Genomic DNA, 57,671 nt, shown 5'->3' with positions numbered 1-57,671 from the left:
ACCAATGCGAAATTGATCTGGATTACCGTACAATGTGTGGCTTTTATCGGCTTCATTTTCCCACATACTGCGCAGCATTGATGTATCTGTTGAGCCAGGAGCAACGACATTGCACCGGACGCCAAATGGAGCTATTTCTAACCCAAGTGCATAGGTAAAGGCTTGGGCAGCCGCTTTTGAAGCACAATATGCGGCCATCATTGCCCTGGGTACTCGTGCAGCATTTGAAGCAACAGTCACGATGCTCCCTTTTTTCTGCTCCTGCATATAACTGGCTGCGGCTTTGCTGACATTGAATACCCCCGTCGCATTAACAGCAAAGATCCGGTTCCAAGCATCAATATCGGTGTTTTCAACAGCGGCATGGTGCAATACACCAGCGCCATTCACCAAATAACCAATGGGTCCGAGTTGATTTCTGATGGCAAGGAATGCGCTGTCAACTTGTTGAGGTTCCGCAACATCCACAGGAAAACCGATAATAGATTGAGAATATTCATCGCTAAGCCTGTCCACCAGAGTTTGTAACGCCTCTGCCTGTTTATCAATAAGTGCTAAGATTATTCCCTTCGTCGCCAATCGTCTGGCGATGGCTTCACCGATACCACCACATGCGCCGGTAATCACAGCAACATATTTTTTGTCAAATGTCATAATGCCTCCTGATTAATTGCCCATTGTTTAATAAGTTCAACTGCCTGTATTTTGTTCAATCGTGGATCGCATACGATGTTCGATAATTCGGATTCTTTAGGATTGAAACCGCAACCAAAACACTCAGCGATATCTTCAGCCGTTGTTTCTAAATGAATGCCTGCACAACAAGCATGACGTTTGGCTAACTGGATTTGAAAACTAGTCACTTCATCCACCATCTCGTCAAAAATTCGTTGTTTATTTCCATTCGCTGTTTTTGTTGTATTTCCATGCATGGGATCACACATCCAAAGCACGGGGATACCTGTCTCCAATACCGCATCAACCAGAGGACCGAGTTTATGAATATGTTTATGGCCAAAACGGGTGATAAATGTCAGTCGCCCAGGGATTTTTTGGGGATTGAGTTTTTTGCACAATCCAGTGATTAAATCAGGAGAGACTTTATCGCTGATTTTGCATGCTACCGGGTTATCTATATTTGATAACATCTCAACGTGAGGGCTATTTAAATCAAGGGTACGAATGCCGATCCAAGGCCAATGGGTACTACCAAGATACCTCCGTCCATCAGGTGTGGTTCTCAACTGAGAATGTTCGTAGTCTAACAATAAGGCTTCATGGCTTGTCCAGACCTGTAAATTCATATCAGGTCTACTTCGAATGTAATCATCAATCGTAGACAGGGTTTGTGAAGCTGCGTGATAACTGATTAACATCCGTTTGGGATCATTTATTCTGGCATCTGAAACAGGTTCTGGGCTATTTATACTGTCGCCACGCCATACAGGTAACGTAGTATTGCGATATTTTTCAATTGCATTAGAGCGCGGTTTTGCATATTGACCCGCGATGCGGCCAACTGTGATCACAGGCTTATTCAGTAAAGTAGAAAAAATGTTTGATAATTCATGTAATAAATCAATTTTTGGAACAACCGATTGTTGATCACATTCGATAATTCGCTCAGCACAATCACCCATTTGAATTATTACCGCTTTGTGTAACCAAACTTTTTCCAATTGATTATAAAAATGTGTCAATTTTTTATAATTAATTAATGGTGGTAGCCCCAATAACTCTTTTTTTATGTAGGATAATGTTACCAGGTTGTTCCAAATCGGTTGCTGCCATGAAGAGCCAATAATTTCTAATGTATCCATCTGACTAATACTCCACTTCTAATGAAGGGTAAATTAATAATGCACAATCGAGAGCATATTACCTATTAATAATCAGGGTAGTTGCATGAACATGTTTAAATAAAGCAAGGGGAATAAATACGCTCTTGGCTTGTATTTAAATTAAAATGATAAATTTTTACATCAAAAGAGATACAGTTCTATATAAATAGATAGACATCGATCTCGCGCTGTTCATCATCCGTAATTTACATACATTATGTCAACTATTTAAATGAAACCATTACTCGAAATTTTAATAAGACACTGTTTTTAATGAACTTAAATTTAATGATAACAAAAATAAAAACAACATGATTTCTTTTTGTAAATCATTTGACTGATTTTAGGATTACACTGTAGACTTTGTTTCATCAGCATCTTAGGCAATAGAAATAAACAAAAATGAACGCACATTGATCAAGATCATTTTTCGAAGACTTCTTAAAAGAGTTATTTAATATATTTTCATTGTTTTAACTCATATAAATATAATGAGGTTTACTACATGATTGAAAAACAGGCTGAACAGTTTCGTACTATACCAAATATTCTTGGTGAAATAGTAAAGAAATATCCCAATAAAACTGCGTTAATATTTAACTCCGAAACATTATCATATCGTGAAGTTTGGCAACAATCAGCCCAGATAGCATTTGTTTTACAAAAAATGAAGGTAAAAAAGGGAGATAAAGTAGCAATTAAGATCACTCGCAGCTTTGAATTATATCTGGTGCTGATAGCGGTAATTCGGTTGGGGGGGGTTATTGTTCCGTTAAGTAATGTATTTAACAATAACAGCCCAGAACAGTATATAGCAGATTGCATCAAGACCGCTGACATCAGTTTACTGATTTCAGATTCTGATAACGCTGAAAGAACTAAGTTTAAAACACCGGGTTCACAAGTAAATTACTCATTTATCTCTATAGAAAACCTTTTTTCTCAAGCCCGTGATTTAGATTACATACCGACAAGATTTGAAACTATAACCGAAACGTTAGTTGCGACAGACCCAGCGATGATATTGTTGACTTCGGGTTCAACAGGAAAACCAAAGAGTGTGATTATCCGTCATTGTGGGTTAACCCGCCTGGCAATCCCTATCAGCCAGTTAGGTAATACAAACAATGACCGTTATTTACAGCTAGCAGAGCTGTCATTTGCTGCAAGTGCCAATGAAATTTGGATAAGCCTTCTGACTGGAGCCACACTCGTTGTTTATCCAAACGATGTCCCTGATTTAGCCGAAATCGATAACATTATTAGTCATCAGCATATTTCTATTCTTTTCTTATCTGGTGGTCTGTTCCGGTTATTTGTAGAAGTTTCTCCTAATACTCTACATAAACCTGATTGTGTCATCGTTTCAGGTGATTTTGTTAATCCCAGACTGTTTTCAATGGCAGCCAAGGCAGGTAAGGGGCGTATATTTAATGGTATGGGATGTACGGAAAATTCAGCTCTTACTTCTGTCTATCAGGTGTTACCAGATGAAATACTGGATGCTGATTCCCCCGTTCCTGTTGGTTACCCATTGCCTCTCGTCAATATTGTCGTGCTGAATGATAATTTAGAAATTTGTGCTCCAGATATACAGGGGGAACTTTGTATCAGTGGCGCAGGGCTTGCGGAAGGATATTCAGATCTTGAATTAACCCATGAGCGTTTTGTCTGGCTAAATCTTAATGGCAATCATGAACGCTATTACCGCACTAATGACCAAGCTAAAAGAGATAAATCCGGCAATATCACACTACTGGGGCGCAGTAACCACATGTGTAAAATCCGTGGCTTCAGGGTCGAAATCACCGGAGTGGAACATACACTACGTTCACATCCTCAAATAGAAGATGTCATTGTAACTATAGAGCAAACGGATAATGAGCCTCTATTACATGCCTGCTATCTGAGTAAGTCAGGTTCTCTATCCAACATCAATCTTCGCGAATTTATGAAGTCAAAGCTGCCGTCGTACATGGTTCCAGAACGGTTTACACATGTTAATTCTTTGCCAATGAATAAAAATGGTAAACGCGACCGAAATCAAATGGCTCAGCTTATTGTTAATGGGATGCACAAACAACGCGATGACAACATAGAATCCAAAATTCTCTCAATATGGCAAGAGATCACGGGTTATAAGAACCTTGACCCAGCAACTTCGTTTTGGGAACAGGGAGCAAATTCCCTTCACCTAATCAAATTAGCCTCTCTTGTCAGTAAGGCACTTGATATTCCTGTTTCATCTGCCGATGTGTTTTCAGTGGATAGTGTCGAAAAATTAGCAGCTCAGTTTGGGAAAGATGGTCTGGAGAGCAGCAATGGACAATGAATCATTGAACAAAGCCGTAAAGGATATATTGGATAACAAAACATATATACCCAGTACACAAGGGCAAAAAGGGTTATGGTTACTTGATCAGGTGCTGAGCCAACCCGAAAGCTACAATATTCCATTACTGATAGAAATAGAGACTCAGTTAGATCACCGTTTACTGGAAGAGGCAGTCACTCAATTTGTTGCAGTCACTCCGGTTTTACGCACACACTTTACATTTAATCAAGATCAGCTTTATCAAGTCATCGAACAACCCTATCACGTTCATATTACACGCAAAACTATCACTGAGGTGAATCACCCAGAAGCAGTTATTCAACAAATGGCGTCAAAACAATATGATTTGGCAAAAGGACCGTTATTCGATATCTGTTTGATAACAGGGGAATTACAACGGTGTTGGTTGGCGTGTTGTTTTCATCATATTATCGTTGATGCACCGTCAGTGACTATTTTTATCAAAAATATTCTCACATGTTATGCGCATTTGGCTGAAAACAGAGAGTTTCATTATCGGAAAATCAGTGCTGATTACTTGGAGTTCACCCAATGGCAAAAAGAACAATTAGCCAAACCTGAAATTTCCACCATGAAAAGCTATTGGAAGGAAGTACTTACTCCGTACCCTTCTATGATAGATCTCCCAACTGATTACTCCAGAAAAGAGTGCAAAGGAACCAAAGCAGGTTATCGTCATTTGCAACTTAGCCATGATGACACATTGCAAATATCGAAGCAGGCAAGAAATCTTGCAATGACTCCTTTCATGTATATGACGATGTGTTGGCAGTTTTTGCTGTATCGTTTATCTGGTCAAAAAGATATCACCATTGGTATCCCTTTTGCGCTACGGGATAACAGTGAATTTGAAGAAACTGTAGGATATTTGGTTAATACTTTACCGCTCAGATCTCATTTAGATTCAGGTAGTACAGTGAATCAGTTTGCAGTATCAATTCGTAACCGCTTTATTCAGGCACATTTTAATAAGCAATTACCATTTACTGACATTGTTGCAGATGCAGGCCAGAACTTTGGCTTAGATAATCCTGTTTTTCAAACATTACTTGTCAATCTTGATACTATCAATGATGCATTTCAGGATTTCCCTTACTCAATAAAGATCACTGAACAGTATATTCAATCCGCTAAATACGATTTAACCCTATTTGTCGAAACGGGTACATCTCATCGTTTAATTATGGAATTTAATGCCGAGCTATTTGAAGGCAGCACCATTCAATATTGGCTGGAGCTATACAGACAAACCGCTTTATGTATGGGTGAGTGGGGTGAAAAAACGTTAAGTGAAGTTGAAATACTCACTCAAGATGAACAGCTATCCATAGTAAATCGTTCAAGTACTCCATTCGCTGATATGAACAACCCATGTTTTATTGGTGAAATAGAGGAATATGCAAAAATTCATCCGAACAATACTGCATTAATAACACGTCACGGTCACTGGACTTATGGCTGGTTAAACCATCGCGCCAACCAGCTAGCTGAATTTATGCATACCAGTTATACCATCAGCGTTGGTTCACGAGTAGGTTTATTGCTAAACCGAAATGAAGATTCTATTGCCGCTTTGCTGGCCGTTTTGAAAACGGGGGCATCTTATGTTCCCATTGACCCAAATTATCCCCAGGAACGTATTGAATATATGCTGCAGGACGCAGCAGTGGATTGTATCGTAACCACCCGTGAGTTTGTCACAACATTATCTGCGACCATCCACAAAGTCGTGTTAGATGAAACGGTATTTATACGGGATGTTAACTGGCAATCGGTGCAACGCAAACCGGAAGATGAGTTATATGTCATTTACACTTCGGGTTCAACAGGACAACCCAAAGGGGTGCGTTTACTGAATAAGACACTGTCCAATCTTCTTACATGGCAAAAAGAGATCACTATTTGTGGTGAAGGTGATTGCACACTTCATTATATGTCTTTGTCTTTCGATGTTTCTATACAGGAAATATTTGGCACTTTATGTACTGGTGGAAAGTTATATATCGCAGATGAAGAAGAACGTAAGGATCTGCATCATTTGCAAAATGTCATTGAGTTAAACGAGATCCGCCGGGCATATTTTCCCTATGTAGCACTTCAACATTTGGCTCAATTAACCGTCACGAATAAAGCCCAACTATCAATGCTTGAGGAAGTCTACTCAACAGGTGAACAACTGGTTCTTACCGCTGACATTAAACAGATGTTTAATGCCAACCGAAGACTGATTAATCTTTATGGCCCTTCAGAAAGCCATGTTTGTTCCGCTTATGTCATGCCAACAGATATCTCTTTGTGGGGAGACAGTGCACCAATAGGGTATCCGCTCCCCGGATTTACCCTGCTTGTATTAGATGAACACAAACATATGGTTCCCGCGGGCGTCGCAGGCGAACTTTGGATTATCAGCGATTTTCTTTCCCCAGGTTATCACAATAAAGATTATGAAACTCAAGCACGATTTTTAACCGAAAACTGGCCAGGTGCACTGAGCCAACATGCTTATAAATCGGGTGATCTCATAAAACTAAAATCCAATGGTTCATTTACATACCTGGGTCGTCTGGATAATCAGTTAAAAATTCGGGGATTCCGGATTGAACCATCAGAAATAGAAGCCGTTATCAATTCATTGGATGGAGTGAAAGTCTCTGCGGTTATTGGAAAAGAAATATCAGCAGGTAACAAAATATTGGTGGCTTTTATCGTCACAATTGTGCCATTAGAACGTATTGAACTGCTGACTAGATTACGTAGCTATCTACCGGATTATATGATCCCAAATGAGTTCGTATTTTTGGCCGATCTTCCAACTACTCCTAGTGGTAAAATTGACCGAAAAGCACTACATCACATTGAAATATCTAAAATGTCGGATGATGTTGAAAAAAACAATATTGAAGAGGTTCTGACTTCAACCGAACAAACAGTCAAATTACTCTGGCAAAAAGTTTTTCCGAACCGAGTCATTAAACTAAGAGATAATTTCTTCAACATCGGAGGGCATTCACTATTAGCAACACAGTTAGTGTATTTACTACGCAAACAATTTAATGTCGATTTCCCGCTCAAATTACTATTCAATACTCCTACCTTACGCGACATGGCCGCTTCGGTTGATACCTATCTGAATAGTGATAAAAAATCAAATAATGAAATAAAAAATACATTTATTAACGATGCTTTCGTCCAACATGATTGGACGGATACACGCCAATTAACCCCATCAATAAGCAGTGATATATTACTCACAGGCGCCACCGGTTTTTTAGGTATCTATCTGCTTCGCGCTTTATTACAACAGCCAACGGGTAAAGTCATTTGTTTAGTCAGAGCTACCGATAATAGTGCGGGATTGAACCGTATCATAAAAAATGCTCATTGTTATGGTATCGATCATGACATTGATTTTTCACGTGTTGAAATTGTGGTGGGAGATATTGCTAAGGCGAAATTTGATTTAACTGAGGCAGAATATCAGTCACTCTCAGAAAGAGTCTCTAAAATATATCACGTAGCTGCTCATATTAATTTTGTTCTCCCATACAGTTCTGTTAAGGGAACGAATGTCGATGGTATCGTGGAAGTCATTGATTTTTGTTGTCACCACGAGCGTAAGAAACTGGAGTATATTTCTACTATTGCCGTATTTGCACCAGACTATCCTAAACAACCAATCACAGAAGATAGCCTTCCTGACTACCCAAATTCACTGTCTATCGGTTATACCCAAAGTAAATGGGTAGCTGAGCAATATGTACAGCAGGCCAGAGATCAAGGTGTTGATATCAATATTTATCGGATAGGACGTATATCAGGTGACAGTGTTACCGGTGCATGTCAAAAAGACGATTTTTTATGGCTACAAATGAAAAGCTTTATCCAAATGGGAATTGCACCATATCCTGAATTGCTACGTACTGATTTATTGCCGGTTGATTTCGTCAGTCAAGCCATTGTGACATTATCAACCGCTAATAAGATACATGAGCAACAAAACTTCCATTTATTTCATCCGAAAGGCACTGATTTTACCCCAGCATATCTGGCTATCAAACAAACAGGACATGACATCACAACGGTTCCTGAATCAGCATGGTTAGAAAAACTCGAACACATGGTTGTCAATGGTGATGATGTGGCTCTGGGTTCACTGATCCACCTTTTTAAAGAAGATGCTCTGAATATTGGTCATAGCACCTATAACAACCAAAGCACACACGAGGCCATTAACGCCTTGGGTCTCGATTTTCCAGATATTAATGTAAAAACTTTCTCAAAATTAATCTCTTATTTTATGGATAAAGCAAGCATACCGTCATATAAACCTGAAAGTAAGTAACCCGTAAAACACTAAGGAGAAATAATGTTTAAAGTTGTGTTCGATAAATATATAGAAGCTGTTTTGGAAAAGTCACCAACAAAACTTGCGGCTCTATTTTGTGACGATGGTATCCTGAGGTTACCATTTCGTACCAGTCGCGATACCATTGAGAGCCAGTCACAAATACTTGAGCATTATTCAGCAAGTTTTGGTCAGGCGCCTCTGATTTTTACTTCTGTTCAGGATGTAGAACTGTACCCTACAGATAATCCTGATATTTTTATCGTTGAATATCGCTTGAATGGTAAGACGTTGCCACATAAGAAAGATTTCTATTGCTTATATGTTAATGTGTTTAAATTGAACAAGGGTAAGATTAAAGAATTGAATGACTATGAGGACGTTCTTAACCGAGCAGCTATTTTCTCTTGATTTTGACTGTCCATAATCGTAAATAAGTGGATATTTACGAGCCTGCCCCATAAAAATCATTTTTCGTTATAAAATTTTATTTATGGGACAGGCGATTAGCTCGGTTTCTTATTCAACATTCAGGTTATAAAGAGTCCACATGAAAACAGATAATCAAGATATTTATGATACTACCGTAACACCTTTTGAAGATGCATTGAGTAGGCTTCAGTGCGTTCTTGTTGCGAGAAGAACCATTACAAATCCTGAGGGTATTTCATGGGCGCAATATGATATTTTATATTTACTTCGACAATATCAACCGATGAATCCTACGGTGATTGGCGAAAAGCTCGGTTTTACTCGCTCTAAAATATCTAAGATTCTGAGATTGCTAAAAGATAAAGAACTTATTAAACAAGAAGCAGGGGAAAACGATAAACGCGAGCTGGTCACCAAATTGAGCCCAAAAGGGCTAAAGTTTTTGCAGCGAGCCGAATCCAGCAGACATAACATGGCTGATATTGTGGCGTCTAATATGTCCCAGGGCGAAATCGCTATATTTACAGAACTTTGCCATCGTGCTGCAGATCTTTTATATGCACAAACACCCGTTCGTGATGAAGATTAAACATTAAGAAGAGAAAATCACGTTTCACAGAAACTGGCTTGAAACGTGATATCGGTTAAATCACTTTACGAAAGCGACGTTTATTTCATTGTTTGTTGATTACCCACTAGGAAAAATCAATGTCTGCCCCGGCGCCTCTCGGTTTAAGTGAATAAAATTCAGATGCTTTTCATAGTGATCAAGAATATCGCTAATGATTTGCTCTTTCGTATAGTCCATCAAATCATTGCCCTGCGTTCCTTCCATAAGAAAAGTTTCTAATCGGTAATAGTAAGATTTGCCCGATCTCGCTCGATAGGTAAATCCAGGTACAGAATAACGTTGTGGCCAGATTTGATAGATAAAATTCTGTTCATCACCTAAATCAACAATCAACTCCAGTGGATTCAGTCGCTTGTTTCCTTTGGCTGGCAGTGCATTAAACTGCACTTTCGCACCACGCACCACCAACTCTTTAGCCACTTCCAGCATAGCCGGACGACACACCATATCCAGCATTCGCTGAGTGTTCTTCGTACCAGGAAAATGCATCATACGGCTCAAACGCTGCTTCCAGTTCAATGAACCATTGTCATGAATAAGCGTGGGGGATGTATTGTGCAACGAACTGGCTTTGCGGAAATCTTCCACCCGCAAAGACTTATATAGCCCCGCCATAACAAAGAAGATCACAAAACTAAAAGGGAGCCCCATGATGACCGTGGTATTTTGCAAAGCAGAAATGCCATCAGTCATGAGTATGCCTAACGTTAATACACCAATTGCCACAGACCAAAAAACACGCAACCAATTCGGTGCATCATTATTAATATCACTCAGATTAGAGGTGAAATTGCCTAACACTAACGAGCCAGAATCCGCCGATGTGACATAAAACAGTAATCCGGTAATGGTAGCCACAGAAGCACTAAATGTGAATGCCGGATAAAGTGACAGCAAATTATAAAAACCTCGTTCTGGGTGTTGTAGCACTGTCTCCGCTAATTGGCGATTACCATGAAGAATTTCATACAACGCACTGTTACCAAAAATCGATAGCCACAACAGTGTAAAAACAAATGGAATGACTAATGTTCCCATAACAAATTGACGAATAGTTCTGCCACGAGAAATGCGCGCCAAGAATAATCCGACAAACGGCGACCAGGCCACCCACCATGCCCAGAAAAACAGTGTCCAGTTATTCATCCATTCAGTTGGACGTTCAAATGCAAAACTGTTCAGCGTCATGCCCATAAAACGGCTGATATAATCCCCGATATTCTGCACTAATCCGTTAAGCAAGAATTCCGTATCGCCCATAAACAACATGAACAAAACCAAGCCTAGCGCCAGCAGGACATTTAATTCAGACAAAAATCGAATGCCTCTGTTTACGCCAGAAGTCACAGAGATAATGGCTATCACCACAGATAATAATATCAAGCCTCCCTGAACCCCCAATCCTTGTGGTAATCCGAAAAGGACTTTCAATCCATAATTCAACTGTACAACGCCAATTCCCAATGTCGTTGCAATACCAAAAATTGTCCCTATTACCGCCGCAATATCGACCATATGACCGATTGAGCCTTGAATGCGGTTACCGAAAATAGGATAAAGGGCGGAGCGGATAGTCAGAGGTAAGTTATAACGATAACTAAAATATCCCAGTGCAATTCCCATCAAGGCGTACATCGACCAGCCCGTCAGGCCATAATGGAACAGTGTCCACACCATCGCCTGACGAGCTGCTTCAATGGTTTCCCCCTGACCCGTTGGCGGTCGCATATATTGCGTGACAGGCTCAGCCACCGAAAAAAACATCAAATCAATGCCGATCCCAGCGGCAAACAGCATTGCTGCCCAACTCAGCAAACTGAATTCCGGCTTAGATTGCTCCGGTCCCAATTTGATTGAACCAAAACGGGAGGCTGCAACAAAAACAACAAACACAATGTAAAGTGTCGCGGCCAGTAAATAATACCAACCGAACGTTTTAGACACCCAATTCAGTGTATTTTTTATCCAAACACTGGTTGCCTCTGTGAAAAAAATAGTGAACAGAGAAAATGCAATAATCAGTCCGGCAGAAGTAAAAAAAACGACAGAATTCAGCGTATCTTTCTGGGTATTTTTTGGACTGTCTTGTGTATTCATAGGCAGTTCCTGAAATTAATAGCATTAAAACACATGAAAAACATAAACTACATAACCAATTGAATTAGATGAAAAATTTAAACCATATTAAATAAAACCCCGCCTTTTTTGTAAAATTATTGTGATAAAACATATTTAATTTTGATTGAACATTCAATTAAAAAAAAGTTTAATACTGTCCGAATAATTGATTTGCTGAGCATAAAATCATGCCAAAAATTGGAATGCAGTCGATAAGAAAACAACAACTCATTGATGCAACATTAATCGTTGTGAATGAAGTTGGAATGCAGGAAGCGACTATTGCACAAATAGCCCGAAAAGCAGGGGTTTCCAACGGTATTATCAGCCACTATTTCAAGGATAAAGACGGCCTGTTGGAAGCCACTATGCGTTATCTATTACATCAGCTAAAAATGGCTGTAGCACGCCGATTATGCCTGCTCGATAACGCAACGCCCACGCAAAGGTTGAAAGCCATTGTCGAAGGGAATTTTGATCCCAGCCAGATCAACAGCGCTGCAATGAAAACCTGGTTAGCATTCTGGGCGAGTAGCATGCACCAACCAAATTTGTATCGGTTACAACAAATCAATGAACGCCGTTTGTATTCCAATCTTTGTGTTGAATTTAAGCATGCCATGCCAAAAGCAGAAGCACGGCTGGCTGCACAAGGCCTTGCGGCGTTGATTGACGGCATTTGGCTGCGAAGTGCATTAAGCAGGAAGCCTTTCGATATGGCAGGAGCATTCAAAATTACGATCGATTACATCGAACAGAAACTCGAAGCATCTGATAAGCCCCGATTTATCACCTAATAGATAGACTCTTAAGGAGAATCTATGACCCATTTTGGATTACAAAAACTTTATATCCACGGTGCTTATGTAGATAGCACCAATCCTGATAATACAATTTTTGACGCCATTAACCCAGCTAGTGGCGAAGTTATTGCTCAATTTCAGTCTGCCACAGAACAAGATGTTAATTTAGCAGTTGAAAGCGCCCAAAAAGGACAGAAAATCTGGGCAGCCATGACTGCGGTGGAACGTTCACGGATCTTACACAAGGCGGTAAATATCTTGCGTGAACGCAATGATGAACTGGCTGAATTGGAAACACTGGATACCGGCAAACCCCTTTCTGAAACCCAACAGGTTGATATCGTCACGGGTGCCGATGTGCTGGAATACTATGCTGGCTTAATTCCAGCCCTTGAAGGCCAACAGATCCCATTACGTGAATCTTCTTTCGTGTATACACGCCGTGAACCATTGGGGATCGTAGCGGGCATCGGCGCATGGAACTACCCTATCCAAATTGCCCTCTGGAAATCAGCCCCCGCTCTGGCTGCCGGCAATGCTATGATCTTCAAACCCAGTGAAGTCACTTCTCTCACTGCCTTAAAGTTAGCTGAAATCTATACCGCAGCCGGTTTGCCAAATGGTGTTTTCAATGTTTTGACTGGCGCCGGCCATGAGGTCGGGCATTATCTGACTGTTCACCCTAAAATCGCCAAAATGTCTTTTACTGGCGGTATCGTGACAGGCAAAAAGGTTATGGCAAATGCTTCAGCTTCCACCCTAAAAGAAGTCACGATGGAATTAGGTGGCAAGTCTCCGCTGATCATTTTTGCTGATGCCGATTTGGATCGTGCTGCGGATATTGCCATGATGGCAAATTTTTTCAGTTCAGGTCAGGTTTGTACGAACGGAACACGCGTCTTTGTCCCCAAGGCATTGCTCTCACAATTTGAAGCAAAAATTCTTGAACGTGTTAAGCGTATTCGCATTGGTTCACCTCTCGATCCCAACACTAACTTTGGCCCTCTGGTAAGCTTCCCACATATGGAATCTGTTTTACGCTATATCGAAAGCGGCAAAAACAGTCATGCCCGTCTGCTTTGTGGCGGCAAGCGCCTGCTGGAAGGCGAACTGGCGAAAGGTGCATTTGTTGCGCCAACAGTATTCAGTGATTGTACTGATGATATGTTGATTACACAGGAAGAAATTTTTGGACCCGTGATGTCTATCCTGACTTATGAAACGGAAGATGAAGTCATTAACCGAGCCAATAACACACATTATGGCCTGGGTGCCGGCTTAGTCACCAAAGATCTTTCCCGCGCACATCGCGTGATCCACCAACTAGAAGCAGGGATCTGTTGGATCAATACCTGGGGAGAATCTCCGGCAGCTATGCCTGTCGGCGGTTATAAACATTCTGGCATCGGCCGAGAAAATGGGCTGATCACACTACAAAATTACACTCAAACCAAATCAATCCAGGTGGAATTAGGCAACTTTGCCTCCCTATTTTAATCCACGCCTGAAACAGAGGAGATAACAATGGTTTTTGATTACATTATTATCGGTGCTGGTTCAGCGGGTAACGTGCTTGCAACTCGTTTAACGGAAGATGCCAACGTCACTGTTCTGCTGCTGGAAGCAGGCGGGCCGGATTACCGATTCGACTTCCGTACTCAAATGCCAGCGGCGCTGGCATATCCCTTGCAAGGAACCCGTTATAACTGGGCTTATGAAACCGATCCCGAACCTCATATGAATAACCGGCGTATGGAGTGCGGGCGTGGTAAGGGGCTGGGTGGATCATCACTTATCAATGGCATGTGCTACATCCGTGGTAATGCGCTGGATTTTGATCATTGGGCAACACAACCAGGGCTGGAAGACTGGACTTATCTTGATTGCCTTCCCTACTTTCGCAAAGCTGAGTCAAGGGATATTGGCGAAAATGATTATCATGGTGCAGACGGGCCTGTCAGTGTCACAACACCCAAGGCAGGAAACAATGAACTCTTTCACGCGATGGTAGAAGCCGGTATTCAGGCGGGTTATCCACGTACTGACGATCTGAATGGCTATCAGCAAGAAGGCTTTGGGCCAATGGATCGCACCGTCACCCCGCAAGGACGCCGCTCCAGCACAGCCCGTGGCTACCTGGATCAAGCTCGTTCACGCGCCAATCTCACTATCATGACTCATGCGTTAACTAATACCCTCGTATTCGAAGGAAAGACAGCCGTTGGCGTCAATTTTTATCACGGCAATAGCGCAACTTTAACTCAGGCGAAAGCGCGTAAAGAAATTTTACTCTGCGCCGGTGCGATCGCATCTCCACAAATTTTGCAACGCTCAGGTATTGGCCCCGAAGAAATATTAAATGAGCTTGGTATTCCTGCGGTGCATCTATTGCCGGGCGTTGGGCAAAACTTACAAGATCACCTTGAAATGTACTTGCAGTATGAATGCCTCAAACCCATTTCCCTCTATCCCGCATTGAAATGGTATAACCAACCTCAAATTGGTGCTGAATGGCTATTCAAAGGAACAGGTATTGGTGCCAGCAATCAATTTGAAGCGGGTGGCTTTATTCGTACCGACGAAAAATTTGCCTGGCCAAATATTCAATTTCATTTCCTGCCTGTTGCCATTAATTACAATGGTAGTCATGCCGTCAATCAACATGGTTTTCAGGCTCATGTAGGCTCTATGCGTTCCCCAAGCCGTGGTCGGGTAAAAATTAAATCGCGAGACCCACGTCAGCATCCGAGTATTTTATTCAACTACATGTCAACAGAACAAGATTGGCAGGAGTTCCGGGCTGCTATTCGCATTACGCGGGAAATCATGGCGCAACCTGCGCTGGCGCCATATTGCGGGCGTGAAATCAGCCCAGGTGTTGAAATTCAAACCGATGAACAGCTAGATGCCTTTATTCGTGAACATGCTGAAACAGCATTTCACCCATCATGCAGTTGTAAAATGGGCACAGATGAAATGGCGGTCGTGGATGGTCAAGGACGTGTACATGGCATTGAAAATTTGCGGGTGATTGATGCCTCGATGATGCCAACAATTATTACCGGTAATTTAAATGCCACGACCATTATGATGGCTGAAAAAATTGCCGATAAAATCAGGGGAATTTCTCCTCTGCCCCGCAGTCAGGCGACATATTATGTCGCCAATGATGTACCTGTCCGGCAATGAATAAAAAACAGTTGATCAATCAATTTATTCTTATAAAGACTGAATAAATCACTAATACGGGAAATTGAGATGTTCAAGCAATATTATTTGAACACTCACCTTTCCCGTATTTACATTACGAATAGTAATAATTATTTTGAGCATGTTATTATCTTTCGGGATCGCCCGTAATACCCCTATTGGTTCTTCACCATCAAATACCACCACATGCAAAGCAATATCATCATATTCATCAATATCAATCTCTGCATCAAACCCCTACTCATCCGTAAATACTTGTTTACGAATGGCAAATGCTTGCTGAATTAATTCGGGATTCTGTCTTCCTATGCTATATTTTATTTCCATTATTATATCCTGATTATCATTTACAAAGCCCACCCATAACCTACTTTTAAATAGATAAGTAAGTCAAGACAGAATAAGAAATCAAGGCTGGATTTAAGTTGCAAATAATTAGGGTGATCATTGTTAGATCACCCTTATGATGTAATCCACTTTATACTAAACACATCTTGAATTCAGAAGATAAATTAATTTTCTTCTTTTTTATCATTGTCATTTTTAAGATCATTACTTTTAAGATGATTAATTAAGTCATCTGCCTTTTTATTAGCTTCAGACTTTATTTCTTCCGTTTTCGACTTCATGGCATCTGAAAGCTGATCGAGTTTATCATTGGCCTGATGCTGGAGATCATCTGTTTTCGCTTTCATCGCCTCCATTACATCACTCGCTGTTTTAGTCGCTTGATTCTGTATATCCGTTACCTTTGATTTCATTTGTTCAGCCGACTTATCAATCAGACTATGGCCTTCACGCAAAGCGTTTTCCTTTATCTCCTGTACTTTATCTTTTGCATTATCCGTTACACCCGTGGCCGTTTGTTCAGCTTCAGTTTTCGTTTGCACTGCGCTTTCTTCAGTTTGCTGTACCGGATCTTTCGCTTTTTTAGATGCATCATCACAGCCAGCGATCAAGGCTACGATACCTGCCAAGATCAGAGAACCAAGAATCTTTTTCTTCATTGACGAACCCCTTGTACTTAATGAAATTGAACTTAAATTTCAATGCTAAAAATCTCACCCTCTATGGGATAAGCCTCATCATCGTATGGTATGCTTGCCAAAATCCACAGGTAAATAAAAATAATTCTCATTTTTATTTACCTTTTTTGATTTCTCAGGTGACTTATTACATTGAATAATATTTCACTCGATCATATTCCAGGGAATTTATGGCAAATAATAGTCAAAAATTAGAAAAACGCCCAATCGCTACCATAATTCATAAAATTTTAACAGGTACATTTTCAGGGGCATTAATATTGGGAACGGCATTCTCCAGTGCGGTTTACGCCACCGAAGATCCCAAAGAGCAAAAATCTGAAAAGAAAAATGAGGTGATAAAATTACCCACACTTTCTGTTGTTGAGAGCTTACACAATAGCACCAGTGCAGGAAGTTCAGTACTCAAAAAGGAGGATATTGACCGAACCCAGGCCGACAATATTGCTCAGTTACTTGACCAGCTTCCTGGTGTTTTAATGTCTGGCTCTCCGCGTCCCGGCGGGCAAACGCTGAATATCTGGGGCATGGGTGACCAGGAAGATATCAAAATCACACTGGACGATGCGCCAAAAGGGTTTGAAAAATATCGTCAGGGTTCCGTCTTTATCGAGCCTGAGTTAATCAAACGTGTAGAAGTTGATAAAGGGCCACACAATTTACTCAACGGTAATGGTGGATTTGGTGGTTCGGTCAAACTTGTGACAAAAGACGCGAACGATTTGTTGCGCCCTGATGAAGACTGGGGAGCTTTTGTCAAACAAAGCTACCACACGAATGACAGGCAGTGGATCAATAGTGGTGCCATATACGGCAGAGATCCCAACGGTTTTGCTGATGGATTGCTCTATGTGAGCAAGCGAGATGGGCACAATGTTAAACGCCCTGATGGTACACGTTTTGAGTTTTCACAAAACAACCAAACATCTTATTTATTGAAAACCAACTTTTATCCCAGTGATGCTCATACAGTAAGCTTGTCTGCCATGCGATCTGAATCGGATGGCTGGCAACCTTGGGCGGCCAAACGAGATAAAATGAATGTGCCTTCGGCCTACGATATAGAAACATATGGTTGGGATGGTGCATGGAAGAGAAAACTCGTTTTTCGTAATCAGATTGATCAAAACTACACTGCCAAATGGAATATCGCTCCAGAGGACAATCCTTGGCTGAACCTGACGATGATTTACACTTATTCAAAAACTAAGCAAAATGACCATCGCCCAAAAAATGTCACAGCTAATTACAGCTTTTCCATGGGAAACAAAAGCTGGGTTGATTACACCGATAATCTGGTTGATATCAACAATAAAAGCGTATTCTCAACAGGTATGATTGAACACGAATTACTGGTGGGAACCCGTTGGCATAAAAACGAACGCAACGTGCTGATGTTCGATAAAAGCAAAATAAAGTATAAAAACTATAACTATGGTTATTATCAGCCAGGCTATATGCCTGCTGGCGATCAATTAGCTTACAGCTTCTATATTCAAGATTCCCTGAAAATAGGCAACGTCACCGTCACACCGGGTGTTCGCTATGATCATGTTAAAAATAGGGGTAGAGAAAATAACGCCCCGATATATAACGATAAATCGCCAGAAATCAATCATGACTATAACAGTGTAACCTATACGGGCTGGTCACCCCATTTAGGCATTCTGTGGCAAGCCAATAAAAACCTTTCATTGTTTGCTGATGTCAGCCGTACATGGCGTGCACCAGTAGTTGATGAACAATATGAGGTACAAGGGATCGGTAGTCTTAGAGGCTCAAGCCGTAATCTCGATGTTGAGAGAATGACAGGGATACGCCTTGGTGCAATTCTCGACTTCAATAATGTGGTATTTGAAGAAGATAGCCTACAAATCCGTACCACCTTATTCCGCAACCGTGGTAAAGATGAGATCTTTAAAAAACGTGGAGTTTATTGTAAAGCCCAAGCTGATGGCTTAATACCGTACTACGACTGTGAAAAACCACAAGCTAACTATCGCAACCTGTCAGGATATACCATCGAGGGGCTGGAAATAGAAACCTTCTATGACAGCCGCACACTCTTCGGAAAATTATCTTTCTCTACCATACGTGGCCAGCGTGATACTTCTATGCGCGATCCATGGTCAGAGCATAAAACCTGGCTGGTGGAAATACCACCAACTTCTGCACATGCCATGTTAGGGTTCAAGATCCCACAATGGCAGATGGCAATGGGATGGAAAGGTGACTTTATCCGTAAACAAGATCGTTCACCAGCAGATAAAGAGCCATCGGTTAAAAATTGGTCACTACCAAAGAGCAGTGGTTATGCCTTGCACGGTCTGTTTGCAAGCTGGCGCCCTGATTTTATCAAAGGATTTGAAGCACGAGTCACTATCGATAACCTGTTCAACCGTGATTATTCTCCGTACTTAGGGGAAGCAGTTTCAGGTATTGGCCGGAATTATAAATTCAGCATTTCACAGCAATTCTAACTGACACTTAACCCTCCAATACCTAACCCTCTTACCTTAAGAGGGTTAGGTTTCCAAACGCTGCATTGACTTCCGCTTATCAAATACAAATAATAACTATTATCAGTTATATACTATCAGGCAATATCATTATGGCGGTGCAAAAAAGCACATTTGGACACAATCAAATTACCCAGAAACTCTACGCCGATTACCATCACTGGTTATGCAACTGGATCAGACAAAACAGTGCTTATCCCAATCAGGCTGAAGATCTCGTTCATGAGGTTTTCATCAAACTGATGCAATCTTCGGATCTTGAAAAGATCCGCCAGCCAAGAGCTTTTTTAATGACAATAACGCGCAGAACGCTCTCCAATTACTGGCGCAGAAAAAAACTGGAAGATCATTATCTGGAATATGTCAGTGAACAGTCTGAAATCTCAGCAAATTCTGCTGAAAATCAACTAATGCTGTTAGAACAGTTAGAAAAGATAGATGAAACTCTGGATGAACTTCCGGCAAAAGTCCGGCAGACATTTCTGCTCATTCAATTCCAGGGCTTGCGTTACAAAGAAGTTGCGGAAAATTTGGGTATCTCAATAAGCTCAGTGAAAAATTATTTGCATCAAGCCCATAGGGAATGTCACCTTTTTAATGCGCATTGAACAGCCACATCCCTGAACAAACAACAAAAACCCCGCTGTTTATCTGGCAGCAGGGTATTTGTTCTAACAGCAAATGTGCCTGACGGTAAGAAATATCAAAGAATACGATGCTTCTCTAACTGTGCTTGACGGGCAGTTTCCCTCGCCATGCGTTTTTTACGGGCATCACACGGTTCAGGACAATCGCAAACTTTTTCCACACCGATGCTTCCCAAGCCACCACAGCTTCCTTGAATGCTCTTGCGCTTAAAAATATAGCCTAACGCCATGCCTGCAAAAGCCAGCAAGAAAAAGATAAAAGTAGCAATAAAGACTTCCATCACCTTCCTCCCCTTTCTTATTTTTTCTGTAAATAAGCCTTAAAGGCAGTATTGTAGCGCTCTTCAAAACCGTCTTTGGTTTTAACAATCATAAAGACTGGAATATTCAGCTTCTCAGCTACTTCCATACCTTTCTCTGGCCCCAATACATCTAACCCTGTAGAAAAGCCATCGGCACTCATACACGTCGGTGCTATCACGGTAATTGAAACCAAATGGTGCGTTATCGGCCTGCCGGTTTGCGGATTAATGGTGTGAGAATAGCGCACGCCATTCTGTTCAAAATAGTTGCGATAATCACCTGAAGTTGCCACAGACATATTACCCGGTTCAATGATCTCCTGAGCATTTTGTGCCATGCCACTGTCCGATGGTTTTTCAATCGCTATCCGCCACGGGTTTCCTTTACCATTGTTGCCCGATGTGCGAACTTCCCCTCCAATATCAACCATGTAATTTTTAATGTGCTGAGATTCCAGATACTCAGCAACAACATCCACACCATAACCTTTGGCGATGGAAGAGAGGTCAACATACAATTCGGGGATGGATTTAATCAGATTATTGCCTTCGACAGATAAGTTATCGATTCCCGTCCAGGCACGGCGAATTTTTAATTCTTCATCCGTCGGCGCTTTGGTAATGCGCCCTTCTGGCCCAAATCCCCACAGATTTACCAGTGGGCCAACCGTAACATCCAGTGCGCCTTCTGTCAGCTTATTGATCCGAATAGATTCTTTGACCACTTTCGCCGTCGCGGCAGAGACAGGAAAAGGCTTGTTCACTTCACGGCTTTGATTAAAACGACTCAATTCAGAATTTGGCCGATAAGTGGACATCTGATCGTTGACTTCTTCCAGCAGACGATCAATCTCTTTTTGCAAGTTTTCTGGGGTAGGGGCAGATGAGCCAGCAACATATTTAACGGAGTAATAAGTCCCCATCGTCTGCCCATTCAGGTTTTGCTGTTCAGAGCCACCACATGCCACCAGCATTATGGTCGCAAACAACAATGCTCCCCAGTTGATCATTTTTTTATTCAGCATAACTTACTCTTTCTGACTTATTTTGGCTTTTTCTGAATCGTCAGCGCCCACAAAATGTGGGCGCTTGTCGTTACATCATGTTAGCGGCAACCCGAAATTTATTGGGTATACCATCAGCCACCGAAATCATCCAACATGATGTTTTCATCTTCTACGCCGAGGTCTTTCAACATCTTAATCACCGCAGCGTTCATGACGGGAGGCCCACACATATAGAATTCACAGTCTTCGGGGGCCGGATGATCTTTCAGATAATTTTCATACAAAACATTGTGGATAAAGCCTGTATAGCCATCCCAATTATCTTCCGGCAGAGCATCTGACAGTGCCACATGCCATGTGAAATTCTCATTTTCTGCGGCCAGTTGGTCAAAATCTTCGGTATAGAACATTTCACGCTTAGAGCGCGCACCATACCAGAAAGAGATCTTACGTTTAGAGCTTAATCGCTTAAGCTGGTCGAAGATATGAGAACGCATTGGCGCCATACCAGCACCACCACCAATGAAGATCATTTCTGCATCAGTGTCTTTCGCGAAGAATTCCCCAAACGGACCAGAAATCGTTACCTTATCACCTGATTTCAGCGACCAAATATAAGAAGACATGATACCCGGAGCAACATCTGGATTTCTTGGTGGGGGCGTTGCAATACGCACATTCAGCATGATAATGCCATGCTCTTCTGGGTAGTTCGCCATTGAATACGCACGAACCGTCGGCTCTTTGACTTCAGAGACATAACGGAACAGATTAAATTTATCCCAATCTTCGCGATATTCTTGTGGAACATCATAATCAGCATAACGGGCAACATGGGGAGGGCATTCAATCTGAATGTAACCACCAGCACGGAATGGCACCACTTCCCCATCGGGAATTTTCAGCTTCAATTCTTTAATGAAAGTGGCTTTGTTATCGTTAGAGATAACTTCACATTCCCACTTTTTGACACCAAAAATTTCCTCTGGCAGTTCGATTTTCAGGTCTTGTTTAACATTGACCTGACATGCCAATCGGCAGCCCTCTCTGGCTTCACGTTTGTTGATGTGGGAAAGTTCCGTTGGCAGGATATCACCACCACCTTCCTTAATTTTCACCCGGCACTGACCACAAGAGCCACCACCACCACACGCAGAGGAAACGAAAATCCCCTGGTTGGATAGCATACTCAACAACTTGTCACCAGCGGGAGCAGAGAAACTTTTATCCTCATCGCCATTGATTTCAACTTTGATATCCCCGGTGTTCACTAACTTAGATTTTGCGAACAAAATCATTGCGGTTAGTGCCAACACAATCAGGGTAAACATGACTACACCTAGAATAATTATATCCATGAATTCTTCTCGCCTTTATAGCTGCACACCGGAGAAGGACATAAAGCCCAATGCCATCAAACCAGTGGTGACAAAGGTGATCCCCAATCCTTTCAGACCTGCCGGAACATCCGCATATTTCATTTTTTCACGGATAGCAGCCATCAGAACAATTGCCAGCATCCAGCCCATACCTGAACCGAAACCGTATACGATGGACTCACTGAAGTTATAGTCACGCTGAGCCATAAATGAAACACCACCGAAAATTGCACAGTTCACTGTAATCAACGGCAGGAAAATGCCCAACGCGTTGTAAAGTGCCGGAACATAACGGTCTAAGATCATTTCCAGAATTTGTACCAGCGCTGCAATTACCCCGATAAAGGTAATGAAGTTCAGGAAGCTCAAATCCACCCCATCCATCAGCGCTCCATCACGGAGAACTAGATTGTAGACGAGGTTATTAGCAGGCACGGAAATTCCCAATACGACTGTTACAGCCACACCAAGGCCAAAGGCCGTCTTAACATTCTTCGATACCGCCAAAAACGTACACATACCGAGAAAGAAAGATAACGCCATATTCTCAATAAAGACTGCGCGGACAAACAAACTAATATAATGCTCCATTTGTTTGTTACTCCTTCTCAACCTGAGCAGGTTTCAGGGTCCGTAAACCCCAAATCAGCATACCAATAATGAAGAATGCACTCGGTGCCAGCAGGAATAAACCGTTGGGTTGATACCAACCGCCATTCTTGACAGATTCCAGCACCGTAACACCGAACAATTTTCCTGAACCAAACAGTTCACGCAAGAAACCAACCAGCAACAGGATGACGCCATAGCCCAAACCATTACCGATACCATCCATAAAACTTTCAACGGGTGGCGCTTTCATGGCATAGGCTTCAGCACGTCCCATAACAATACAGTTCGTGATGATAAGACCAACAAACACCGATAACTGTTTGGAAATTTCGTAGGCATAAGCCCGCAAGATCTGGTCTACGACGATAACCAGAGATGCAATAATCGCCATCTGTACGATGATCCGCACACTACCAGGGATGTAGTTACGAATTAATGAAATGAAAAAGCTAGAAAACGCTGTCACCAGCGTAACTGCAAGGGTCATGACTAGCGCAGTTTCCAATTTGGTGGTAACCGCCAGCGCTGAACACACCCCCAAAACCTGCAATGCAATTGGGTTATTATCAAACAGCGGCCCAAGCAGGACGCGTTTTATCTCTTTACTATCAGCCATCTTTCAAGGCTCCCTCACGTACTTTTTTCAGGAACGGGCCAAAACCGTTATCACCCAGCCAGAAATCAAACATATGTTGAACACCGTTAGACGTCAGGGTGGCTCCAGACAACCCATCTACACCGTAAGGGTTATCACCTGCACCACCACGGACGATTTTGAGTGCCGGAACACCTTGCGGGTTATAAAGTTTTTTACCTACCCACTGCTTGCGCCATTGTGGGTTATCAACCTCACCTCCCAAACCTGGGGTTTCACCATGCGAGTAGTAAGTAATGCCGTGAGAGGTGACACCGTCTATATCAATAGAAATAAAGGCATACATCATTGACCACAGGCCAGATCCATATATTGGCAGAACCAGTTGCGTCGTTTTGCCGCTTTCATCTTTGACCAGGTAGATTTCAGCCATATTGGCACGACGGCGGATCTTCGCCAGATCAAGTTCAGGTAACAAAGCAATACTGGTTTCGTCACTGCGCAAGGCATTATTCAGGTCAAAATTGCCATTGCTTTTTGCCAACGTTGCGGTTTTCAAGTCAAGCAATTCAGGCTGAATACGGCGGTTATAGACTTCTTTGATTTCCGCAGTTGTCATGCCAGGTTTTAGCAAACCAGACACATCCAGAATATTACGCTGCTTATCCAGCAGCTTCTGTTCCTGCTGCTGCGCTTTCAAACCTACGGCTGAACCAGCAACTACAATCGAACATACAAGGCACAACACAAAAACAACGAGGAAGGTTCTGCCGATGCTGTCATTACTTCTTGGTTTATCATTAGCCACGGGCTTTTCTCCGCTTAATATTGGCCTGTACGACCAGATAATCGAACAGTGGCGCGAACAGATTAGCGAACAAAATCGCCAACATCATTCCTTCCGGATAGGCAGGGTTTACGACTCGGATCAAAATACACATAGCACCGATCAGAATACCGTATGCCCATTTTCCCTTATCCGTAAACGCTGCGGATACAGGATCCGTTGCCATAAAGATCATCCCGAAAGCAAAGCCTCCCAGCACCATATGCCAGTACCACGGCATCGCGAACATTGGGTTAGTGCCAGAACCAATCGCATTAAACAGGTAAGACGTTGCAATCATACCGATCATCACACCAGCAACGATGCGCCATGAAGCGATACGCGCAAACAGGATGATGGCTCCACCAATGAAAATCATTAGCGTAGAGACTTCACCAATTGAGCCGGGAATATTACCAATAAAAGCGTCCATCCAAGTGATTGGCTGACCGGTAATAGCATTTATCAGGCCGTGGCTACCTGCCGTTGCCCATTGGGATAAAGGTGTTGCACCAGAGAAACCATCAGCCGCAGTCCAAACCAAATCACCTGAAATCTGAGCCGGATAAGCAAAGAACAGGAAAGCACGCCCTGCCAAGGCGGGGTTGAGGAAGTTACGCCCCGTACCACCAAAGATCTCTTTCGCAATGACTACGCCGAAAGAAATCCCCAAAGCCGCCTGCCACAATGGCAGTGTTGGTGGAACAATCAATGCGAACAGAATGGAGCTAACAAAGAAACCTTCGTTGATTTCATGTTTGCGGATAATGGCAAACAAAACTTCCCAGAAGCCACCCACGACAAACACAACCATATAAACTGGCAGGAAATAGGCCGCTCCCAACAGCATTTTACTGCCCCACCCCGCATCCGGTGTTAATGACGCACCAAGATACTGAGCCAGTACATAATGCCAGTCAGAAGCCAGAACCTGCTGTAAGGCATCGCCACTGTATAAATGGGTCAGAGCAGGTATCGCCTGATTCCCGACGTTATACATGCCCCAAAACATGGCGGGAAAAACAGACAGCCACACCAGGATCATCATACGTTTGAGATCGATGGCATCACGGACATGGGCACGGCCTTTTGTCACTGTACCCGGCGTATAGAAAACGGTGCTCACTGCCTCATAGAGAGGATAATACTTTTCCAGTTTGCCACCGGCCTCAAAGTGGTGTTCTACTTTTTCAAATAAATTTTTCAGGCCCATGAATTACCCTTCCTGCTCAATCTTAGTCAGCACTTCACGCAGTACTGGACCGTACTCATATTTGCCAGGGCAAACATAGGTACACAATGCCAAATCTTCTTCATCCAGCTCCAGACAACCCAGCATCTGAGCGCTATCAGAATCACCAGCAAGCAAGTCACGCAGTAGGTGAGTAGCCATGATATCCAGTGGCATGACACGCTCATAGTTGCCAATGGGCACCATGGAACGTTCCCCGCCGTTTGTCGTGGTTGAGAAGGCAAAACGTTTCTTTTTCAGGAAGTGACCGATTGTGGTGCGGGTGATGGAGAATTTATTAATGCCTGGCGCGATCCAGCCGAACAGCTCTTTTTCCCGACCTTCAGCAAGTACAGAAACTAAGGTATGGAAGCGACCGAGATAATGGCGAACATCATCTGATTGTGTACCGCACAATACGGAACCAGAAATAATACGGTTTTCACCCTCTTTCAACTGATCTTGCGTCAATTCCTGCAAATCAGCGCCCAACAGGGTGCGTACCAAGCGTGGCGATTTAACCTGTGGTCCTGCCAGAGATACCACACGATCAGTATAAAGCTCACCGGTAGTAAACAACTTACCGATAGCAATAACATCCTGATAACCCAGATGCCAAACCGTTTTTTTGGCGCTAACAGGTTCAATGAAATGAATATGCGTACCCACCAGACCGGCTGGATGTGGGCCTGCAAATTGGTTATAGGTGATTTGAGCGTTATTTCCCACGATTGGAATAGTTCCAGCGCTGTGGCAAACGTGGACTTTTCCCTCTGTCAATGCTGACAGAACATTCAGGCCATCAACAAAAGCCTCTGCCTGAGTTGCAATAACGACGAGTGGATCAGCAGCCAGTGGCTGAGTGTCCATTGCCGTGACAAAGATTGCCTTTGGTGTGGAACCGGAGACAGGGATACGGCTGAAAGGGCGTGTACGCAATGCTGTCCACAATCCTGACGCAAGCAGATTTTTCTCTACTTGTTCACGACTCAGGCCAGCCAGTTCAGCACGCTCGTAGCGATCAAATGTGACTTTCTCATCGCCACTCACTTCAATAACAACGGATTGCAAAACACGACGTTCACCACGTCCAATGGTAACCACTTTCCCGCTTACGGGACTAGTGAAAACAACGCCTGGATTCTTCTTATCTTCAAAAAGAATTTGCCCTTTTTTGACATGCTCACCTTCCTTAACCAGCATAGAAGGACGCATTCCAACATATTCTTCACCCAGTAAAGCAACATGGCGAATAGCTGGACCATCTTCTATAACTTGGGCAGGCGCTCCTGCTATCGGGAGGTCGAGTCCTTTTTTAATTTTAATCATAAGATTTGCACAAGTTTATCAGTTAAATCATATACTACAGATTACCTTGCGGTATTCCCGTGAAGTAATGCAGCGACTCTAGTAATACAACAACCTTGAGCAATATAGGTTATATGTCTCAAGTTATTCACTCCGATAATCGTTACAAAGTTTCTCTTAATTTTGGCCGGAGTAATTCTAACATCTCCCCCACTGACTGTCTGACTAATCAAGTGACTTAGTTCAAGCAAATAAGAATAATTTCTTTGCTAAACCGTCAACTACTCGATAAAGACGAATGTTTCTATCACTTTTCCCTATGTCATGGCAATTTTCAATCAGAAAGCAACTAAGATCTTCATTCAAATATCGCGCTATTAATCTGGTAATCTGGTTTTTCCTAATGAACTTGTTTTGTAAACAATGACAGCCCGCCTATGAGTATTTTGCGAAACTCGCATTCCTGCACAGGAAGCGTAATAGGCGGGCAATATGTTGTTAATGTAACGCGAGGAAATTCATCACCTTTTTGGCACAAAGAATCAAATTATTCTCTCTCCAAGATGAAATAGCACATAGTTACCTGATTCAATACGATGCCAAACTTCATTGCCGGTTAAAGGTTGGGTGGCAATGACGGATACGACATCCCCTGGCTGAGTGTGCTGCTGGAAATCAATTTCAACATCCTGATCAAGTAATTTAGCCCTGCCGAAAGGAGCACGACGAGTAATCCAATGCAATTGAGTCGAACAATAAGCCATGACAAACTGCCCGTCTGACAACAGCATATTGAAAACACCTTTCTTTCTCAGTTGATCCGCCAGAGAAGCAATAAATTTAAATACCGCAGGCCAATTGGAAGGTCGCTTGGGATATTTCAGCGATAATTGATGCAATATCCAGCAAAATGCCCATTCACTGTCTGTCTCACCAACCGGCCGGTAATTACCCGTTTTCAGCTTACTGTATCCCTTAAGCTGACCATTGTGGGCATAAGTCCAATATCTGCCCCACAGTTCACGGGTAAAGGGATGAGTATTCGCCAGGGAAACGTGACCACTGTTTGCCTGACGAATATGGGCAACAATCACTTCTGATTTGATTGGATAGCCTTGTACAAATCGAGCGACAGGTGAATGGCAACTGGATTGGTGATCTTTAAATGTCCGGTATCCCAATCCCTCATAGAAGGTAACTCCCCAACCGTCTTTATGCGGACCAGTGTGTCCGCCACGCTGAATGAGTCCACTCAAACTGAAAACGATATCTGTTGGCACGTTAGCACTCATGCCAAGTAATTCACACATTGCCTACCCCTAACAGCTAACCCCAACGCCGATTCCTAACGCACAGCAATCAGGCTGTTACCATCTCTTTTTCAATCAATTGAATCAAGATATGGATGACTTTGATGTGAATTTCCTGAATACGATCTGCATAACCAAAATGGGGGACTCGAATTTCAACATCTGCCGTCCCTGCCATTTTTCCGCCATCCTTGCCTGTCAGTGTAATGACTTTCATCCCTTTGGCACGAGCTGCTTCAACCGCTTTGATGATGTTGCCAGAGTTTCCTGACGTTGAAATGCCCAACAATACATCACCTTTCTGACCGACGGCTTCAACATAGCGGGAAAATACATAATCATAACCAAAGTCATTACTCACACAAGATAAATGGCTAGGGTCAGAAATCGCAATGGCCGGATATCCCGGACGATTTTCACGGTAACGACCTGTCAATTCTTCCGCAAAATGCATGGCATCACAATGCGAGCCACCATTACCACAGGAAAGGACTTTTCCTCCTGCCTTAAATGAATCAGCCAACAAAACCGCCGCTTTTTGGATGGCATCGATATTTGCATCATCATTGAGGAAGTTAGCCAGCGTATCTGCGGCTTCGGATAATTCACTGCGGATCAGTTCTTGATACATGGAACTCATACTCCTGAAAAGTCTTCGGGATTAATAATGTTGGTCAGCAAGTGTAACGGATTCCCCTATTTGAAAGAAGATATCATCACATCTTGCAAGAATTATCGTTTGTAAAACTAACACGACTTTGTGAGCTAGATTGTAATTAAGATGTAAATATATTGATAAATGCACTTTCCTCATCTAAAAAAGAAGAACATCACAACAGGTCAGACCTCTGACAACTCAACCTGAGATTTACAGGAGTTTTACTATGACCGCTTTCAGCATTATCTTATTTTTAATCTTGATTGGCGGGCTTTGTTATCACAAAGTCAGCCTGACGCTCAGTAGCTTACTGCTTGTTGCCTATACATTCGTTATGGGTATCACTGGCCTTTGGAGTTATTGGCTGCTGTTACCGCTCGTCATCGTTCTATTCCCTCTTGTGTTTACACCTGTACGTATATCTTTATTCTCTGCACCTGGCCTAAAAGCCTTCCGTAAGGTTATGCCAAGTATGTCTAGAACAGAGAAAGAAGCCATTGATGCGGGAACTACATGGTGGGAAGGCGATCTGTTCCGCGGTAATCCTGACTGGCAAAAACTGCATAACTATCCAAAGCCGCAGTTAACGGCTGAAGAACAAGCTTTTATTGATGGTCCGGTAGAAGAAGCCTGCCGCATGGCAAATGATTTCCAAATTACCCATGAATTGGCTGACTTACCACCAGAGCTTTGGGCGTACCTAAAAGAACACCGTTTCTTTGCCATGATCATCAAGAAAGAATATGGTGGCCTGGAATTTTCCGCTTACGCTCAATCTCAGGTATTGCAAAAATTGTCCGGCGTATCAGGTATTCTGGCAATTACTGTTGGCGTACCTAACTCCTTGGGGCCAGGTGAATTGCTGCAACACTACGGCACAGATGAACAGAAAAAACGTTACTTGCCTGGACTTGCCCGTGGTGAAGAAATTCCTTGTTTTGCGTTGACCAGCCCGGAAGCGGGTTCAGATGCCGGAGCTATCCCTGATACTGGCGTTGTCTGTATGGGTGAATGGCAAGGCAAACAAGTTCTTGGCATGCGCCTGAACTGGAATAAGCGTTATATTACTCTTGCCCCTATCGCTACCGTGCTGGGATTGGCATTTAAACTGTATGACCCTGACCATCTGCTGGGCGATACTGAATCACTGGGAATTACCTGTGCTTTGATCCCAACCAATACACCAGGCGTAGAAATTGGTCACCGCCATTTCCCGCTGAATATCCCATTCCAGAATGGTCCAACCCGTGGCAAAGATATTTTCGTTCCTATCGACTACATCATTGGTGGGCCGAAAATGGCAGGTCAGGGCTGGCGTATGCTGGTTGAATGTCTGTCTGTTGGCCGTGGTATTACTTTGCCATCCAACGCAACAGGGGGATTGAAAAGTGCAGCTATGGCAATTGGCGCTTATTCCTATATTCGCCGTCAATTCAAGCTGCCTATCGGTAAAATGGAAGGTATCGAAGAGCCACTGGCACGTATCGCGGGTAACGCTTATTTGATGGATGCGGCCGCAACCATGATCACCAGTGGTATCATGTTGGGCGAAAAACCGTCGGTTCTGTCTGCTATCGTGAAATACCATTGTACACATAGAGGTCAACGTTCTTTTATTGACGCTATGGATATCGCTGGCGGTAAAGGCATCTGTCTTGGACCATCTAACTTCCTTGCCCGCGGTTATCAGGGTTCACCCATTGCTATTACCGTTGAAGGTGCAAATATCCTGACCCGCAGCATGATCATCTTTGGTCAGGGAGCAATCCGTTGCCATCCCTATGTATTGGCTGAAATCGCCGCAGCAGAAAGCAACAATGTGAAACACTTTGACAAAGCTCTGTTTGGTCATTTGGGCCATGTTGCCAGCAACATGCTGCGCAGCCTGTGGCTTGGTATTACTAAAGGCAGAACCAGTCGTTCACCAGTCAATGATGCTACTCGCCGTTACTACCAACAGATCAATCGCTTAAGCGCTAACCTTGCCCTGCTCTCTGATGTTTCAATGGGCGTATTGGGAGGCAGTCTGAAACGTCGTGAACGCATGTCAGCTCGTTTGGGGGACATTTTGAGCCAAATCTTCCTGGCTTCTGCGGCCTTGAAACGCTATGAAGATGAAGGTCGCCAGAAAGAAGATTTTCCATTGATCCAATGGGCAGTAGAAGATAGCCTGAACCAAGCTGAACAGGCCATGAATGATTTGCTGCGCAATTTCCCTAACCGTCTGGTTGCAGGTTTAATGCGAGTGATTATTTTCCCATTGGGGCGTGTACATACCGCACCATCTGATAAATTGGATCACAAACTGGCTCAGATATTACAGACGCCTTCCGCAACCCGTAGCCGAATTGGGCGTGGGCAATATCTGACACCCAGTGAGCACAACCCACACGGGTTACTGGAAGAAGCGTTGCACGATATCATCGCCGCAGAGCCAATCCATGTTCGCCTAAGCCGAGAAGCCGGCAAAAACCTAAGCTTCACCCGTCTGGATAAATTGGCTGAACAGGCATTGGCAGAGCACAAGATTACTCAGGAAGAAGCCGATATCCTGAAGCGTGCTGAAAACAGTCGACTGCGTTCAATCAATGTTGATGAATTTAAGCCGGATGCATTTGCTGTACCCAATTCAGCAAAAAAGTCTGAAAGTCAGCGTCAAAATAAAGCAGCCTGATGCTGACCCAAAAACCTGATTAATACCAATATGGGACAAGAAACGGGGCACCAGCGCCCCGTTTTTATTTTAAATGGATTCTAGTGATAACAGCTCTTCGATTGTCTGGCGGCGACGAATCAAACGCGCTTTTCCGCCAGTAAACAAAATTTCAGGGATCAAAGGGCGGCTGTTATAATTTGAAGACATAGAAGCACCGTAAGCGCCGGTAGCGTGAAAAATCAGATAATCCCCGACGTTAACATGAGGCAACATACGTGATACAACCTCCCCGCCTTCCAATTGAGTAAACACATCACCAGATTCACATAGCGGCCCCGCAACGATGGTTTCTAACAATGTAGTTTCCGGTAGCGCGTTTACCGGCAACACAGAAATAGGGTGATAACTGCCATACATCGCCGGACGCATTAAGTCATTAAAACCCGCATCCACCAGCACATAATGTCGATTCCCCATAGATTTAACCGCCCGTACTTCCGCCATTAAGATCCCTGACTCAGCAACCAGAAAACGCCCAGGTTCAATTTCCAGCCCAATATGATGCCCCAGGTGCTGCTCAATACGTTGACGAGCCTCATGCCACAAGCTGTAATAATGTTCGGTATCGACTGACTCTTCACCGTCCTTATAAGGAATAGATAAGCCACCGCCTGCGGAAATAGCTTGGATATCCTCCCCGCACAGCATGACCTGCTCCACCATAGCATTACAGACATTGGAGAGATGCTGATAATCCACCCCTGAGCCAATGTGCATATGCAGTCCCACTAATTTCAAACCATATTGATGAATTTTTGCAATTGCCAGAGGGAGATCCTGAAACCAGATCCCATGTTTGCTATTTTCGCCGCCTGTATTGGTCTTTTGGCTATGCCCATGCCCAAATCCGGGATTGATACGTAACCATACCGGATGACCAGACTGACGTTCACCAATTTGTGCCAACATATCAATAGAACCGGCATTGACCGGAATATCCAGTTCAATGACACGCGACAATGTTGCCTCATCAATCATATCCGCCGTGAACACAATCTCTGACTTATCGCGGCCAGGTTTGAAACCGGCATAAAGCGCCCGCTCTATTTCACCCAATGACACTGCATCAACTTTCACACCCTGCTCTCTCATCAAGCGTAAAATATGGGTATTGGAGCATGCTTTCTGTGCGAACCGAATGACATCAAATTGTTTTAATTTTTTGATTTGTTTGATGATGCTATCGCCATCATAAAGCCACAATGGTGTTCCGTACTGCATTGGCAAACGGAGTAGATCATCAGGGGTAAAATGTTTCCCTGAGTCATGAGTAAAGCTCGATATAGTCATTGAAGCGCCCCACAAAATCAGTAGATCCTTCATTATTGACAATAATAAAGCAGGAAGAAAAATATCCATTTAGCCACAATCTATTCATTTATGATATCGTTATGTCTATTTTTCACCCAAAGAGATAAGACATGCACTCCTGCTCATGGCGACACATTGAAATTTTCCATGCTGTAATGACGACTAAGAACCTGACTGACGCGGCATTATTACTGAAAACATCCCAACCTACCGTCAGCCGTGAACTGGCACGCCTTGAACAATTATTAAAATTTAAATTGTTTGATCGAATCAAAGGCCGCCTGTTTCCTACCGCGCAAGGATTACGGTTATTTGAGGAAGTGCAGCGCTCTTATTATGGGCTGGAAAGAATCATCAACGCGGCTGACAGTATCCGACAATTTGAACAGGCGCAATTATCCGTCGCTTGCCTGCCAATGTTTTCCCAATCCCTGCTGCCAAAAGCCTGTTGCAGTTTTATCGAACATTATCCTGAAGCCAAACTGACCATCATTCCGCAAGAGTCTCCCTTATTGGAAGAATGGCTTTCAGCACAGCGCTATGATATTGGCTTAACCGAACATTTGCAGACACCAGCAGGTACTGAGCGAGAAACATTGATAACCTTAAATGAAGTTTGTGTCTTACCTGTAAATCATCCTCTCGGTCAAAAATCACAACTGACGCCAGCAGATTTTCACAATCAAAAATTTATCAGCCTCTCGATCACAGACAGTTACAGGCAACTCATTGATACAATCTTTACTGAGCATCAAATCAATCGCAACATGATCATGGAAACCCATAGCGCAGCCTCAATTTGTGCCATGATTAACGAAGGCATTGGTCTATCCATCGTAAATCCGCTAACTGCATTGGATTATTTAGATAACAGCGCAAAAATTTGCATTCGGCCATTCAGTATCGATATTCCATTCACAGTAAGTCTAATCAAACCCATACATCGTCCCTCCTCAGAACCCGTTGAGGCTTTCATTACCCATTTAAAACAACAGGCTGCTCTATTTGCCGAAAAATTGACATTAGCGTTTCAACATTAATTGCTGCCAGTGAGGTGATGTAGCAAACCAATCCACCAGAAAATCCAACAGTGCCCGCAAAGGCGCTGGCATATTCTGGCGGCTGGTATAAATGCCATAGATCCCCATTGCTTGAGGTTGGTAATCAGGCAGCAACTCAACCAACTGCCCTGACATCAAATAAGAAGAAACTGAATAGTAAGGCTGCATGGCAATTCCGGCGCCCTGCAAAGCAGCTTCCATTAATACCGTCGATTCATTGGCACTTAACGTACCACTGACAGGAACGGAATAGTGCTCATGCTGTTTTTCAAATACCCATAAACTTTTGCCGAAAAAGTTATAGGTCAGGCAGTTATGTGATGTTAAATCCATAGGATTATTGGGAGTAGATTTTTCCGCTAAATAAGAAGGCGCAGCACAAACAACGGAATGGCAAGTCGATAATGGACGAGCGATCAGATTCGGCTCCAGATTATTGGTAATACGGATCGCCAAATCAATGCGTTCTTCTATCAAATTGACAACTTTATTATTCATTTGCAAATTGACGGCAATGTGTGGATATATCCGCATAAATTCAGGCATGGCAACCGCCAATGCACTGATAGCCAACGATTGGGAACAACTTACACGCAACAATCCTCGCAAGGTTTGTGCTTCCAGCGCTTGCTGTACAGGCATTTCTTCTGCTAATTCCATTAACTTAAAGCTGCGTTGATAAGCACTCTCTCCCGCCGAAGTGAGGCTAATTTTACGTGTTGTACGATGCAATAAGCGAACTCCTGCCCACTTTTCCATTTCAGCCAAATACCGCGATACCATTGCCCTCGACATATCCAATCGCTCTGCGGCTGCGATGAGGCTACCCTGTTCGACAATCGTAATAAACACTTGTGCTGCGGTGATCCTATCCATTTCGTCCAACCTATTTTTTACTTCTAATTCGATCGATTTATGCAACAAATAGTTGCTGATTATGGGGTTTTTAAATCGAAATACGCAACTTATCATACATACTATTCAAGCAAACACGCATTTTGGTACAGGAATTCGATGATGGCTCGCAAAACAACATTAAATATCGCTCTGGCAGCGACACTCTCCCTGGGGATAGCATCACTGGCTCAAGCAACAGATCTGAAATTAGATGTCTACAATCCAGGCGAGAAAGGTGTCTTCCCTGTTTCTTCTGAAATTATTAGTGGTGATCATGAAGTTGTTCTGATCGATGCCCAATTTAAGAAAAATGATGCCCAAGAGCTGGTAAAAATGATCCAGCAAACAGGTAAAAAACTAACAACGATCTATATCAGCCAATCCGATCCTGATTTTTATTTTGGTCTTGATGTGATCACCGAAGCTTTCCCTGACGCCAAAGTTATCGCATCACCAGAAACCATCAAAGCGATCAATGAAACCAAAGATGGTAAGCTGACTTATTGGAGTGGAATTCTTGCAGACCAGGCACCCAAAAAGATCGTCGTACCAGAGCCACTGAAAGGAAATTCCTTCACTGTTGATGGTGAAAAACTGATTGTTGAAGGTTTAGATGGCCCAGCGGCAGATCGTACTTTTGTCTGGATCCCTCAACTGAAAGCAGTTGTTGGTGGTGTCACTGTTTCTGACCATATCCATGTCTGGACTGCGGATACCCAGACCAAAGCATCACGCCAACATTGGCAACAAACATTGGATCGCATCAAGAGTTTGCAACCTAAAACTGTTGTACCAGGTCACTATCTGGGGAATTCATCCATGACGTTGAATTCAGTAACTTTCACACAGAATTATCTGACCACATTGGAAAAAGAATTACCGAAAGCAAAAGATTCCAATGCACTAATTACAGCCATGAAAAAACACTATCCGGATCTGGCTGACGAATCCAGCCTTGAGTTAAGTGCCAAAGTATTAAAAGGCGAAATGAAGTGGCCTCAGTAAGTTGAAAATATTGCGGGCGTTACGGATAGTAGCGGCCGCAATATTTGAAAAATTATCTTAATGAAACTTCCCTATTTAATTTCAATGACTCCAACACATTAAATAAAAAACAAACCCTCAGCATTAATTATTAATAACACTTGTATCAAATTCCATTTTAATACCTTATATTCACCCCCATACAAAAACCAATTAAATACTGATTTTAATAATCAAAAAGCCTATTAAACAAACATGGTTATTTTTTTAATTGACGTGATATTTAGCTACTTTTAATAAATTGAAACACACAATAAATTTAAGTTGTGAGCAATTGAGTAATAGTCGACAACCTAATAAATCAGCTTGAATAAAAATCTCACTTTTTATTAACTTTCCACCTTGCAGATTAATATTATATTCTACCAATACCATACCCCAGCAATATTATTGCGGATAAACATAAATAAGGGCCAAATGCGATAAATTCAGGAAAAGATTTTCTTTTCGCTCCAATTATTATAAACCCAAACAATCCAGATAATGATGCCATTAGCATCAACATTGGTATCATTTCCACACCCAACCAGGCACCAATTGCCGCGGTTAATTTGAGATCACCATAACCTATTCCTTCCTTATTTAAGAGATATCGACACAACCAATACAAAAACCATAAAAAAAGATACCCTGATATGGCACCGTATATTGCACTTTTTATCGAAACCAAATCACCATCAATATTAACTAAAAGCCCAAGCCATAATAAAGGAAGAGTGATAATATCTGGCAAGCAATACGTTTTAATATCGATAACGGCCAATAGCAATAAGGTACTACAGAAAAACATAATTATTATATAATCTACGTCAATTAAAATGGAATTCTTCCTTCTTTTCATCTGTGAAAAAATTAACATCAATTTATAAAAAACATCCCTGTTACCGTCTTCTTTCCTTATTTCCTGACCTCAATCAGAACAAGATGAATACTAATTTTTCGTTCAGGTTATTGGCAATAAAAATTTAGCTAAAAACGCATTTATAAAATCAATATGCGAACCAGCTCGCAAGGAGATCTCTTGTATCCCTTAAACCAAGAGATAACTTGATCACGCAAACAGCACTCATTTATCATGGCAATGAATCAACTTTGTTATGTGACTGTTTGCGCCATGCCGGAAGAATCCGGAAAAAGAAGGAAAGAAAAATATGCGAATACCCCGCATCTATCACCCTGAACTGCTTACAACAGGAGCGGATATTTATTTGAGTGATGATGCTGCCAATCACATTGGTCGCGTGCTTAGAATGAGTAACGGGCAAGCATTACAACTCTTTGATGGCAGTAATCAAGTTTTTGATGCAGTAATCACGGAAGCCAGTAAAAAAACGATTAGAGCGACTATCCTTGATGGCAAATTATCTGATCATGAATCACCACTGAACCTGCATCTGGGGCAGGTCATGTCCCGTGGTGAAAAAATGGAATTTACAATCCAAAAATCTGTTGAGTTGGGTGTCAACACGATTACCCCACTTCTGTCTGAACGTTGTGGTGTAAAACTGGATACAGAAAGATTGGAAAAGAAATTACAACAATGGAAAAAAATTGCCATTTCTGCCTGTGAGCAATGCGGACGTAACCGGATCCCTGAAATCCGTCCCGTTATGCCACTTGAAAGCTGGTGTGCAGAAAACGATGGCAGCCTAAAATTGAATTTGCATCCCCGTGCCAGCCATAGCATCAATACCCTCCCACTTCCTGTGGAAAAAGTGCGCCTGCTGATTGGACCTGAAGGGGGATTATCTGCCGAAGAAATAGAAATGACAGCAAAATATCAGTTTACTGATATCCTGTTAGGGCCTCGTGTCCTGAGGACAGAAACGACGGCACTCACTGCAATTACCGCATTGCAAGTACGTTTTGGTGACCTGGGTTAAGGAGAAAAAATGATCAAGCTCGGTATTGTGATGGATCCTATTTCATCCATCAACATCAAGAAAGACACTAGTTTTGCCATGCTGTTGGAAGCACAAAAACGCGGATGGGAAATCCATTATATGGAAATGCATGATCTCTACCTGCATCAAGGAGAGGCTCGCGCCCACACACGTTTACTCACGGTAGAAGAAAATCCCCAACAGTGGTATCAGTTTGGCAGTGAGCAAGAAATCGCTCTCGATACCTTGCAAGTTATTTTAATGCGCAAAGATCCGCCTTTTGATACTGAATACATCTATGCAACCTATATTCTGGAAAGAGCAGAAGCCAAAGGCAGCCTGATCGTTAATAAGCCCCAAAGCCTGCGCGACTGTAATGAAAAGCTGTTTACTGCCTGGTTTCCGGAATTGACACCCGATACGCTAGTCACCCGCAATGCCAAAAAATTACGCGAATTCCATAAAAAACATAGCGATGTTATTTTTAAGCCTTTAGATGGTATGGGGGGGGCTTCCATCTTCCGTTTAAAACAAGACGACGCCAATGTCGGTGTTATTATTGAAACGCTGACTGAACATGGCACTCGTTATTGTATGGCACAAAATTTTCTGCCTGCTATTAAAGAGGGAGATAAACGCGTACTGGTTGTTGATGGTGAACCTGTACCTTATTGTCTTGCCCGTATCCCTGCTCAAGGAGAAACTCGTGGTAATCTGGCGGCAGGTGGCCGTGGAGAAGCACGCCCATTGTCAGAAAGCGATTGGGCAATTGCCCGCGCAGTTGCTCCTGTATTAAAAGAGAAAGGATTAATTTTTGTTGGGCTGGATATCATTGGCGATCGTTTAACTGAAATCAACGTCACCAGCCCAACCTGTGTACGTGAAATAGAAGCGGCATTCCCAGACATCTCCATTACTGGCATGCTGATGGATGCTATCGAAAAACGATTGGAAAAACAGGTCGCATAACAGGCCAAACAACGTTCGTTTCCTGACAATATTTGCCATTTATAATAAGAGCCCACATACTGTGGGCCAGTCATTCTTATATTGCCAAAATAATTATCAGAAAACACATGAACCTACAGCATCATTTTCTTATTGCCATGCCTTCGCTCTCTGATCCTTATTTCAATCGTTCCGTGGTTTATATCTGCGAACATGATCAAAACGGGGCAATGGGATTAGTTATCAATAAGCCAATAGCCCAAGTTTCTATCCAAAGTATTTTGCAAAAATTAGATATCGTTCCTAAAGATAAAGACAGTACGATAAATCTCAATCGGCCAGTGATGGCTGGCGGCCCTCTGTCTGAGGAGCACGGTTTTATTTTGCATACGCCGCAATCAGGTTTCAGTTCCAGTATTCAGATTTCTGAACACACTATGATCACGACATCCAAGGATGTGCTGGAAGCCCTGGGTACATCACGCCAACCGAAAAATATTTTAATGACCCTTGGATACTCAAGTTGGGAAGCCGGTCAGTTGGAAAGGGAAATTATGGAAAACAGTTGGCTGACTGTCAGCGCTGATCCTTCTATCATTTTTGATATCCCTATTGCTATCCGCTGGCGTGAAGCGGCTTCTTTGCTGGGGGTTAATATTGATAATCTCTCACCACAAGCAGGACACGCCTGATGAAAAACCGTACAATCATTGCTTTTGATTTTGGAACCCGCAGTATTGGGGCTGCCATCGGGCAAGAAATCACAGGTACAGCCAGAACATTAACCTCTTTCAAAGCCAACGAAGGTTCTCCCAATTGGGAACTTATTGGGAAACTACTTAAAGAGTGGCAGCCCGATTTGGTTATTGTTGGTCTGCCTCTCAATATGGATGGCACAGAACAACCTGTTACTGCACAAGCCCGCAAATTCGCCAACCGAATACACGGGCGTTTCGGGGTACAAGTTGAACTGCACGATGAACGATTGACCACGGTGGAAGCACGCTCTCACCTGTTTGATCACGGTGGCTACAAGGCGCTGAATAAAAGTAAGGTTGATGCCACTTCCGCTGTTATTATTCTGGAAAGCTGGTTTGAGCAGCAGTATAACTAACAACAATATCAGTCATATTCGTAATAGCCATACTCATTATTCAGCATGGCTGTTACCCCAAGCTGTTTACCCCAAAAGCTATTTATCTCAAAAAACATTTGCCAGAATGTCCCCCCTTTGCTCTGCCAACAATCCCAACGTGTTACGTTGTTGTCGGCTTTGCTCGTAAGTTTGCATACCGCGAGCAGCACCGGTCTGCATTAATGATGTTATTTGATGATTCTTGCCTTCCCTGATCAAATGACTAACAGCCTGATTGATGACCAAAACTTCATAAATAGCTACCCTACCACCATCTTTAGCGGGAAGCAGTTGTTGAGAAATAACGGCCTTTAAACTTCCAGCCAACTGGCTACAAATCCAACCTTTTTCTTCTGCGGAAAAAACATCAACCAGACGATCTATCGCCTGAATGGCACCACGGGTATGCAGCGTTGACAAAACTAAGTGCCCTGTTTCAGCCGCTGTCAAAGCCAACCTGATCGTTTCCTTATCCCGTAATTCTCCCAGCAGGATCACATCTGGATCCTGGCGTAATGCTCCTTTCAATGCCGTTTGATAATCCTCAACATCCTTACCAATCTGCCTTTGCTGTATCAAACAGTTTCGGCTTTGGTGAACAAATTCTATTGGATCTTCCAGCGTAATGATGTGCTTACAAGCATGGCTATTCAAAGCATTAATCATAGCTGACAGCGTAGTTGACTTACCGCTTCCCGTCGCTCCTGTCACTAATATCAATCCACTCATTTCCTGCAAAATAAGATGCTGGATGATGTCAGGCGCATAGAGTTGCTCCAGTGTCGGGCATTTATTTTCAATCAATCGCAATACCAATGATAAATGAGATTGTTGATAAAACAGATTTCCCCTGAGCCGCTGTTTATCCGGCATCGTTACCACAAAATCAACATGACCGTGCTTTTGTAACTGCTGTTTCTGTACATCTGATAATATTTCCTCACTCCACGTTATAAGAGTATGGGATTGAATTTCCTCATATTGTCTCTGTGGATATAACACACCATTAATACGCAAAACCGGAACTTGCCCGACACAAAGATGCAGATCGGAAGCATTATGCTTTACACTAAGGGACACCCATTTTTCCATATTCATTTTTTTATCTCCTGAGTCAATTATGAACAATATCGAACAAAATCTTCACGATGTCAGGAACCGCATGACACTTGCAGCGCAAAAATGCGGACGTTCTCCAGAAGAAATTACTTTGCTTGCAGTCAGTAAAACCAAACCTGTGGATGCCATCGCAAAAGCTATAGCCAATGGCCAGCGGGAATTTGGTGAGAATTATGTGCAGGAAGGGGTTGAAAAGATCCAACACTTTATTAACCGTGATGATTTAGTGTGGCACTTTATTGGCCCATTACAATCTAATAAAAGTCGTTTGGTTGCCGAAAATTTTGATTGGTGTCATACCGTTGATAGGGCAAAAATTGCCCAACGTTTAAGCGAGCAACGTCCTGAAAATATGTCGCCTCTTAATATTCTGATCCAGATTAATATCAGTGGAGAAGAGAGCAAATCAGGCATTTTATTGGAAGAGTTAACTGAGTTGGTTGCAACTATTGATGGGTTACCTAATCTGGTATTGCGCGGATTGATGGCAATACCGGCACCGGAAAGCAACTTTGAACGCCAAATAGCCATTTTTCGCCAAATGGAACAAGCATTGATTGAGCTAAAAGCACAATATCCCCAAGTTGATACACTATCAATGGGTATGACGGATGATATGGAAGCCGCCATTGCTTGTGGTTCTACACTCGTTAGGATTGGAACGGCAATATTCGGTGCCCGTCAGTACAATTCTTAATATAGAAAATGAAAATCACCTGATTCAATAGCTAAAATTAACTGATTAATAAACGAGATTATCCAATGGAAAATCGTAAAATCACCTTTATTGGCGCAGGAAATATGGCTCATGCCATCGTTGCCGGCTTAATCATAAAAGGTTATCCTGCCGAACTTATCACTGTCTGTTCTCCAACGACCACCCGCCGTGATGTTCTGGCAAAAGAGTATGGCATTAATAGTCAAGGCGATAATATTCGTTACGCACAAGAAGCTGATGTTATCGTTCTGGCGGTTAAACCGCAAATGATGGCGGAAGTTTGTACATCACTGCATTCGCACGTCGATTTCAGTGAAAAACTGGTTATTTCTATCGCTGCTGGCATTCCCATTTCCCGTTTTTACACGCTCTTGCAGGATAATCTCAATATTATCCGCATCATGCCAAATACCCCTTCGCTGGTAGGTCAGGGAATGAGTGGATTGTTTGCGCCTGAGCATATTGGGCAAGCTGATCGCGAGTTTGCGGCATCGTTGATGAGCAGCGTCGGGAAAGTCTGCTGGGTAAATGATGAAAACGGTATCAACGATATCATCGCTATCGCAGGCAGTGCCCCTGCTTATTTCTTCCTGTTCATGGAATCAATGCAACAAGAAGCGGAACGTCTGGGATTTGACAGCGAAACGGCCAGAGAACTTGTCCTGCAAGCCGCCATAGGTTCAGCTAAACTTGCTGAAACGCAAAAAGATCTTCCTTTTGCTATCCTGCGGGAGCAGGTAACATCTAAAGGCGGTACAACGGCTGAAGCATTGCGCATTTTTTATGAAGGCAAGCTGCCTGAAATCGTATCCAATGCCATGCAAGGAGCCATCCGCCGCGCACAGGAAATGGAAAAATTATTTTAATTCAATTGGTTTAATTCAATCAGGGCTGCTACATGCAATTCTTAAACATCGTCTTCTTCACCGTTCTGGATTTATATATTGCCGTTTTACTGCTACGTGTCTGGATGCAGTGGGTACGTTGTGATTTTTATAATCCATTCTCACAATTTATCGTTAAAATTACCCAACCTGTGGTGCGCCCATTACGCAGAGTCATTCCTGCCGTTGGACCCATTGATACCGCGTCCGTGCTTCTCTCCTACCTGCTGATTATTATCAAGATCTTGTTGCCGATATGGTTAGCCACAGGGCAATTTCTGGTTCCTTCTGGTGCCATATTCTTGTTTAGCGTGATTGAGTTACTGACCGCTGCCGGCAAGCTCGTATTCTGGTTAGTGATCGCTCGCGCGTTATTAAGCTGGATCAGCCAAGGGCGCAACCCTGTGGATTATGTCCTGATTCAATTAACTGAACCACTAATGGCACCTATCCGCCGTATTATCCCTTCTATGGGCGGTCTTGATTTCTCTGCCATGATTGTCATTCTTATCCTCTACGCACTGAATGCCCTGCGCTACGATGTAATGGGGTGGCTGGCTTCAATGTTCACAGGTTAATGAGATAAACAGATCAATTAGATACGTAGATTAGTTGGATATATAGGTTAATAAAATAAATGGCAATGCAAAAAGTTGTTCTCGCCACGGGAAATGCAGGTAAGGTACGTGAATTGGCTGATTTATTAGCTGATTTTGGCTTAGATATCGTGGCTCAGACCGAATTAGGTGTGGATTCAGCCGATGAAACAGGTCTTACTTTTATTGAAAACGCAATCATCAAAGCCCGCCATGCCGCAGCAGTGACGGGTTTCCCTGCGATTGCCGATGATTCAGGATTATCGGTTGATGCATTAGGTGGCGCACCAGGCATTTATTCCGCTCGCTATGCCGGCAGTGATGCCTCTGATCAGGAAAATCTGGAAAAGTTATTGCAAGTCATGCGCGATATCCCTGATGAACAGCGTCAGGCTCAATTCAATTGTGTACTGGTCTTCTTACGCCATGCAGAAGACCCCACCCCTCTGGTATTTCACGGTCGCTGGTCAGGCATGATTATCCGTGAACCGGCTGGAAAAGGCGGTTTTGGTTATGATCCCGTTTTTTATGCCCCTGAATTTAACTGTACAGCCGCCGAGCTCACTCGTGAGCAAAAAAATGCCGTTTCACACCGTGGGAAAGCATTAGCAATGTTATTGGAAGCCATGCGTAATGCTTAAATTACCACCTCTGAGTCTTTATATTCATATTCCGTGGTGCGTGCAGAAATGCCCTTATTGTGACTTTAATTCACATGCCTTAAAAGGGGATGTACCGCATCAGGAATATGTTGATCATCTATTGGCAGATTTGCATGCGGATCGGCCAATGATTGGTGATCGTGAGGTATCAACGATTTTTATCGGTGGCGGAACGCCCAGCCTGTTAAGCGCTGAAGGGATGCAACGATTGCTTGATGGCGTCAGGGCCTCACTGCCACTCTCTCCGCAAGCAGAGATTACGATGGAGGCCAACCCAGGAACCGTTGAAGCCGATCGTTTCAGTGCTTATCAGCAAGCGGGAATCAATCGCATTTCCATCGGCATACAAAGTTTTGGTTCAGATAAACTTATCCGTTTAGGGCGTATCCACGGTCCAGAAGAGGCCAAACGGGCAGCAAAATTGGCTGACCGGCTTGGGTTACGCAGTTTCAATCTGGATTTGATGCATGGCCTGCCTAACCAAACACTCAATGAAGCATTGAATGATTTACGTCAGGCTATCGAGTTATCGCCCCCCCACCTGTCCTGGTATCAACTAACAATTGAGCCCAATACCAGTTTTGGCTCTCGCCCTCCGGTCTTACCGGATGATGATGCATTATGGGATATTTTTTCCCAAGGCCATCAATTACTGACAGAAGCGGGTTATCAACAATATGAAACTTCGGCCTATGCCAAACCCGGTTATCAATGCCAGCATAATCTCAATTACTGGCGTTTCGGTGATTATTTGGGGATTGGTTGCGGCGCACATGGCAAGATTTCATTTGCAGATGGCCGTATTCTCCGTACCGTGAAAACCAAACATCCACGCGGTTATATGCAAGGGCGTTATTTGGATCAACAAAATCAGGTGGATAATGAAGATCGCCCATTTGAATTTTTCATGAACCGTTTCCGCTTGCTGGAATCAATGCCACGCCAGGATTTCAGTGATTTCACCGGATTGCCGGAAAATGTCATTCGTCCACAAATTGACGAGGCATTGGCGAAAGGCTATATCACTGAAAGCGATACACACTGGCAAATCACCAGGCACGGAAAACTGTTCCTGAATTCCTTACTGGAGCTGTTTCTTTAGGAAAAAAACTGCACCTTAAAATTCAGGGTGCAGTTTTTTCATATTATTTAATTCGGCCTGAAGCACGGGCGTAAGAAAATAGCCCACCAGCAGATACGATATTGGCAAGTTCACCAATCGGATCAGTGCGATATTTTTCCCCATCTTTCAGCAGAATGACGGTCTGGTTTTCAATATCAATCTCAATACTGTCTCCCGTGACTAATTTGTCACACAAGCGCTCCTGGGCGGCAACGGGCAATAACTGTCCGGTTGAGACACAATTTCGAAAGAATATACGGGCATAAGATTGAGCAAGCACCGCTTTCACTCCTGAAGCACCTAAGGCTGCCACAGCATGTTCACGCGAAGATCCACAGCCAAAATTTTGTCCTGCGACAATAATCGGATATTTCGCTTTTCCCTTGCTTTCATCAATAAAAGGCAGTGAACCTTCCGGTAATCCGCACATCGCCAGCGAAGCCAGTTGAGCATATCCTTCAGGAGTGGAAGGATTGACCTTGAGATATTCGGCTGAAAGAATCTGGTCAGTATCAATATTATCGGTCAATACATAAACCTCACCCCGAATGATATTTTCCTTTAACTCACTCATAAAAACTCCTCAGGATTTGTTATTTGACCAGTAATAGCCGCCGCGGCAACAGAATAAGGGGAAGCAAGATAAATATTGGCACGTTTATGCCCCATTCTGCCGACAAAATTGCGATTGGTGGTGGATATGACTGATATTGGATCATTGACGCGGCCAAATGTGTCAGGCGGGCCACCACAACAAGCGGCACACCCTGATTCAGAAGAAAGTTTCACTCCCGCATCGCTTAAAATTTGGTAGACAGAAACGCCATCAATTTGGGTGGTAATCGTCCGATGGAAAACTTCTTTTGTTGCAGGTACTGCAAAAGTTGGAATTGTCACTTTATGCCCTTTGATAACGCGGGCTGCCGCAACAAAATCCTCCAGCTTACCCCCCGTACAAGAACCAATATATGCCTGAGAAATGGCGACATTGGCTACCTGATCAATGGAAACAACATTATCGGGAGAATGGGGTTTGGCAATTTTTGGTTGCATCGTGGAAACATCAATATTTAACACACGGCTATATTGAGCATCTTCATCAGGGTAGACAATTTCAAACGGGAGATTATTTCTTTCTGCCAAATAATCCAGGGTTGCCTGATTGGGAACCATAATGCCGTTTTTAGCCCCACACTCAACGACCATATTGCAAATCGTCATGCGCTCTTCTACCGATAACTCATCAATAACGTTACCCCCAAACTCTATCGCCTGATAGGTCGCACCATCGACAGTTAATTCTGATAATACAGATAAAATCATATCTTTAGCCAAAACATGGGCTGGCTTGATTCCGGTAAAATTGACCCGAATGGTTGTTGGTACTTTAAGGGGAATTTCTCCCGTACCCAATGCATAAGCTGCGTCAGTAATCCCTAACCCAATGGCAAATGCACCAAAAGCACCTGCGGTCACAGTATGAGAATCTGTGCCCAGTAACACTTCACCCGGACGAATATGTCCTCCCTCGGCAAGGCCTATATGGCACACACCTTTATAATTGGGCGTCCCAACATCATAAAAATATTTTATGTTCTGTTCAGCGGCAAATTCACGCATCACCCGAATATTCTGGTTAGCTTGTGAGTCAGCCGAATAGACAAAATGGTCTGGAATTAAAATAAAGCGTTCAGGATCCCATATCTTTGCCTCTTGCCCAAACTCCTTTTTAAATACGCTGGCTACACCTGGCGTACAGGGGTCGTGAGACATCAGAATATCCACTTTCGCCCAAACCACTTCACCCGGAGTGACTTGTGCACGCCCACTTGCCCGTGCAAGAATTTTTTGTGTAATAGTTTGGCTCATCTCACATTGCCCTCCGAAAGATAAAAACAGACTCAATAGAGTGTCATCCTAACAAGATTACGACTCTTTAACGTAGGGAAATACCATCATATGGTTCACTGTTTCCATTATGGGACAGTTGTCCACAAAATGGGAAATTCTTACCCATTGAATCTGACATATCACTATAGGATATGTGATATGTTATAGGCTGGTTCCTACGAGTAAATCATCAGGTTATTGCATGAATAATATTGAGAATCTTACCTCAATGGTGGTCTTTGCCCGTGTCGTAGAGACGCTGAGTTTTACCGAAGCAGCAAGATCGTTAAGGCTATCCAAGTCTTCTGTCAGCCGCGAGATTGCACAATTAGAAGTAAGATTAGGCACCCAATTACTCAACCGCACGACACGTAAAATTCAAGTAACAGAAGTCGGGATGAGTTATTACCAATACTGCCATCGGATCCTCACCGAAGCCCAACATGCTGAACATTTTATACGTAATTTCCATGAAGAACCGATGGGAAGTTTACGCTTGATTGCGCCAGTATCCTTTGGCAGCCAATGTATTGTTCCTGCCCTGAATCACTTTATCGCCGGAAATATTCATATCAGTGTTGATTTGGAACTGACCGACAGAACAATTAATATGGAAGAAGACCAGTGCGATATTGCGATCATCATAGGGCGTGAAACACCACAATATCCACTGGTTATGCCTTTAATTGATATCACCTGGGGACTTTACGCAACCCCAGACTATATAAATCAATTAGCGCCAATCGAGAAACCCGAAGATCTTCCTCGTTACGATTATCTGCTATTTCGTGGCCCTGCGCATACTATTTCCCTGCCATTCCGTAAGGAAAGAAATAAGCTGGATATTGAAGTGCGCAGCCGATTTCGCATCAATAACAGTGTGGCGTTAATGAGTTCCGCCCTGTCAGGGGCTGGTATTGCCTATCTCCCCGATTATGTTACCCATGAAGCCGTGGCAGAAAGGAAATTAGTCCGGCTTCTCCCAGAATGGAACATGGATATTTATCAGGCGTGGATACTGTTTAAATCCGAAAATACACTATCTTCGCGTGTACAACAGTTTGCCAGCTCTTTGCAACGCAGGCTAAGACAAGATTTGGAGAAAGGAAAAAAAGCGTAACTACAGCTATCAATGCGGGTACAACAATACCCGCCAAAGATATTATCTGCCAGAGGTATCAATAGCCATTACTCTTAATCAACAATAATTAATAGTAATTGCCGTGACGGTAATCCCAGGTAGTGAAAATGTCGGACATTATCGCCATGATTTTATGTACATCCAACCCTTTGCGGATTAATACCGGACATGGGGTAATATCGCGTTGCCCCTGTTGCAATGGAACTAATTGACCATTTTCATTGACCATTGAAACCATCACACCTTGTTCATAACGAGTTTGCTCAGTTTCATTTGGCTGAATAGATTTGACATAGTCATTAGCGCAGATAATCAAATCAGCCCGCTCTTCTATCCGCTCACCGATACATTCAACCAACCCGCGATTGCCCTGACCTGATGGGTTAGCTGAGCTGGCAAAAGAGAACTTGCCATATTTTTCCCACAGTTCTTTTGCCAGAATTTCACCGGGTTTGCCAAATTTAATGACGAAACAGCTCGTACCACGTTGATCCATCATCAGTTCTTTAGAACCATCATCTGGAATACGGGCTATTGCTTCTTCTTTCCACGGCAAGATACAACCTAACAGTACGTCTTCATCCCAATGTCTTTGATAAAGTTCTTCAATTTCCGCGTTAAGCTGAGCCAACTCTTTCAATTGTTCCAAAGAACCACATAAAACAACACCTGGCTTGTTACGATTACGCTGCTTAGCCTCAAATTTGCGCTCCAGACCTTGCGCATCAGATGTCATGATAATGTAGCCAACTTTGGTTGGGCAGACGATCATGCCTCCGTCATTAGCGAGGATTTCTACCGCTTCCGGCTGTAACCCATAGTTCCATTGAATTTTTTTGCTGCTCATATTGATACCCCTTACTGGAAACGGAAGAATTATTAATCGGTTAACGCTGGTAGTAGCTGGTAATAGAAGCTGTTGCCAAGGTATTGGCCTGGATCATAAAACGCGCAACGGCATTTGTTGTTTCAGCATCAATTCCCAGTTTCTCTACCGATAAGGCATGTACAGTGAAAATATAACGATGGGCTTTATCGCCCACGGGTGGGCAGGGACCACCGAAACCAAACAGGCCATAATCATTTCTGCTCTGAATTGTACCGGTTGGTAATTTGCTACCGCCACTTTGCCCTGCATTGGCAGGTAAGGACTGTGTTACAACGGGAATATCAAAAGCGACCCAGTGCCAGAAGCCACTACCCGTTGGTGCATCAGGATCATAGACAGTAATTGCAAAACTTTTGGTTCCGGCTGGTGCGTCCGCCCAGGCAAGTTCGGGGGAACGGTTATCACCATTGCCATCAAATTGATTAAATTCATGCTCTTTTTTCAAGAAATCATTATTCTTAAATTCAGTTGAACTAATAATCATGCTTATGTCCCCCATTGGATGCCTTTTGAAATATCCTAACGTAGATTTTCTGTACCGCAAGGCCAAACCATCATTTTGCTTGATTGTTTCAATTTAGGAATAATAAGTGAGTTGCGGCGATAAATAGAGAATAGAATTACCCCGAAATCTCACTATTCAGATCTCAGGGTAAAGGCAGAAAAAAGGAATTTTAATTTTGCGAAATTACAATATTAAGAAATTACAAGGCATCAGCCACTGCATTTACTTGTCGCGCCATACTGTCTAAACCACCACCAGACAAGTACCAAAGGTCAGACTGCAAGTACACTATCTTATCGTTTTTATAGGCATTAGTTGATTTGACTTGATCACTTTCAAATTGATCTTTGTCCAACTTACCTGCACCAATTGCTTCACTACGGTCGATAATAAAAATCACATCAGGGTTTGCTTGCGCAATCATCTCCGCTGTCACAGTGCGGCTTTTATCTTTGTCTGATTTAGCTGGCAATACTGCACGAGACGCTTTGATGACGTTGTAAACGATAGCTTGATTATTGGGATATAACTCACCTGCATTATGCAGTAATACCAATACCTTACTGTTTGCTGCTTTTGCTTTTTCCTGAGCGGATGCAATCGTTTTTTCTAAATGAGCCGATTGAGTTTTAACATCACCTTGCTTATTAAATAACTCACCTAATAATTTAAGATTATTATCAACGGATGGCAGGTAGTTTTTATTGTCCGTGCTTAAATTAATGGTAGGCGCTATTTGTGACAGGCGATCATAAAAAGCCCCCTGACGTCCGGTAATGACAATCAAATCTGGTTTTATTTCCGCCAATTTTTCCAAGTTCGGCTCTTTCATTCCTCCGGCATTGTGCATAGTTGCAGGTACACTATTACGCACATAATCAGGCAAGTTATCGATAGGTAAAGCAACCACGCGATCAGACAATCCCAGTTTCGCCATTGAATCGTAAGTACCGAAATCGAATAAAACCACCCGTTTGGGATTCTTTTTAACCTGGGTTTCGCCGGAAAGATGTTTTACCGTGGCATAATCACCAGACTGAGCGGTTACAGAATTTGGCATAAATAATTCTGGCGATTGGCTGAATGCAGAGTAACTGGTAACAGAAAGCAGTGATGCAATAACAATTGGCAAGATTTTTTTCATTAGTTACACCTAAATTAAGTCTATTAATAAGAGCTGACTTGCATTCTAGGTAGCAACGTTAATATGTCAACAAAATAAGAATCAATTTCATATTGATTCTTATTTGCTTCAATGGGAGGCAGCCTATTTTTACTTAATAGCATCCATAAGACTAGTGCGCTGTTGTTCTAATTGACTGGCTTTGCTACATACTTCCGCTTTCAAGCGCTTCAACTCTTGTTCCTGCTTTTTCCATTCTGCATCAAAACCATTTTGCATACCGCCTAACCCACCAAGAAGAGATAATAACATCTGCTTACCGTCACCATTTTGCTCACTATTTTTACGGCTCATTTCGTTAATACTATCCTGCAAAATACCACCAAGGCTCTGTTCGATGAGTTTTCGGCCTTCAGGTTCTACCTGTTTGACTGCCTTGGCATTAAAAGCAAAACCATTAGTACGGGTTTCAATCACTCTATCAATCTGTTTAATGAGACCAGATTCCAATTGAGATAAACGGGTACGAATATGACTTTCTTTGCCTATTGTTTCGACCACCACTTTGTCCAGTGACTGGCGTGCATTCGTCAAATGATTTAGCGCTTCTTTCTTAACCCAAGGCAAATCCTGGCGGAGCGTCTGTTGATATTGCTGGGCTTTGCTACGTTGCTCCGTACTTAGCGATAACGCCTTACCCTCTCTGGTTATGGAGCCATCAGGCAATATTTTTAGGTTTCCACTCGCACCGGTAATCTGGACAGAATTTGGCGTGACAATAATGTCATCATTAAGTGTCGCATGACATTCAGAATTCGCCTGTGCCTGAGTGACAACGAATTGAGACGTAAATAATAATGATGCAGCAATCGTGATCCTGCGTAGCATACATTCTCCTGATTTTTAAGGTTAAACTCAGACAGATTAAAAGATAGAGCGTCCAATACGTCCTGCTAATTTTTCCAGTGCTGCACAACCTGCTAATGAGTTACCCGATTTATCCAGTTCAGGCGACCATACCGCAGCAGTGAATTCTCCCGGAACCACGCAGATAATGCCACCACCGACACCTGATTTCCCTGGCATACCAATCCTGAAAGCAAACTCGCCAGAACCATCGTACATACCACATGTCAACATCAGCGCATTAATCTGGCGAGTTTGTCGAAGGCTCAAAATTTGTTGGCCGGAACCAATCATACGTCCTTGGTTGGCTAAATAAATAAAACACTGTGCCAATTCAACACAATTCATTTTCAGGGCGCAGTATTGGAAGTATGTTTGCAGAACGGTAATGACATCATTCTCAAAATTATCGAATGATTTCATCAGGTAAGCTATAGCGGCATTGCGGCTGGAATGTTCCATTTCTGAACGGGCAACGATATCGTCATAACAAATACTTTTGTGCCCTGTGAGGCTACGGACAAACTCCAGCATTCGATGTTTAGGTGCACTCAAACGAGATTGCAGCATATCGCAAATGATTAATGCGCCCGCATTAATAAAAGGATTACGGGGAATTCCCTTTTCCAGCTCCAACTGTACCAATGAGTTAAACGGCTGCCCTGAAGGTTCTGTCCCCACCCGTTGCCAGATATCCTCTTCCTTATAACGTGTCATCGCCAATGTCAGGCTCAACACCTTAGAAATGGATTGGATAGAGAAGCGTTTTTCTGCATCTCCCGCTTTAAAAACCTGCCCATCGACAGTACAAATGGCCATCGCCAAATTGTTTGCCGGAACTTCCGCCAAAGCAGGAATGTAATCTGCTACTCTTCCTTTACCAATCAAAGGGCGTACTTCTTCTAGAATATCTGCCAACAACGAATTAGAGAACCTTACCTTCACCACTTTTTCTCCAGACAAACAGGGGCTCCTAATGAGCCCCTGCATATAGCGCTATTTTTACGTAATACGCTTTTTCTTATGCAACAGCGAATCAATCCCACCACACATCAAACAATTCTGATGTGATAACGTCTTCCATACCGCGATCTTTCAACCAACGCTCAATCAATTGGCGATGTTCTTCCGTACATTTGCCAATTTTTTGCAGGCAGACAATACCTTCCCATTGCAAATAACCGCTGGCATCCAGAGCAAGACCATTTGGCTCGATCAGTTCTTCAATCAAGGCATCAACTGTGCTATCGACAACCTCAACGGAGGTATCTGCCGGAAAATTCCACTTTACTGAAAAACCCAACTCCTGAAACTCGTCAATACGCAATTTTTTACGCAGACGACGACTACGGTTTTTAGCCATTATTTTACCCTCTCAAACATTAGATCCCATACACCATGACCTAACCGCTGACCACGTGTCTCAAATTTTGTGACCGGGCGCGACTTAGGACGTGGCACATAATCACCATTTTCCGATAAGTTGTGATACCCTTCGGCTGAACTCATCACCTCCAGCATATGCTCTGCATATGGCTGCCAGTCGGTCGCCATATGGAAGACACCACCGATTTTCAGCTTACTTTTAATTAATTGGGCGAATTCAGGCTGCACAATTCTACGCTTGTTATGGCGCGCTTTATGCCACGGGTCAGGGAAGAAAAGTTGAACCATTGCCAAACTCTGATCGGGGATCATGTTGTTTAATACTTCAATAGCGTCATGGCACATCACTCGCAGGTTACTGAGATTTTCATCTTCTGCGGATGCCAAACAAGCCCCAACGCCCGGTGCATGAACTTCGATTCCCAAAAAGTTTCTCTCTGGATTTTCGCTTGCCATTGTGACCAATGATGCGCCCATACCAAAACCGATTTCCAACACAACAGGTGCTTCGCGTCCAAAGATCTCTTCCATATTGGACAATTCTGTCTGATAGTCCACTCCCATCTTTGGCCACACATTATCAAGTGCTTGTTGCTGGCGACTCGTTAACCGCCCCTGCCGACGCACAAAACTGCGGACACGGCGCAACGCCCTGCCATTTTCATCATATTCCGGTGAAATTACATTATTTATCATGGTACTTTTTGTCAGTTTCTAAAGACATTTTTTTTCAGGCGTCTGGGACTTTATGTACCGCAGGATTGCCCAAAGAGAGCGCAATTATGCAAAGATGGCTGAGTTTATCAAGTTCAGTGTCCATAAGCACAACTTTAATGCTATGTTGCGTAATGCTTCGAAACAAAGTTCGGGTTTACACTGCGGTTACACTATGTTGCAATCCCGCTCACAAAACAATTACCAGATATCAAGACAATTATTCTAATGATGGAAGCTGAGCAATTTTCACAAGTGGTACTTGAGTGGTATCACCGCTACGGCCGCAAAACCCTGCCGTGGCAGTTAGAAAAAACATCCTATCACGTCTGGCTTTCAGAGGTGATGCTGCAACAAACTCAAGTTGCAACAGTCATTCCTTATTTCCAAAAATTTATTGCACGTTTTCCCGATGTTACCTCTTTGGCCGCAGCCCCTTTGGACGAAGTTCTGCATTTGTGGACTGGCCTGGGATATTACGCACGTGCCCGTAACTTACATAAAGCCGCACAACAGATTGAGACATTACACAAGGGTAAATTTCCGACAACCTTTGATGATGTTGTTGCCCTGCCCGGTGTCGGGCGTTCAACGGCTGGAGCCATTCTCTCACTGTCCCAAGGCAAGCATTTCCCTATCCTTGATGGTAACGTGAAGCGGGTTTTAGCTCGCTGCTACACTGTTGAGGGCTGGCCGGGCAAAAAAGAGGTTGAAAATCAGTTATGGGATATCAGCACGCGCGTAACTCCCAAGCAAGGTGTCGAATATTTTAATCAGGCGATGATGGACTTGGGCGCTATGGTCTGCACCCGCAGCAAACCAAAATGTGAGATTTGTCCATTGAATACGGGCTGTATCGCTTACGCCAATCATAGTTGGGCAAACTATCCGGGAAAAAAACCTAAACAAAGTATTCCTGAAAAAACAGCCTACTTTTTATTAATGCAACATGGCGATATGGTTTGGCTGGAGCAGCGCCCACTTTCTGGTATTTGGGGGGGATTGTTTGCTTTCCCGCAATTTACTGATCAAGTATCACTGGAACAATGGCTGAAAAACTCAGGCATCTCTCACAGCAAACTTGAACAACTGACAGCATTTCGCCATACATTCAGCCATTTTCATTTAGATATCGTTCCTATTAAAATCGATATTTTAACTTTTGATTCCTGCATGGATGAAAGTAAGGGACTTTGGTATAACTTACGTCAGCCGGCAACTATTGGATTGGCAGCTCCCGTTGAGTACCTTTTGCAACAATTGGGTTAAGCTGCCCACTATTTTGAGGATTAATTATGAGCAGAACTATTTTTTGCACTTTTTTACAACGAGAAGCGGAAGGTCAAGATTTTCAGCTCTATCCAGGGGAATTAGGCAAGCGTATTTTCAATGAAATTTCAAAAGAAGCCTGGCAACAATGGATGAGCAAACAAACCATGCTGATTAATGAAAAAAAACTCAATACCATGAATCCAGAAGATCGCAAACTGCTTGAACAAGAGATGGTAAAATTCCTGTTTGAAGGACATGATATTAAAATCGACGGTTATACACCTCCGGAACAATAATATTACTACGCTATTCGTATAGATTGGCATAATAGGAGCCATTTTGTGTGGCTCTAATCATAGACGAACCCTCAATATCCAACAGCATTAATATCCAACGGCATTGTAAAATGAAAAGACTGCTGGCCTTGATCCTCCTTGTTCCACTTCTAATTTCCTGTTCTGGCAAAAAAGACGGTGAATATAATGAAGAATATATAAAAGACACCAATGGATTCGATATTTTGATGGGGCAATTTGCCCACGATATTGAAAATATTTGGGGTTTGCAGGAAGTATTAATCGCAGGCCCAAAAGATTACGTTAAATATACAGATCAATATAAAACCCGCAGCCATATCAATTTTGAGACGGGAAACATTACGATTGAAACCATTTCCCCAATTGAACCCGCTGAACATTTACGCAAAGCGATTGTTACGACCTTGCTGATGGGAGATGACCCTGGAACGATTGATCTTTATTCCGACGCCAACGATATCCAGATCAGCAAAGAACCCTTTCTATATGGACAAGTTCTGGATAACACTGGTGAACCTATTCGCTGGGAATGGCGCGCACGTCATTTTGCCAATTATCTGATCCAGAATAAATTGCAAAAACGTCAATCGGGATTACACATCATTTGGTCAGTCACTATACAGTTGGTTCCTAACCATCTGGATAAACGCGCCCATAAATATCTTCCTATTGTTCGCAAAGCATCCATAAAATATGGAGTTGATGAATCTCTCATCCTTGCCATCATGCAAACTGAATCCAGTTTTAACCCTTATGCCGTCAGCCGCTCTGATGCCCTGGGGCTTATGCAAGTAATGCAACACACCGCTGGACGAGATGTTTTCAAGATGCAAGGAAAATCAGGCCAGCCTAGCCGTAATTATCTCTTCGATCCTGAGAACAACATTGATGCCGGCACCGCTTACCTATCAATATTGCAAAATGCATACTTAGGGGAAATCAAAAACGCAACTTCACGTCGATATGCTGTTATCACGGCTTACAATGGCGGTGCAGGCAGTGTATTACGCGTATTTTCCAATGATAAAAAGAAAGCGGTTCAAATCATCAACTCAATGGAACCTGGTGATATTTATGCAACCCTGACCAATAAACACCCTGCTGCTGAATCACGTCGTTATTTGATAAAAGTGAACAATGCACAGAAAAGCTATCGCAGATAGTTGGTAACCAATTAGCTAAGCGCAGAGAAATAACAGATGGAGAGGCGATCCCCTCTTCATTTTGTTTAGATTTATAGCTTATTGTGTGAATTAAAAGCACATAAATAAATTTATGCAGAAAGTGTTTGACGGATTAGGCTGAATACGGTTTAATGCGCCCCGTTAGCCCGGATAGCTCAGTCGGTAGAGCAGGGGATTGAAAATCCCCGTGTCGGTGGTTCGATTCCGCCTCCGGGCACCAAATTTCCTAGCCTGAACGTTGAAAGCGAGAAACTCAACGAGCAGTAAAATTTCTGGAAACTGGATTCCAATCATGCTTAGTTGGTAGTTGAACGCATGGTTGAATGTAAGTTCCAAAGAAGAGTACCTGTTGCATGAGGTGCTCTTCTTCTCGTTTGTTTTTATACATAGAGTTGAGCGATTCGTCAACTCTATGTAAATTTTTTTTAATTTTTCTGCCTACCTCATCACAGTCAAGCGTTTATGTTCCCCACCTAACCCCATACTTAAGTAAGTAGATAATTCATTTTCTAGCATGTGCAAAGTATTATGGATATCTTGGCCTATATACTCCATCGTAGAAGACAAACTTCGATGCCCCAACACATTCTTTGTCAAATGCATGTTACGTTCAGGACTACGCATTAATGTGGTTGCTAACGTATGACGAAAACGGTGTGGGCTAACTGGAAAGCCACATTCCGTAGAGAAACGCCGAAAAAATGATTTCATAGGTTGGCTATCAATCATTTTTTCTCTATCTACTTCTCTATCTGATAGTCGATGTACATTGAAAAATATATCATTAGGCGTAGCCCCTCTTAATATCATTTCATTTAGCAAATTTTGCAATAATGGTTTCAGCGGGCTTAATAAGGCTACTTGGTATTCACAATGGTTTTTACTACTTTCGCTTCGTAAGAAAATGGCATTTTCTTCAAAATCAATATCTTTTATTCGAATATGAACTAATTGATTTAAACGCATACCCGTTAAATAAGCTTTCAAAATAGTAGATCACTTGGAGGGAACTCAGTCCAATTTTTGCGATCTGATTAATCGCCAAATCAAAAAAAATCCCAAAATGGACTG

54 protein-coding genes and 1 tRNA gene (1 of these 55 running past the window's edge) are annotated in these 57,671 nt (G+C 42.9%); 26 read left to right on the top strand and 29 right to left on the bottom strand.

Annotated elements, in window-relative coordinates:
* Together Xedl_RS10345 and Xedl_RS10340 are read right to left on the bottom strand one after the other, a co-directional pair.
* Positions 1–654: the 5' portion of a 2,3-dihydro-2,3-dihydroxybenzoate dehydrogenase gene (locus Xedl_RS10345; RefSeq protein WP_074023629.1), read on the bottom strand. The gene continues 132 nt to the left of window position 1, outside the view; the window shows 654 of its 786 coding nt (coding positions 1–654); the start codon lies at positions 652–654; its stop codon lies off the left edge, out of view.
* Positions 651–1,820, bottom strand: coding sequence for a 3-deoxy-7-phosphoheptulonate synthase (locus Xedl_RS10340; RefSeq protein ID WP_074023628.1), 1,170 nt, complete (start codon positions 1,818–1,820; stop codon positions 651–653). The genes Xedl_RS10345 and Xedl_RS10340 overlap by 4 nt, the downstream gene beginning before the upstream one ends.
* A gap of 526 nt (positions 1,821–2,346) precedes the next feature.
* Between Xedl_RS10340 and Xedl_RS10335 the strand changes: the two genes are divergently transcribed.
* The 4 genes from Xedl_RS10335 (at position 2,347) to Xedl_RS10320 (ending at position 9,563) form a co-directional block, all read left to right on the top strand.
* Positions 2,347–4,173, top strand: coding sequence for a non-ribosomal peptide synthetase (locus Xedl_RS10335; RefSeq protein ID WP_074023627.1), 1,827 nt, complete (start codon positions 2,347–2,349; stop codon positions 4,171–4,173).
* Positions 4,163–8,539: a non-ribosomal peptide synthetase family protein gene (locus Xedl_RS10330; RefSeq protein WP_244149694.1), complete on the top strand. Its 4,377-nt coding sequence runs from the start codon at positions 4,163–4,165 to the stop codon at positions 8,537–8,539. Before Xedl_RS10335 ends, Xedl_RS10330 begins: the two co-directional genes overlap by 11 nt.
* Positions 8,540–8,563: 24 nt before the next feature.
* Positions 8,564–8,953 (top strand): nuclear transport factor 2 family protein, encoded by a 390-nt coding sequence (locus Xedl_RS10325; protein WP_074023625.1) that lies wholly within the window; start codon positions 8,564–8,566, stop codon positions 8,951–8,953.
* A gap of 139 nt (positions 8,954–9,092) precedes the next feature.
* Entirely contained in the window at positions 9,093–9,563 is a 471-nt protein-coding gene (locus Xedl_RS10320; RefSeq protein WP_074023624.1) for a MarR family transcriptional regulator, read from the top strand.
* 99 nt (positions 9,564–9,662) lie between these two features.
* Here the strand turns inward: Xedl_RS10320 and Xedl_RS10315 are convergent, their stop codons facing one another.
* Entirely contained in the window at positions 9,663–11,702 is a 2,040-nt protein-coding gene (locus Xedl_RS10315; RefSeq protein WP_074023623.1) for a choline transporter, read from the bottom strand.
* 209 nt (positions 11,703–11,911) lie between these two features.
* On the opposite strand from Xedl_RS10315, the gene betI reads away from it, so the two are divergent.
* From betI to betA, 3 genes are read left to right on the top strand one after another with little or no spacing between them, the layout of a single operon-like run.
* Complete coding sequence (gene betI, locus Xedl_RS10310) at positions 11,912–12,520, top strand: transcriptional regulator BetI (protein ID WP_074023622.1); 609 nt, start codon at positions 11,912–11,914, stop codon at positions 12,518–12,520.
* 24 nt (positions 12,521–12,544) lie between these two features.
* Positions 12,545–14,023, top strand: coding sequence for a betaine-aldehyde dehydrogenase (gene betB / locus Xedl_RS10305; protein WP_074023621.1), 1,479 nt, complete (start codon positions 12,545–12,547; stop codon positions 14,021–14,023).
* A gap of 27 nt (positions 14,024–14,050) precedes the next feature.
* Entirely contained in the window at positions 14,051–15,715 is a 1,665-nt protein-coding gene (gene betA, locus Xedl_RS10300) for a choline dehydrogenase (protein ID WP_074023620.1), read from the top strand.
* Positions 15,716–15,766: 51 nt separating this feature from the next.
* Here the strand turns inward: betA and Xedl_RS39310 are convergent, their stop codons facing one another.
* Both Xedl_RS39310 and Xedl_RS10295 read right to left on the bottom strand, forming a co-directional pair.
* Positions 15,767–15,952 carry a GNAT family N-acetyltransferase gene (locus Xedl_RS39310; RefSeq protein WP_422645890.1) on the bottom strand — a complete coding sequence of 62 codons (186 nt, stop codon included), beginning with the start codon at positions 15,950–15,952 and terminating at the stop codon, positions 15,767–15,769.
* Positions 15,953–16,248: 296 nt separating this feature from the next.
* Positions 16,249–16,743, bottom strand: a complete 495-nt coding sequence (locus tag Xedl_RS10295; protein ID WP_074023619.1) for a hypothetical protein — start codon at positions 16,741–16,743, stop codon at positions 16,249–16,251.
* 209 nt (positions 16,744–16,952) lie between these two features.
* Here Xedl_RS10295 and Xedl_RS10290 point away from each other — a divergent pair, with 209 nt between their 5' ends.
* Entirely contained in the window at positions 16,953–19,262 is a 2,310-nt protein-coding gene (locus tag Xedl_RS10290; RefSeq protein ID WP_074023618.1) for a TonB-dependent hemoglobin/transferrin/lactoferrin family receptor, read from the top strand.
* Between the two features lie 131 nt (positions 19,263–19,393).
* Positions 19,394–19,909 carry a sigma-70 family RNA polymerase sigma factor gene (locus Xedl_RS10285; protein WP_074023617.1) on the top strand — a complete coding sequence of 172 codons (516 nt, stop codon included), beginning with the start codon at positions 19,394–19,396 and terminating at the stop codon, positions 19,907–19,909.
* Between the two features lie 95 nt (positions 19,910–20,004).
* On the opposite strand, the gene nqrM is transcribed toward Xedl_RS10285, so the two are convergent.
* The 10 genes from nqrM to lpcA form a co-directional block, all read right to left on the bottom strand.
* Complete coding sequence (nqrM, locus tag Xedl_RS10280; protein WP_074023616.1) at positions 20,005–20,229, bottom strand: (Na+)-NQR maturation NqrM; 225 nt, start codon at positions 20,227–20,229, stop codon at positions 20,005–20,007.
* Positions 20,230–20,246: 17 nt separating this feature from the next.
* On the bottom strand, positions 20,247–21,224 hold the full coding sequence (locus Xedl_RS10275) for an FAD:protein FMN transferase (RefSeq protein ID WP_422645889.1): 978 nt from the start codon (positions 21,222–21,224) through the stop codon (positions 20,247–20,249).
* Positions 21,225–21,388: 164 nt separating this feature from the next.
* On the bottom strand, positions 21,389–22,615 hold the full coding sequence (gene nqrF, locus Xedl_RS10270; RefSeq protein ID WP_074023614.1) for an NADH:ubiquinone reductase (Na(+)-transporting) subunit F: 1,227 nt from the start codon (positions 22,613–22,615) through the stop codon (positions 21,389–21,391).
* 15 nt (positions 22,616–22,630) lie between these two features.
* A complete protein-coding gene (gene nqrE / locus Xedl_RS10265; protein ID WP_038235359.1) occupies positions 22,631–23,227 on the bottom strand; it encodes an NADH:ubiquinone reductase (Na(+)-transporting) subunit E in 597 nt (198 codons plus the stop codon).
* 7 nt (positions 23,228–23,234) lie between these two features.
* Positions 23,235–23,864, bottom strand: a complete 630-nt coding sequence (locus Xedl_RS10260; RefSeq protein ID WP_074023613.1) for an NADH:ubiquinone reductase (Na(+)-transporting) subunit D — start codon at positions 23,862–23,864, stop codon at positions 23,235–23,237.
* Positions 23,857–24,651: a Na(+)-translocating NADH-quinone reductase subunit C gene (locus tag Xedl_RS10255; RefSeq protein WP_074023612.1), complete on the bottom strand. Its 795-nt coding sequence runs from the start codon at positions 24,649–24,651 to the stop codon at positions 23,857–23,859. The genes Xedl_RS10260 and Xedl_RS10255 overlap by 8 nt, the downstream gene beginning before the upstream one ends.
* Entirely contained in the window at positions 24,644–25,882 is a 1,239-nt protein-coding gene (locus Xedl_RS10250; protein ID WP_074023611.1) for an NADH:ubiquinone reductase (Na(+)-transporting) subunit B, read from the bottom strand. The genes Xedl_RS10255 and Xedl_RS10250 overlap by 8 nt, the downstream gene beginning before the upstream one ends.
* Before the next feature lie 3 nt (positions 25,883–25,885).
* Positions 25,886–27,229, bottom strand: a complete 1,344-nt coding sequence (locus Xedl_RS10245) for a Na(+)-translocating NADH-quinone reductase subunit A (RefSeq protein ID WP_074023610.1) — start codon at positions 27,227–27,229, stop codon at positions 25,886–25,888.
* A 521-nt stretch (positions 27,230–27,750) separates the two neighbouring features.
* Positions 27,751–28,518 carry a class II glutamine amidotransferase gene (locus Xedl_RS10240; RefSeq protein ID WP_074023609.1) on the bottom strand — a complete coding sequence of 256 codons (768 nt, stop codon included), beginning with the start codon at positions 28,516–28,518 and terminating at the stop codon, positions 27,751–27,753.
* Between the two features lie 49 nt (positions 28,519–28,567).
* The gene (gene lpcA, locus Xedl_RS10235; protein ID WP_074023608.1) at positions 28,568–29,149 is read right to left on the bottom strand and encodes a D-sedoheptulose 7-phosphate isomerase; all 582 of its coding nucleotides are present in this window, start codon (positions 29,147–29,149) and stop codon (positions 28,568–28,570) included.
* 253 nt (positions 29,150–29,402) lie between these two features.
* Here lpcA and fadE point away from each other — a divergent pair, with 253 nt between their 5' ends.
* Positions 29,403–31,850, top strand: a complete 2,448-nt coding sequence (gene fadE / locus Xedl_RS10230) for an acyl-CoA dehydrogenase FadE (RefSeq protein WP_074023607.1) — start codon at positions 29,403–29,405, stop codon at positions 31,848–31,850.
* 69 nt (positions 31,851–31,919) lie between these two features.
* On the opposite strand, the gene lysA is transcribed toward fadE, so the two are convergent.
* Positions 31,920–33,182 carry a diaminopimelate decarboxylase gene (gene lysA, locus Xedl_RS10225; protein WP_074023665.1) on the bottom strand — a complete coding sequence of 421 codons (1,263 nt, stop codon included), beginning with the start codon at positions 33,180–33,182 and terminating at the stop codon, positions 31,920–31,922.
* A gap of 131 nt (positions 33,183–33,313) precedes the next feature.
* On the opposite strand from lysA, the gene Xedl_RS10220 reads away from it, so the two are divergent.
* On the top strand, positions 33,314–34,243 hold the full coding sequence (locus Xedl_RS10220; protein WP_074023606.1) for a LysR family transcriptional regulator: 930 nt from the start codon (positions 33,314–33,316) through the stop codon (positions 34,241–34,243).
* On the opposite strand, the gene Xedl_RS10215 is transcribed toward Xedl_RS10220, so the two are convergent.
* Positions 34,226–35,140, bottom strand: a complete 915-nt coding sequence (locus Xedl_RS10215) for a LysR family transcriptional regulator (RefSeq protein ID WP_074023605.1) — start codon at positions 35,138–35,140, stop codon at positions 34,226–34,228. The two genes, Xedl_RS10220 and Xedl_RS10215, sit on opposite strands and share 18 nt — an antisense overlap.
* Positions 35,141–35,281: 141 nt before the next feature.
* Here Xedl_RS10215 and Xedl_RS10210 point away from each other — a divergent pair, with 141 nt between their 5' ends.
* On the top strand, positions 35,282–36,166 hold the full coding sequence (locus Xedl_RS10210) for an MBL fold metallo-hydrolase (protein ID WP_074023604.1): 885 nt from the start codon (positions 35,282–35,284) through the stop codon (positions 36,164–36,166).
* 394 nt (positions 36,167–36,560) lie between these two features.
* Here Xedl_RS10210 and Xedl_RS10205 read toward each other — a convergent pair whose 3' ends face one another.
* Complete coding sequence (locus tag Xedl_RS10205; RefSeq protein WP_244149693.1) at positions 36,561–37,064, bottom strand: prepilin peptidase; 504 nt, start codon at positions 37,062–37,064, stop codon at positions 36,561–36,563.
* Positions 37,065–37,356: 292 nt separating this feature from the next.
* Here Xedl_RS10205 and rsmE point away from each other — a divergent pair, with 292 nt between their 5' ends.
* The 4 genes from rsmE (at position 37,357) to ruvX (ending at position 40,150) form a co-directional block, all read left to right on the top strand.
* Entirely contained in the window at positions 37,357–38,088 is a 732-nt protein-coding gene (gene rsmE, locus Xedl_RS10200) for a 16S rRNA (uracil(1498)-N(3))-methyltransferase (RefSeq protein ID WP_074023603.1), read from the top strand.
* Between the two features lie 9 nt (positions 38,089–38,097).
* Entirely contained in the window at positions 38,098–39,057 is a 960-nt protein-coding gene (gene gshB / locus Xedl_RS10195) for a glutathione synthase (protein ID WP_074023602.1), read from the top strand.
* Between the two features lie 107 nt (positions 39,058–39,164).
* Complete coding sequence (locus Xedl_RS10190) at positions 39,165–39,728, top strand: YqgE/AlgH family protein (RefSeq protein ID WP_074023601.1); 564 nt, start codon at positions 39,165–39,167, stop codon at positions 39,726–39,728.
* Positions 39,728–40,150: a Holliday junction resolvase RuvX gene (gene ruvX / locus Xedl_RS10185; protein ID WP_074023600.1), complete on the top strand. Its 423-nt coding sequence runs from the start codon at positions 39,728–39,730 to the stop codon at positions 40,148–40,150. Before Xedl_RS10190 ends, ruvX begins: the two co-directional genes overlap by 1 nt.
* A gap of 87 nt (positions 40,151–40,237) precedes the next feature.
* Here the strand turns inward: ruvX and Xedl_RS10180 are convergent, their stop codons facing one another.
* Positions 40,238–41,269: a type IV pilus twitching motility protein PilT gene (locus Xedl_RS10180; RefSeq protein ID WP_074023599.1), complete on the bottom strand. Its 1,032-nt coding sequence runs from the start codon at positions 41,267–41,269 to the stop codon at positions 40,238–40,240.
* A 22-nt stretch (positions 41,270–41,291) separates the two neighbouring features.
* On the opposite strand from Xedl_RS10180, the gene Xedl_RS10175 reads away from it, so the two are divergent.
* The 5 genes from Xedl_RS10175 (at position 41,292) to hemW (ending at position 45,252) form a co-directional block, all read left to right on the top strand.
* Entirely contained in the window at positions 41,292–41,987 is a 696-nt protein-coding gene (locus tag Xedl_RS10175; RefSeq protein WP_074023598.1) for a YggS family pyridoxal phosphate-dependent enzyme, read from the top strand.
* A 65-nt stretch (positions 41,988–42,052) separates the two neighbouring features.
* Positions 42,053–42,874, top strand: coding sequence for a pyrroline-5-carboxylate reductase (gene proC, locus Xedl_RS10170; protein WP_074023597.1), 822 nt, complete (start codon positions 42,053–42,055; stop codon positions 42,872–42,874).
* A gap of 32 nt (positions 42,875–42,906) precedes the next feature.
* Positions 42,907–43,470: a YggT family protein gene (locus Xedl_RS10165; protein WP_074023596.1), complete on the top strand. Its 564-nt coding sequence runs from the start codon at positions 42,907–42,909 to the stop codon at positions 43,468–43,470.
* Positions 43,471–43,535: 65 nt separating this feature from the next.
* A complete protein-coding gene (locus Xedl_RS10160; protein WP_074023663.1) occupies positions 43,536–44,129 on the top strand; it encodes an XTP/dITP diphosphatase in 594 nt (197 codons plus the stop codon).
* Positions 44,122–45,252 carry a radical SAM family heme chaperone HemW gene (gene hemW / locus Xedl_RS10155; RefSeq protein ID WP_074023595.1) on the top strand — a complete coding sequence of 377 codons (1,131 nt, stop codon included), beginning with the start codon at positions 44,122–44,124 and terminating at the stop codon, positions 45,250–45,252. Before Xedl_RS10160 ends, hemW begins: the two co-directional genes overlap by 8 nt.
* A gap of 43 nt (positions 45,253–45,295) precedes the next feature.
* Here the strand turns inward: hemW and Xedl_RS10150 are convergent, their stop codons facing one another.
* Positions 45,296–45,847, bottom strand: coding sequence for a LeuD/DmdB family oxidoreductase small subunit (locus Xedl_RS10150; RefSeq protein ID WP_074023594.1), 552 nt, complete (start codon positions 45,845–45,847; stop codon positions 45,296–45,298).
* Entirely contained in the window at positions 45,844–47,142 is a 1,299-nt protein-coding gene (locus Xedl_RS10145; protein ID WP_074023593.1) for a 3-isopropylmalate dehydratase large subunit, read from the bottom strand. The genes Xedl_RS10150 and Xedl_RS10145 overlap by 4 nt, the downstream gene beginning before the upstream one ends.
* A 223-nt stretch (positions 47,143–47,365) precedes the next feature.
* On the opposite strand from Xedl_RS10145, the gene Xedl_RS10140 reads away from it, so the two are divergent.
* Positions 47,366–48,283, top strand: coding sequence for a LysR family transcriptional regulator (locus Xedl_RS10140; protein WP_074023592.1), 918 nt, complete (start codon positions 47,366–47,368; stop codon positions 48,281–48,283).
* Positions 48,284–48,371: 88 nt separating this feature from the next.
* On the opposite strand, the gene Xedl_RS10135 is transcribed toward Xedl_RS10140, so the two are convergent.
* The 7 genes from Xedl_RS10135 to trmB all read right to left on the bottom strand — a co-directional run bounded on the left by Xedl_RS10135 (position 48,372) and on the right by trmB (position 53,809).
* Positions 48,372–49,151: an L-threonylcarbamoyladenylate synthase gene (locus tag Xedl_RS10135; protein ID WP_074023591.1), complete on the bottom strand. Its 780-nt coding sequence runs from the start codon at positions 49,149–49,151 to the stop codon at positions 48,372–48,374.
* Positions 49,152–49,191: 40 nt separating this feature from the next.
* Positions 49,192–49,677, bottom strand: a complete 486-nt coding sequence (locus tag Xedl_RS10130; RefSeq protein ID WP_143187416.1) for a YbhB/YbcL family Raf kinase inhibitor-like protein — start codon at positions 49,675–49,677, stop codon at positions 49,192–49,194.
* 220 nt (positions 49,678–49,897) lie between these two features.
* Positions 49,898–50,842 (bottom strand): siderophore ABC transporter substrate-binding protein, encoded by a 945-nt coding sequence (locus Xedl_RS10125; protein WP_074023589.1) that lies wholly within the window; start codon positions 50,840–50,842, stop codon positions 49,898–49,900.
* A 129-nt stretch (positions 50,843–50,971) separates the two neighbouring features.
* The gene (locus Xedl_RS10120) at positions 50,972–51,709 is read right to left on the bottom strand and encodes a DUF2884 family protein (protein WP_074023588.1); all 738 of its coding nucleotides are present in this window, start codon (positions 51,707–51,709) and stop codon (positions 50,972–50,974) included.
* A gap of 36 nt (positions 51,710–51,745) precedes the next feature.
* Positions 51,746–52,672, bottom strand: a complete 927-nt coding sequence (gene glsB / locus Xedl_RS10115) for a glutaminase B (protein WP_422645888.1) — start codon at positions 52,670–52,672, stop codon at positions 51,746–51,748.
* Between the two features lie 91 nt (positions 52,673–52,763).
* Positions 52,764–53,090, bottom strand: coding sequence for a YggL family protein (locus Xedl_RS10110; RefSeq protein WP_074023586.1), 327 nt, complete (start codon positions 53,088–53,090; stop codon positions 52,764–52,766).
* Positions 53,090–53,809 carry a tRNA (guanosine(46)-N7)-methyltransferase TrmB gene (gene trmB / locus Xedl_RS10105; RefSeq protein WP_074023585.1) on the bottom strand — a complete coding sequence of 240 codons (720 nt, stop codon included), beginning with the start codon at positions 53,807–53,809 and terminating at the stop codon, positions 53,090–53,092. Before trmB ends, Xedl_RS10110 begins: the two co-directional genes overlap by 1 nt.
* A 246-nt stretch (positions 53,810–54,055) precedes the next feature.
* Here trmB and mutY point away from each other — a divergent pair, with 246 nt between their 5' ends.
* From mutY to Xedl_RS10085, 4 genes are all read left to right on the top strand, one after another.
* Complete coding sequence (gene mutY, locus Xedl_RS10100) at positions 54,056–55,096, top strand: A/G-specific adenine glycosylase (RefSeq protein WP_074023584.1); 1,041 nt, start codon at positions 54,056–54,058, stop codon at positions 55,094–55,096.
* A 26-nt stretch (positions 55,097–55,122) separates the two neighbouring features.
* Positions 55,123–55,395 carry an oxidative damage protection protein gene (locus Xedl_RS10095; protein WP_047770725.1) on the top strand — a complete coding sequence of 91 codons (273 nt, stop codon included), beginning with the start codon at positions 55,123–55,125 and terminating at the stop codon, positions 55,393–55,395.
* Positions 55,396–55,505: 110 nt separating this feature from the next.
* Entirely contained in the window at positions 55,506–56,579 is a 1,074-nt protein-coding gene (gene mltC, locus Xedl_RS10090; protein WP_074023583.1) for a membrane-bound lytic murein transglycosylase MltC, read from the top strand.
* A gap of 165 nt (positions 56,580–56,744) precedes the next feature.
* Positions 56,745–56,820, top strand: a tRNA-Phe gene (locus Xedl_RS10085).
* Positions 56,821–57,038: 218 nt separating this feature from the next.
* Here the strand turns inward: Xedl_RS10085 and Xedl_RS10080 are convergent.
* Positions 57,039–57,587: a site-specific integrase gene (locus Xedl_RS10080; RefSeq protein ID WP_244149692.1), complete on the bottom strand. Its 549-nt coding sequence runs from the start codon at positions 57,585–57,587 to the stop codon at positions 57,039–57,041.
* Between the last annotated feature and the right edge of the window lie 84 nt (positions 57,588–57,671).

It is taken from the genome of Xenorhabdus eapokensis, from assembly GCF_001908105.1.
Note: the sequence above shows the minus strand (reverse complement) of the source record. Positions and strands in the feature narration are given on the sequence as shown.

Excerpts from the sequence above, each read along its gene's own strand:
- Xedl_RS10340 (WP_074023628.1), bottom strand. The coding sequence starts at position 1,820 with ATGGATACATTAGAAATTATTGGCTCTTCATGGCAGCAACCGATTTGG.
- Xedl_RS10335 (WP_074023627.1), top strand. The coding sequence starts at position 2,347 with ATGATTGAAAAACAGGCTGAACAGTTTCGTACTATACCAAATATTCTT.
- Xedl_RS10330 (WP_244149694.1), top strand. The coding sequence starts at position 4,163 with ATGGACAATGAATCATTGAACAAAGCCGTAAAGGATATATTGGATAAC.
- Xedl_RS10325 (WP_074023625.1), top strand. The coding sequence starts at position 8,564 with ATGTTTAAAGTTGTGTTCGATAAATATATAGAAGCTGTTTTGGAAAAG.
- Xedl_RS10320 (WP_074023624.1), top strand. The coding sequence starts at position 9,093 with ATGAAAACAGATAATCAAGATATTTATGATACTACCGTAACACCTTTT.
- Xedl_RS10315 (WP_074023623.1), bottom strand. The coding sequence starts at position 11,702 with ATGAATACACAAGACAGTCCAAAAAATACCCAGAAAGATACGCTGAAT.
- betI (WP_074023622.1), top strand. The coding sequence starts at position 11,912 with ATGCCAAAAATTGGAATGCAGTCGATAAGAAAACAACAACTCATTGAT.
- betB (WP_074023621.1), top strand. The coding sequence starts at position 12,545 with ATGACCCATTTTGGATTACAAAAACTTTATATCCACGGTGCTTATGTA.
- betA (WP_074023620.1), top strand. The coding sequence starts at position 14,051 with ATGGTTTTTGATTACATTATTATCGGTGCTGGTTCAGCGGGTAACGTG.
- Xedl_RS10295 (WP_074023619.1), bottom strand. The coding sequence starts at position 16,743 with ATGAAGAAAAAGATTCTTGGTTCTCTGATCTTGGCAGGTATCGTAGCC.
- Xedl_RS10290 (WP_074023618.1), top strand. The coding sequence starts at position 16,953 with ATGGCAAATAATAGTCAAAAATTAGAAAAACGCCCAATCGCTACCATA.
- Xedl_RS10285 (WP_074023617.1), top strand. The coding sequence starts at position 19,394 with ATGGCGGTGCAAAAAAGCACATTTGGACACAATCAAATTACCCAGAAA.
- nqrM (WP_074023616.1), bottom strand. The coding sequence starts at position 20,229 with ATGGAAGTCTTTATTGCTACTTTTATCTTTTTCTTGCTGGCTTTTGCA.
- Xedl_RS10275 (WP_422645889.1), bottom strand. The coding sequence starts at position 21,224 with ATGCTGGTGGCATGTGGTGGCTCTGAACAGCAAAACCTGAATGGGCAG.
- nqrF (WP_074023614.1), bottom strand. The coding sequence starts at position 22,615 with ATGGATATAATTATTCTAGGTGTAGTCATGTTTACCCTGATTGTGTTG.
- nqrE (WP_038235359.1), bottom strand. The coding sequence starts at position 23,227 with ATGGAGCATTATATTAGTTTGTTTGTCCGCGCAGTCTTTATTGAGAAT.
- Xedl_RS10260 (WP_074023613.1), bottom strand. The coding sequence starts at position 23,864 with ATGGCTGATAGTAAAGAGATAAAACGCGTCCTGCTTGGGCCGCTGTTT.
- Xedl_RS10250 (WP_074023611.1), bottom strand. The coding sequence starts at position 25,882 with ATGGGCCTGAAAAATTTATTTGAAAAAGTAGAACACCACTTTGAGGCC.
- Xedl_RS10245 (WP_074023610.1), bottom strand. The coding sequence starts at position 27,229 with ATGATTAAAATTAAAAAAGGACTCGACCTCCCGATAGCAGGAGCGCCT.
- Xedl_RS10240 (WP_074023609.1), bottom strand. The coding sequence starts at position 28,518 with ATGTGTGAATTACTTGGCATGAGTGCTAACGTGCCAACAGATATCGTT.
- lpcA (WP_074023608.1), bottom strand. The coding sequence starts at position 29,149 with ATGTATCAAGAACTGATCCGCAGTGAATTATCCGAAGCCGCAGATACG.
- fadE (WP_074023607.1), top strand. The coding sequence starts at position 29,403 with ATGACCGCTTTCAGCATTATCTTATTTTTAATCTTGATTGGCGGGCTT.
- lysA (WP_074023665.1), bottom strand. The coding sequence starts at position 33,182 with ATGACTATATCGAGCTTTACTCATGACTCAGGGAAACATTTTACCCCT.
- Xedl_RS10220 (WP_074023606.1), top strand. The coding sequence starts at position 33,314 with ATGCACTCCTGCTCATGGCGACACATTGAAATTTTCCATGCTGTAATG.
- Xedl_RS10215 (WP_074023605.1), bottom strand. The coding sequence starts at position 35,140 with ATGGATAGGATCACCGCAGCACAAGTGTTTATTACGATTGTCGAACAG.
- Xedl_RS10210 (WP_074023604.1), top strand. The coding sequence starts at position 35,282 with ATGGCTCGCAAAACAACATTAAATATCGCTCTGGCAGCGACACTCTCC.
- Xedl_RS10205 (WP_244149693.1), bottom strand. The coding sequence starts at position 37,064 with ATGTTAATTTTTTCACAGATGAAAAGAAGGAAGAATTCCATTTTAATT.
- rsmE (WP_074023603.1), top strand. The coding sequence starts at position 37,357 with ATGCGAATACCCCGCATCTATCACCCTGAACTGCTTACAACAGGAGCG.
- gshB (WP_074023602.1), top strand. The coding sequence starts at position 38,098 with ATGATCAAGCTCGGTATTGTGATGGATCCTATTTCATCCATCAACATC.
- Xedl_RS10190 (WP_074023601.1), top strand. The coding sequence starts at position 39,165 with ATGAACCTACAGCATCATTTTCTTATTGCCATGCCTTCGCTCTCTGAT.
- ruvX (WP_074023600.1), top strand. The coding sequence starts at position 39,728 with ATGAAAAACCGTACAATCATTGCTTTTGATTTTGGAACCCGCAGTATT.
- Xedl_RS10180 (WP_074023599.1), bottom strand. The coding sequence starts at position 41,269 with ATGAATATGGAAAAATGGGTGTCCCTTAGTGTAAAGCATAATGCTTCC.
- Xedl_RS10175 (WP_074023598.1), top strand. The coding sequence starts at position 41,292 with ATGAACAATATCGAACAAAATCTTCACGATGTCAGGAACCGCATGACA.
- proC (WP_074023597.1), top strand. The coding sequence starts at position 42,053 with ATGGAAAATCGTAAAATCACCTTTATTGGCGCAGGAAATATGGCTCAT.
- Xedl_RS10165 (WP_074023596.1), top strand. The coding sequence starts at position 42,907 with ATGCAATTCTTAAACATCGTCTTCTTCACCGTTCTGGATTTATATATT.
- Xedl_RS10160 (WP_074023663.1), top strand. The coding sequence starts at position 43,536 with ATGCAAAAAGTTGTTCTCGCCACGGGAAATGCAGGTAAGGTACGTGAA.
- hemW (WP_074023595.1), top strand. The coding sequence starts at position 44,122 with ATGCTTAAATTACCACCTCTGAGTCTTTATATTCATATTCCGTGGTGC.
- Xedl_RS10150 (WP_074023594.1), bottom strand. The coding sequence starts at position 45,847 with ATGAGTGAGTTAAAGGAAAATATCATTCGGGGTGAGGTTTATGTATTG.
- Xedl_RS10145 (WP_074023593.1), bottom strand. The coding sequence starts at position 47,142 with ATGAGCCAAACTATTACACAAAAAATTCTTGCACGGGCAAGTGGGCGT.
- Xedl_RS10140 (WP_074023592.1), top strand. The coding sequence starts at position 47,366 with ATGAATAATATTGAGAATCTTACCTCAATGGTGGTCTTTGCCCGTGTC.
- Xedl_RS10135 (WP_074023591.1), bottom strand. The coding sequence starts at position 49,151 with ATGAGCAGCAAAAAAATTCAATGGAACTATGGGTTACAGCCGGAAGCG.
- Xedl_RS10130 (WP_143187416.1), bottom strand. The coding sequence starts at position 49,677 with ATGATTATTAGTTCAACTGAATTTAAGAATAATGATTTCTTGAAAAAA.
- Xedl_RS10125 (WP_074023589.1), bottom strand. The coding sequence starts at position 50,842 with ATGAAAAAAATCTTGCCAATTGTTATTGCATCACTGCTTTCTGTTACC.
- Xedl_RS10120 (WP_074023588.1), bottom strand. The coding sequence starts at position 51,709 with ATGCTACGCAGGATCACGATTGCTGCATCATTATTATTTACGTCTCAA.
- Xedl_RS10110 (WP_074023586.1), bottom strand. The coding sequence starts at position 53,090 with ATGGCTAAAAACCGTAGTCGTCGTCTGCGTAAAAAATTGCGTATTGAC.
- trmB (WP_074023585.1), bottom strand. The coding sequence starts at position 53,809 with ATGATAAATAATGTAATTTCACCGGAATATGATGAAAATGGCAGGGCG.
- mutY (WP_074023584.1), top strand. The coding sequence starts at position 54,056 with ATGATGGAAGCTGAGCAATTTTCACAAGTGGTACTTGAGTGGTATCAC.
- Xedl_RS10095 (WP_047770725.1), top strand. The coding sequence starts at position 55,123 with ATGAGCAGAACTATTTTTTGCACTTTTTTACAACGAGAAGCGGAAGGT.
- mltC (WP_074023583.1), top strand. The coding sequence starts at position 55,506 with ATGAAAAGACTGCTGGCCTTGATCCTCCTTGTTCCACTTCTAATTTCC.